The organism is Grimontia sp. NTOU-MAR1 (assembly GCF_035758505.1).
Classification (GTDB): domain Bacteria; phylum Pseudomonadota; class Gammaproteobacteria; order Enterobacterales; family Vibrionaceae; genus Enterovibrio; species Enterovibrio marinus.
In genome coordinates, this window is sequence record NZ_CP142108.1 from 2707125 (window position 1) to 2762207 (window position 55083).

Genomic DNA, 55083 nt, shown 5'->3' on the forward strand with positions numbered 1-55083 from the left:
GTGTCGATGACCGCGGGGACTGTGACGATTGAGGGGCGCAGCAGGGACAACGCTAAGCTCGCCAGTCTACTGGCTTTGCTGGAGTCTGATTCTGGTGCCAAGAATGTGCAAATCCATTCCATCATCAACACTAGCGTGAAATCGTCTTCGGTCTCCAAGAACTTCCGTGCAACGTTTGACCTCACCGATTATATGACGCTCGATTTGCCAAAGGAGGACCACCATGGCCGCTGATTGGCGCGATTGGGAAATCGATGAAATCCCCGAGTGGCCAGCGAGTGCGCAGAATATGTTGTTAGGGGTACTGGCCATTGTTGTATTGGCGGCAGCAATATTTTTTGCTGTTCTTCCTGCTCAGCAAGAAGTTGAGCTCGCCAAACAAGATGAAACGCTACTTCGGACTCAATTCCGAATGAAGGCTGAACAAGTGGCAGCGCTTCCGAATGTCGATGTACAGGTTGAAGAACTGCAGCGTTTTTATCGTCACCTGACCAAACAATTACCTGCAGAAGATGAGCTTGCTCTCTTACTTGCTGGGATCAATGACACTGGACTTCAGTACAACCTCAATTTCGAAAAGCTGAACTGGAACAAAGGACAGCATGTTGGCTGGTTGTATCAAGTACCTTTAGATATTGAGCTGACGGGAGAATATGCAGATATGGGCCAGTTCTCGGCTGCACTCGCTCGCTTGCCACGTATCGTCGCACTGCAGGATTTCTCGCTGTCACGTGAGAAGGATAAATCTGATCAACTGCGTTTCTTGGTAGGCGCACACACCTACCGCTATGAGAAGCAAGAGGAGGTGTCGCAATGAGATACCAAGTTGCGATGATGAACGTGATCCTGCTCTCTGGCTGTATGCATGAGCCCAAAACGCAAGACCTCGAACGCTTTATCGTCCAGACCTATGCGGCAGCGGAAGTGATAGCAACACCGCTTCCGCCTGAACCAACCTACTTCCCTACGCCTTTTGACCCGGGTATCGATACCGATCCTTTCGTACTGCCAATAGCCATGGAAGAAGAAAAGTTGGTGAAAGGGGATTGCTGGCAACCAGAAGACCTTCCCGGCAAAGACCCGCTTGAGAGCTACGAATTATCGTCACTTGAATTTAAGGGTGTGATTGGCCTGCCAGGGAGTTATTGGGCGCTAGTTTCCGCGCCGGATGAAAGTATTCACCGTGTTGGCTTAGGACGCATGCTCGGCAATAACCGGGGTCGCGTTGACAGTATTAGTCAACACACACTCTCTATCACAGAACACCTACCTGACGGACTTGGCTGTTGGCAGGTACGTAACGTTAGATTGGCACTCAACAAAAACTAAAAAGGGTAATTCATGATAAGCCTGAGGAAAGGATGCCGGCGTCTATGTCTGAGAGCGGTTTGTCGCAGCCTGATGGTGGTAGTCACGTTAGTGGCGGCACCTTGGTCGCTTGCGGCCAATCAGCTTCAAAATATCGACATAAAAGCAGGTGAGAATGGAAAAACGCTACTGACGCTTTCGCTTGAAGACAAGTCTGTGGTCACTAATTTCAATAAGAATGATGGTGCATTGTCGATCAGTCTGAAAGGGACATCAGTAGAAGACAATCTGGTAGGGGTTCGGAGCCTTCAGGATATCGGAAAAGCGACGGCCAAGTTGGAAGTCCAGCCAGTTGATGATGATGTTGAGCTGACCGTCCTAACGGAAGGGTACTTTGGCTATGACTACTACCAGAACAGTAATGTATTGACGGTTGAAATCTTCCCATTTGCCTCTCTTCCTTCTGCAAAAAAAACTAGTGCGGATAAAAATAAGAAAAACAAAAATATCTCCATCAATTTCCAGGATATTCCGGTACGTTCTGTGTTGCAGATGGTGGCCGAGCACAACGGCTTCAACCTGGTTGTATCTGATTCCGTGCAGGGTAGTCTCACCTTACGACTGGATGATGTTCCATGGCAAAAAGCGCTGCAGACTATTTTGAATGTGAAAGGTCTGGATAAGCGACAGATGGGGAACATCCTGCTTGTTGCACCAAAAGTAGAGCTGGATGAGCAGGAGCGCCTTGTACTTGAAAAACGTCGTCAGGAAAGGGAGCTGGCGTCACTGCGCTCAGAAGTGATTCAGATTAAGTATGCCAATGCCGTCGACTTGAAAGATATGATTGGTGGGGGGAGTAGTGGTGAAGAAGATGATGAAGGTATCAGTCTGTTGTCTGAGCGCGGGAGCATCGCAGTTGATCCCCGCACCAATTCTCTGGTGATCAAAGACCTGGCTGACAATATTGATGTTGTAAAAATGATGATTGAAGCGCTGGATATTCCTGTCGATCAGGTCGAAATTGAAGCACGCATCGTTACCGTCGATGAAGGAACGCTTGAAGAGATAGGTGTGCGTTGGGGAGTTAACAGCCAGAATGGTAATTTCACAACGGGTGGCTCGATTGAGGGTAACTGGCAGCATTCTGACCGGATAGATTTTGGTGCAGACAATGAGCCTGACGAGTTGATCCTGGATGACCTACTCAATGTTAATCTGGGAGCTGTCAGTCCAAATGCTTCAAGTATTGCTTTCTCCGTGGCAAACCTTGGTAAGGATTTGTTGCTCGATCTTGAGCTGTCCGCGTTGCAGGCCGAGTCTCGTGCTGAAATTATCTCCAGCCCTCGTCTTTTAACCACCAACAAACGCGCTGCTTATATTGAGCAAGGTACGGAGCTGCCTTATCTGGAAGCTTCATCAAGCGGCGCGGCGGCTGTGTCATTTAAAAAGGCAGTACTTAGCCTATCGGTGACTCCCCAAATCACCCCAGATAGCAGATTGGTTCTAGATCTTCAGGTCACACAGGACAAACCGGCAGGTACCGTCAAAGCTGGTACTGGTGAGGCAATGGCGATTAATACCCAGCGTATTGGTACACAGGTACTGGTGAATGACGGGGAAACCGTCGTACTTGGTGGCATTTACCAACACGAAATGATGGAAGGCGTGGATAAGGTGCCATTGTTGGGTGATATCCCAGGCCTTGGCCAACTCTTTCGCCGCAACTACGAAACCATGGGTAAACGCGAATTATTGATCTTCGTAACGCCGAGGATTATGACACAGTAACTTAATGTAATTCATTCGGTTAGCATCACCATTAATCTGAATGTTTGCGAAGGGAGAGGGGCATGAAAAATGTAAATTTCTGGCCTTTTCTCGCCCTCTTGAGCATGAACTTGGAATTTAAAGGCGAGGCGGAACGCATTTTAAGTTGCCAAACGCCTGCCCGACCTGAGATAATTTTTGGTCTGATCACGAATATACTGTGAGGAATTTGGCGCCTCGGGCTTTCTGATAGCGAGCCTGCGGGCGGTGTTGTTTTCATTAACCGCGCGTAAACTGCTTAAAATGGCTGAAAAACGAAATATCTTTCTTGTAGGTCCAATGGGGGCTGGCAAAAGCACAATCGGTCGACACCTGGCACAACAACTACACATGGAATTTTTCGACTCTGACACTGTGATCGAAGAGCGCACAGGTGCAGATATTGCATGGGTTTTCGATGTTGAAGGTGAAGAGGGATTCCGCGTTCGCGAAGAGAACGTCATCAACGACCTGACTGAAAAACAAGGTATCGTTCTGGCAACCGGTGGTGGTTCAATCAAGAGCCGAGAGAGCCGTAATCGTCTGTCTGCTCGTGGTATCGTGGTTTATCTTGAAACCACCATTGAGAAACAACTGGCACGTACTCAGCGCGATAAAAAACGTCCTTTGCTGCAAACTGAGCAACCACGTGAAGTATTGGAATCACTGGCGGGCGAGCGTAATCCTCTGTATGAAGAAATTGCAGACTATGTAGTGCGTACTGATGATCAAAGCGCCAAGGTTGTGGCAAACCAGATCATCGAATTGCTGGAAAATCACTAATCAATAAAGGAACTCCATGGAAAGGATTGACGTAAGCTTAGGCGACAGAAGCTACCCCATTTCTATCGGTACAGGATTACTGTCCGATCCCGCGTATTTTTCTGAAGCTCAAGGACGTCGAGTGGTGGTGGTCACCAATGACACCATCGCTCCGCTTTATGCGGACCTTCTTTTGGATACCTTGAACAAAGCTGGTGGTGAGCCAGCTTTGTTGACCCTGCCTGATGGCGAGCAATACAAAACCCTCGATACCTTTAACACCATTAATACCTTCCTGCTCGAAGGCAATTACGGCCGTGATGTGCTGATTGTTGCTTTGGGCGGCGGTGTGATTGGTGATGTGGTCGGTTTTGCCGCAGCTTGTTATCAGCGTGGTGTGGACTTTATTCAGGTTCCAACCACTTTGCTTTCCCAGGTAGACTCTTCTGTAGGTGGTAAAACCGCAGTGAATCACCCTCTGGGTAAAAACATGATTGGTGCCTTCTACCAGCCAAAAGCCGTCGTTATCGATATCGATGTGATGCAAACCTTGCCGCAACGTGAGTTTGCAGCAGGCATGGCGGAAGTCATCAAATACGGCATCATTGCCGATCCAGAATTCTTCGTTTGGTTGGAAGACAACTACCAGCCACTCAACGCCTTGGAGGCTGAAGCCTTGGTGTATGCCATCAAACGTTGCTGCCAAATCAAGGCAGATGTCGTGGCAGAAGATGAAAAAGAATCCGGTGTTCGCGCTTTACTGAACCTCGGGCACACTTTCGGGCATGCGATTGAAGCAGAAATGGGTTACGGCAACTGGTTGCATGGCGAAGCCGTTTCTGCGGGCACTGTGATGGCGGCGGTCACCGCAGTCCACCAACAATTGCTGACACAAGAAGATGTTAGCCGTATCACTTCCTTGCTCGAAAAAGCCAATCTTCCCGTGAAAGCACCCTCAAGCATGGGCTATGATGCGTTTATTAAACACATGAAACGCGATAAAAAAGTGCTTTCCGGGCAACTTCGCTTTGTGCTTCCAACATCGATTGGTACCGCAGAGGTCGTTGCAAACGTGACTCCTGAAACGCTTGCTGAGGTCATCAAGACACACTAAGCGGGTTTGTATATGACAGGCTCCCATGAAATGATTGCATTGGATCTGGATAGCCAGGTCCAACTTTTATCTAGAATTCAATTTCTTACCAGATTTAGCTCCAACCTCGTTCAGGTCACTGGTGAATCGGGGGCGGGCAAAACGTGGCTCAGTGAACGATACCTCGAAAACTGGGCAAACGAACCTATCCAATCTCTTCTAATCTGTAATCCAAGCCAGCAGGATGCCCAACATCGTGCCATTATTCTCAGGCAAATCGTGCGTGATGGTGTCTTCAATGAGCAGGATTCGATGCTACAAAGCCTTGATTACATGCTTGAAGGGCGCAGCGTTCATGCCTTAGTGGTGATTGATGATGCCCAGCGACTAAGTGCTAACCTGATTGCCGAGCTTTGGGCATTGGTGACCGAAGCGCAGCAGCGTGATAACTGGCAGATCAATATTCTGTTGTTTAGTCTACGTGGCAAGCTTAACAAATGGCTTCATAAAGTGTCCTATGGTCAGGGCGTGAAACCATTAGAGCTGGAGATCAGTCCGTTGGCTGATAATGAACGCGAAATGTTCATCGAAGTGATGATGGTTAGTCGTCAACTTGATGCTGCCCAAAGACGCGCGCTAAAACAAAAAGCGGCATCATTGCCTTCTTTACCCGGAGCCCTTCGTGGGCTGGAACAGCAGGAGACCGCTGCAATGGAAGAAAAGAAACGTCGTTCGCCCCTCCCTTTGATTTTGTTGGTGGTACTGCTTTTAGCATTGGGCGGTGGTTTGGTGTGGTGGGCGCTTAGCTCGCAAGCCACGACAGAAGAAATGGCTGACTCTCCTTTGCCGGATGGCGTGAAGGAGCTTTCTGCCATTCTTGATGAGAAAGAAAAAGAAATGGCCGCTCAGCAGGAAGGGGAGGGAAGTGGTGAACAAGCCCTGAACTCCAATGCTGAAGTGAGTGATGACAACGTGGCCTTGCCGGATAGTCCATCTGTAGAGGGTATGACAGTAGGTCGCCGTGATGAAAATCGCCGTATCGTCGTGCCTGACCGTGTGGTCGATGCCATCATCGATGAGCAGGCTGTGGGAGGGGATGGTACTAACGTGGTTGAAGAGCCTCTTATCCCAGAATTGGCGCCGCCAGCCGAAACCACAGTGCGTGTTGAACCAACACAGCCAGAAGCGACAGTAGAAGTTGTGACTGAAGAAACTGAAGCGCTTGCGCCATTGTCACCACCAGCATCAAATGCTGATGTCCCTTTGGCGAACCAGTTGCTATTGACCGTTCCAGAATCGCGCTATGCCCTCCAGCTTGCTGCATTACAGTCCAAACAGGCTGTGACTGAGTTCCTTCAAGAATATGCGATTACTGATCGTGCGCTGGTGTATGAAACCCGCCGAAACGGTGAACCTTGGTTTATGGTGCTGTTGGGTGATTACCAATCGGTGGCTGATGCACGCCGCGCAGAATTGCAGCTTCCTGCCAATATTCAGGCGCTGACACCATGGGCTAAATCTTTCGTTCAGATCCACAAAGAAATCGGACTGGTTAACTAACCCGCCTTGATGAAGACAGGGCACGAATTTACGCTGATTGATGGCTAAAAATGAGATACAATCCGCCACCTTTCGAGCAGCAGTGGTGGTGGATACACATTAATGAAAAAGCATCGTGCCTTTCTTAAGTGGGCTGGAGGTAAGTATTCTCTGGTCGACGATATCCGCAAGCACCTGCCGGGAGAAAAAAAGCTGATTGAGCCATTTGTTGGCGCAGGTTCTGTATTTCTCAATACAGACTATGACCAATATCGTCTGGCTGACATCAATCCTGATCTCATTAATCTCTATAATCTTCTCAAGCAGGAGCCAGAGCGTTACATCGAAGACGCCAAGCGCCTCTTCACGCAAGAGTACAACCAAAAGCCTGCGTACCTCGCTATCCGTGAAGAGTTTAACCAGAGTAAGGATCCTTATCTTCGTTCCCTTTACTTCCTGTATATGAACCGCCACGGCTTTAACGGCTTGTGTCGATATAACAAAAAAGGTGGCTTCAATGTGCCTTTTGGTTCTTACAAGAAACCTTACTTTCCTGAAGCTGAGCTCGAGTTTTTCTCTGAGAAAGCAAAGAAAGCGACCTTTGTGTGTGAAGGGTATCAGCAGAGTTTCAAAAGTGCCCGCCGTGGTAGCGTGATTTACTGCGATCCACCTTATGCGCCTCTGTCGACGACGGCCAACTTCACGACCTATGCAAGCGGCGGCTTCAGTTTGGACGATCAGGCATTGCTAGGTGAGTGGGCCCGTAAAGTGAGTATCGAGAAAAACATTCCGGTGCTGATTTCAAATCACGATACCGCACTGACCCGAAGCCTGTATCATGGCTCTCACTTCAATATGGTGAAAGTAAAACGCACTATTAGCCGCAATGGTGGTGGGCGTAACAAAGTGGATGAACTGCTGGCACTGTTTGCTCCTGACGTATCAGAGCTTCTTTAATTTGGCGTGATGAGCGAAACCAAGCCCATTAACCCCAGCACAAACACAGCGACAAACACAAAACCGACAATGATATAAGGCACCATACTGGCTTGCTGAAAATCCCGTTGTCGGTTTTTGTCTGACTGCACGCCAAACATCGCCGCAAACACGCTTTTGACCACATCCGCCATGCCCACTTTTTCCTGCTTCGCTTTTTCGTTATCCATGAGTTATCTTCACCAGTCATGTTGATTAGTCCCAGCTTATAACAGGCTTAAGCTGGCCGTCTGTCCCAGCTTCAAAATTCAGAGGTTATGGTTTGAATCAGAGGATCTGATAAGACAGACGCCATGCAATCGGGTAGAATTGCGCCAAATTTCAGGTAATCGCTACGCCCGTCAACTGGGTACTTTACATTGAGGCTATAGGATGAAGGATTTTCTCATTGCGCCGTCGATCCTCTCGGCGGACTTTGCACGTTTAGGTGAAGACGTTGAACGCGTGTTGGCAGCAGGTGCTGACGTGGTGCATTTCGACGTGATGGACAACCATTATGTACCGAACCTCACCTTTGGTGCGCCAATCTGTAAAGCGCTGCGTGGCTACGGCATTACTGCGCCAATCGACGTTCATCTCATGGTGAAGCCGGTTGACCGTATTATCCCTGATTTTGCCAAAGCCGGTGCCAGCATGATTACCTTCCACGCGGAAGCGAGCGAGCACATTGACCGCAGCCTGCAACTGATTAAAGAGCATGGCTGTCAGGCAGGTTTGGTGTTTAACCCTGCGACCCCACTGCACTATCTTGACCACGTGATGGACAAGCTCGACATGATCCTCCTGATGTCTGTGAACCCGGGGTTTGGCGGCCAATCCTTCATTCCTGAAACCCTGAACAAACTGCGTGAAGTGCGTCGTCGTATTGACGAAAGTGGTCGCGACATCCGCCTCGAAATCGACGGCGGCGTGAAAGTAGATAACATCCGCGAAATCGCAGAAGCGGGCGCTGACATGTTTGTGGCGGGCTCAGCAATCTTCGGTCAGCCTGATTACAAAGCCGTTATCGATGAAATGCGCGCGGAACTGAGCAAAGTAGGAAAATAAACCGTGACGGTAAACTTTGACGATATCAAATACATTGCCTTTGACCTTGATGGAACCTTGGTAGACAGCGTACCGGATCTGGCGGAAGGTATTCGCATGGCATTGGCAGATCACGACCTCCACACAGTGACCGACAATGAAGTGCGAAACTGGATTGGCAACGGTGCAGAAATCATGCTGAAGCGTGCCCTGAGCCAGAATGTGACCATCAAACCCGACATCGATGAAGCACTCTATCAGAAAGTCCGTGAACGTTTTGACTTTCACTATGCTAATAACGGCCACGACAAAACCATCGTCTACCCGGGCGTAAAAGAAACCCTGGCTGAACTGAAAGCGGCGGGTTACACCCTCGGCGTTGTCACGAACAAACCTTATCAGTTTGTGCCAGAGATCCTGACCGACCTCAATCTGGCGCAGTTCTTTACTGACGTGATCGGTGGCGATTCCTTGCCAACCAACAAACCGGACCCAGAAGGCCTTTTTAGCCTGCGCGACAAGCACAGCCTGAGCAACGAAAACATGCTGATGGTGGGCGATTCGAAAAACGATATCCTCGCCGCGAAAAATGCAGGTTACGTTTCTGTAGGCCTGACTTACGGATATAACTATGGTGAGCCAATCAGCGACAGCGCTCCGGAATTTGTGGCTGACCACTTCAACCAGCTTTTAACGGTTCTCAGCACCGAAAAAACAGCGTAAATTAAAGCTTCGACTTATTTCTCGAAATGACAGCCAGCAGCAATGCTGGCTGAATTGACTGACAGGAACAAAAAGAACATGAGTAATCCTACGACCAAACCCATTGTACTTAGCGGTGTTCAGCCATCAGGCGAACTCAGTATCGGCAACTACATTGGAGCTTTGCGTCAGTGGGAGCAAATGCAGGACGATTACGATTGCCAGTACTGCATCGTAGACCTGCACGCGATCACTGTTCGTCAGGAAGCGGAAAAACTGCGTGAAGCAACGCTGGACTCGCTGGCGCTGTGTCTGGCTGTCGGTGTTACCCCAGAGAAAAGTAACCTTTTCATCCAGTCACACGTACCAGAGCACGCACAGCTGGGTTGGGTTTTGAACTGCTACACCCAAATGGGTGAGCTGAACCGTATGACCCAGTTCAAGGATAAGTCAGCACGCCATGCGGAAAACATCAACGCTGGCTTGTTTGGTTATCCTGTGCTGATGGCCGCTGACATTTTGCTGTACCAAGCGAATCAGGTGCCAGTCGGTAACGACCAGAAGCAGCACCTAGAACTGGCTCGCGATATCGCGACCCGTTTCAATAACGTGTATGGCGAGGTATTTACAGTCCCAGAACCATACATCCCACAGGTGGGCGCACGTGTGATGAGCCTTCAGGATCCGACCAAAAAGATGTCGAAGTCTGATGACAATCGCAACAACGTGATTGGCCTGTTGGAAGACCCGAAAGCGATCGCCAAGAAAATAAAACGTGCAGTGACTGACTCAGACGAGCCACCACGTGTGTTGTTTGATATCGAAAGCAAGCCGGGTGTTGCCAACCTGATGGGGCTGATGTCTGTCGCGACTGGCAAAACCTTGGCAGAAATCGAAGCGGAATACGAAGGCAAGATGTATGGTCATCTTAAGACAGATACAGCCGATGCAGTGGTTGCGATGTTGGAGCCGGTGCAAACCCGCTATCAGGAATTCCGCGCTGATCGTGCTTACCTGGATCAGGTAATGAAAGCCGGTTCAGAAAAAGCGTCTTCACGCGCTGCTGAAACACTGAAAAAAGTGTACGAAGCAGTAGGCTTTGTTGCTCGCCCATAATCATCGCTTAGAATGTTGGAAAAAGCAGCGAGAAATCGCTGCTTTTTTTATTTTCGCCGCCATTTCCTGCACGTTCGCCTTCAATTCCTCCTCCTAATCGTAATTTTTGTTGTTATCCGAAATTGTTGATTTCTGAACGCTGTCCTAATTGTTGACCTCTATGTCAGCATTGATATACAAACTTGGGCTTCCCATCACGTAAATGACATGTCGAGATGTTAAATCATTTGCACTGTTTATGACTTCAATCGCAATAAGGACAGCAAATGAAGATCTTTACATGGAGCCCTTTGGCTCTGGCTCTCAGTGCAGCGCTTCCTGCCAGTGCTGACATTCTCATCACGGAATATGTCGAAGGCTCCTCGAACAATAAAGCGATAGAGCTTACTAACACGGGTTCAGGGGATGCTTCTCTCGACAACCTCTCGCTCAGACTGGCTTTCAACGGTGCCACCATCTTTGGTAACACGATTGCGCTTTCAGGCACTCTGGCGGTAGGTGAAAGTTATGTAGTTGCCAACAGCAGTGCGACAGCTGATGTTACCGGTGTTAGCCAGCAAACTACTGGTTCCCTCTCTTTTAGTGGCAATGACGTGGTGGCCTTGGTCGATGAAAACGATAACGTGCTCGACAGCCTCGGGCAGCTAGGCAACAGCAGCAACTATGGCAAAGATGTCACGTTGCGCCGCTTAGACGGCAGCACCGGTCGCACAGATGCGTCTTCGGCGTTTGACGCCTCAGTGGAATGGCAATCTTTCGCACAAAATACCTTTGGCGGTCTGGGTTGTAGCGGTGTTGACGCTTGTGATGGCGGTGGTGGAGGTGGCGGCACCTTCAGTTGTGAAGGTGAGACCCTCACACCGACTTATGCGATTCAAGGCAGTGGTGATCGCAGCCCACTGGTACCAGATGGCAGTTTTGAAGCTGAGGGTACCTACTATGTCGAAGGTGTGGTAACAGCGGTTACCGAAAGCCTTTACAAAGGTTTCTGGCTTCAGGACGCGAACGGTGATGGCGACAACGCAACCTCAGATGGTCTGTTCATCTTTACGGGGGATGCCCCTCAGGGTATTGAGCCTGGCATGCAGGTTTGTGTGGCGGGTACAGTCAAAGAGTTTTTCAATCTTACTCAACTGGATGCGTCCAGCAAGCAGTGGGAAGTCATTGATACCGTAGGAGAGCTTCCTGTCACTGATTTGGTAGTAGAAGATGGTGAAACGCTGGATGTAGCGCTTGAACGTCATGAAGGCATGAAAGTCCGTCTGACGCAGGAAAGCGAATTGGTTGTTACCCGTAACTTCGGGTTTGATTACGATGCTTTCCGGAACAACATGGTGCTCTCACACGAAGCGCCCAACTTCAAACCGACTCAACTGTATATCGCTGGTTCTGATGAGGCGGCAACCTTGGCAGCAGCCAACGACGCAAACCAACTGTTCGTGGAATCAGACCGCAAAGCGCCGAATGGTGTTGTGCCTTACTTCCCGGGCCTTGATGCTGATCAGGGTTATATCCGCATTGGCGATACGGTCACTAACCTTGAAGGTGTGATTGGTTACAGCTTCAGTGATTACCGTCTGGTGGTGACCAACGAACTGGTGGCAAGCGATTTCGTGCGAGATGAAGACCGAACTGCCGCTCCGGAAGCGTTTGAGGACACTAACCTCAAAGTGGCCAGCTTCAACGTGCTGAACTATTTCACCAGTGCCAGTGCAATTGGCGGTGACCTGAATGTGACCTGTGATGATCAGGCGGATGCAGATGCGTCGCGGGGTTGTAACCGTGGTACGAAAGATGCGGCGGAGTTTGAGCTTCAGCGTGCGAAAATTGTCAATGCGTTGACTGCTATGGACGCAGACATCATCGGTTTGATGGAAATCGAGAACAATGGCTTCGGTGAAAATGGTGCGCTCGCCAATTTGGTCAATGAGCTGAATGCCCAGTTTGCCGATGAGGCTACCCACTACACGTATGTCATCCCAGCAGAGGCTGATCTGACGGAAGGTGCTTTCCTTGGCGGTGACGCGATTCAGGTGGCATTGATTTATCGTCCGGCAAAAGTATCACTTCAAGGCGATGCAACGGTTGTCCGTATGCCAGAGCAACATATCAGTGGTGAAAACCCAGATGGTGAAACTCGCCAGTTGGATAAATTCCAGCGTGATAGCTTGCTGCAAACCTTTGCTGTGAAAGATCAAAGCCTGTCAATTGCGGTCAGCCACTTCAAGTCTAAGGGGTCAGGTTGTTACGAAGATTGGGTCGCCGGTGAATTTGACGATGACCCGACAGACCTTCAGGGTCGTTGTAACGAGTTCCGTGTTTCTGCAGCAGAAACGTTGGGCAAGGCACTGGCGGATATCGGCGGTGACATCATCGCTTTGGGTGACTTCAATGCTTACGGTCAGGAAGATCCGATGCGCGTGATGACCGATTACGACGCGAACACTGCTGAGCGTAAGATTGTGACTGCAGCAGGGACTTCAATTGCTGGTGAAACACTGGATGAAACCGCAAGAGAAGTGGGCGACGGTTTTGGTTATATTAACCTCGCAAGCTATAAGCTGGGTGACGAAGCATTCTCTTATACCTTCGATGGAGAGCTGGGCAGTCTTGACCATGCGGTGGGTAATGCCAGCGTTCTGGAGAAAGTCGCTGGTGTGGAAGACTGGCATATCAACTCGGTGGAAAGCACACTGTTTGAGTATTCAGGACGCTTCACTGGCGATTTGGTCAAGTCAACCAACCCGTACTCGTCGTCAGATCATGATCCGGTGATTGTCAGCCTTTACTATCCAGACAAGCCACAGAAGTTTAAGCTTCGCTTCAAGAACAAGAGCATCTTCTGGGTTCAACCGACGGTGAACGGTTATGTGGATAAAGATCGCCCATGGCTACGTTGGAAAACCAACCGCAAATACACCCAAAAAAGTGATTTCCTGAAAGACCTTGGCGTCAGCTACGGCGACACAGTGGAACTGGGTTACCGACTCTGGGGTATTATTGACATTCCATGTGGAGAAGTAGCACTGGAAAAAAATACACGCGCAGTGTTTAAAAGATTCCAGTGTAAGATCAAATAAACTTCAACTTATCCAGCCACAGGCTCCCGCGGGAGCCTGTTTTTTCCGCCCTTTTAATGGGTTGCCCGAAGAATCTAGACTAAGCTTTAGAAGTGTCTCAATAACAAGGCGATGTCTTGTATTTGTGATGTCATGTGTCAGGCACCCAAGCGTTTCCGGTTGTCTGGGCATTGGTGAGGCATCACCTTTTTGGCTTCGGAAGCTTTCATGTCGATCATTGAATCATTGTCGATGTTTCTCTTGCCTACGGCGAACGAACAGTTTCTGCCGACGGGCTATATAGATCCATGGCTGCAGTTACTGGCAGCCATGGCGGCGTTTATTGCAGCCGCCATGAGCTTCATTCACCGGCCGCTGGAAAAGCAGAAATTGCCATGGCTGAAGATTTCGCCTGTGCTGGTGAATGCGCTGACCCTGACTGTCAGCATGTCTTTGGTACATGTTGTCAGTGTGACGGCCAGTCCGACTTACCAATCTCTTGGCTTCCAGCCTTCGTTGCTCTACCTGCCTTTGTTATTGACGTTCGCACTCAATTTCTCAGCCCTTCGGATGATCTCATTTGTTAAAAACAGCCCATTTCGCATGCTAATGGCATCGGGTCTCATCATGATGGCACTGATACTGCAAAATCTGATGGCATATACCGGGGTGAACCTTGCATCCATTTCCCAACTGGATGCGGCCATATACAGCCTTGCTGCGGTGATAGCGGGATTCTTGGTCACAGTGGCAATCTTGAGCCGGTTTGCTGCTAAGAAAACTGGGTTTTGGGACAAGAATCTGACCTCAGGCCTGTTGAGTGGAGCCTGTTTTACTGTGGCGTCGCTGATAATGGCTACTGCGTCAACTGAAACTGTGGTGCTGTCGCGTCAGCCTCTTCGTGATGAACCTTTTTTGTTTTCCATACTGGATGTGATGCTGGTTCAGGCTTTCTTGGCCATGTTCGCTATCGTGTTTAATCAACTGGCGAACGCTTGGCTTTGCAGTCATGCCGAAGCACGTTTGTTCAGTCAGCGCGAGGAGCAGTTGACGTCTATCCTCCAAACGGCGACGGAAGCCATCATTGCCATCGATCGAAAGGGGAATATTACCTATTTTAATCATTCTGCAGAGCGGATTTTCGGCTGGCACACGTCCGAAGTGCTGGGAAAAAATATATGCCTGTTGGTGACAGATGAACATCAGCATCGCCATGACATCTATATTCACAACTATCTGGAACGGCGAATGACGTCGGATATTGTTGGCTCGGTACGAGAAGTGATGGCTAAACGTCGAGATGGATCTGAGCTTCCTGTTAGACTCTCCATTGGACATCATGACTCACAAGGTCAACACGAATTCGTTGCCGTGATTTCGGATATCTCCGAGCAGAGGAGTATGGCCTGGGCGCTGCGGGAGAATGCTAAGCAGTACCGCGCGCTAGTCTCTAACTTGCCATGTATAGCTTTTAGAGAAATGACTGGAGCGACGCGCCATATCGTGTTCATCAGTGACGCAGCAAAGTCGCTTACGGGCTACAGCGCATCAATTCTGACCGGAGAAAATGGCGTCTCTCACTTTGTGGACCGTATTCACCAGGGTGACACCGCAAGCTATCGTAAAGTGCGAGAACTCGCCTCCCGCCGTCATGGGAAATATGATTGCGAATACCGCTTCCTGACCCGTGATGATGAAAAGAAATGGTTCTGGGAAATTGGACATAGTTATCGGGCAGAGGACGGCAGTACTTGGATTGACGGCGTCATTATCGACGTGACTGAAAAGCATGAAGCTGAACAAGAATTCGAAGAAAAGATGCGTCTTGCTGAAAAAGCCACCCAGTCCAAAGCTTCTTTCCTTGCCAATATGAGCTATGAGTTCCGCTCGCCGATGAACTCTATTCTTGGGTTAACGGAAGTGCTGATTGAGGAAGCGAAAACCCCCTCACATCGCCATCATTTGGAGGTGATTCGCGAGTCCGGTAACAGTTTGTTGAAGCTTATCAACGATATTCTCGACACGTCCAAGTTGGAAAGCCAATCCCTGCCACTCGACATTGCAGACTTCTCGTTGGTACAGCTTTGTCGTCAGATAGAGTTTATCGCCCGCGAGACAGTTCAGGCCCGAGATCTTCATGTGAGTCTCCATTATAACGATGCGCTTTGGGAGCACTATGTTGGTGACTCGCGCCGTATTAAGCAGTTGCTGCAAAATCTAATGCGCAGCGCGTTGACCAAAACAGAAAAAGGTAATGTTGCCCTTCATGTGTTGCCCACCAATGATGTAGTGAGGTTTGCGGTCGCCAGTTACGCACACAACCAGAAGACGGCAAGGGTGGATGAAGCCTTGAACACGGGGCAGACACTCTCCGCAACGCTGGTGACTCAACTCATTGAGTTGATGAGTGGCCACTTATGGTTTGATGGCGAGTCGATTCATGGCTCGGTGGTGTATGCCGATTTGCCACTCATCCCTGCGCAAAGCTCCAAAAGAATTGGAGATGAGCCTTCGCTGAGTTTTGCACTTCCCGCGCTGGAGGTATTGGTTATCGATGATGTGCAGCGCAACCAGCAGGAACTTCGGGACATGCTGCTGAGGCAGGGGGTGAAAGTGCTGACTTTCACTGATATGGAGTCAGCCGAAGATGTTCTGAAAACCCAGGCCGTCGACATGGTATTTCTGGATGCCTATCTCAGTGACGAGCACTATCCAACACCGCAAACCCTGCGAAGCTGGTCAGCGGTGTGCCGGGAAGAACCGCTAAAGGTAGTTGCTATGAAACTCGCCGTTGACCCGACGACAGACTGGCAGGCATGCGGTTTTGATTTCTCAATCGACAAACCTTTTATTGGCAGTGACATCTTCAGCATGTTGGCGAAATGCTACGGTGGGGAAGAAGCAGACAATATCGCTACGCTTAATCCACCAAACGAGAATGTCGACTTGTTTGACGATGCCTGGGCACTCCAGCATTGGCCAACGACAGACATCCTGTTGAGTGTTATTCGCGAGTTCTATGCGTCTTACAACGATCTGCCGGACATTATCCGACAACTGTTGAAAGAACAGCCAGAAGCGCTGGCTCCGTTGCTGAAACAGGCAAAAGAAGCGGCGAAATGTATCGGCTTTCCAGTATTAGAGCTGCGCGTGTCAAAACTTCTGAGTTATCTGGAAGCAGGGGATGTGGTGAAAGCTGAGGCCAAACTGGAATTGCTGCGCCACACTCTGGAAGAAACATTTGACCGTGCGTTAGCCTACCTCGGGGTCAGAGCGCATGAACTGGAAGACAACACCCTGATCAGCAAAATGCCTCAGGAAGTCTTCGAACGTAAAACTGAAATGTTCGTCAGCAAGCTCGCAGAAGGGCAATACGACGACGAGCTTTATAAAGAACTGGTGCCGAGAATGGCAGGATTTGTGTCCCCGCCGTTGCTTTCACAGTTTGTTGCCTCTATTGAAAATTTCGAGCTGGATGAAGCATACCGCTTGATTCTGACCGTGACTGAGCAAATGCCGACGTCACAGAATACGGGAGTACAGGGATATGGCGTATAAAGTGCTTGTGGTCGATGATGAACCCAGCAACCTTCATGTGATGCGCACTATCTTGCAGGATCAATACACGCTGATCTTTGCCAAGAGCGGAGAGCGTGCCATAGAGCTGACTATACAACAGCGACCGGATCTTATCCTTTTAGATATCATGATGCCGGGAATGAATGGTTATGAAGTTTGCCGCGCGCTGAAAAATGAAAAGGCCGTCAGTCACATTCCCATCATTATTGTGTCTGCACTTGATGAATACCAAAGCGAGGTAGAAGGACTAAAACGCGGAGCAGCAGATTTCCTGATAAAGCCGGTTTCGCCTGAGTTGGTAAAAAGCCGGGTGGCAAATCTGCTGGGAGAAGCGCGAGCCACCATTATGCAGGAAAACTACCAATTGGTCATAAATCAGATAGCTGCAGTTGCGGCCCTGCATAACAACTACGTCGAAATCTCTGCGCCGCGTATTGCTAAATTCTGTGAGTGGTTGTCGGTAAAGTACGGCCTCACCAAATCTAAGGCTGAAGATGTCGGCCTTGCTTATCCGCTTTGCCAGATAGGAGAGTTGTGGGATGACGGCGGGAACAACACGACAGCGGAGAGCCGCAGCTTATTGCTGCTTTCAGAAGCTACGAAAGGTTTTGCCTGTGTAGCGGTCACACTTCTGACTTACAAAAACACGCGATGGGACGGTTCTGGCTTCCCGGAAATTGAGGCAGATAAAATCCCTGAAGAGTGTCGGGTTGTGACGGTGGCTGAAGCGATTGATCGGGAAATCGAGAGTCATGAAGGCAGTGTATCAGACAGGGTGAAAGGGGCGATTGAAACTGTTTCACAAGAGGCAGGAACGCTTGCGGACCCCCGGCTAATCCACATCCTTGACGAGAATAGCGATGAACTCAGCCATCTCTATTTTGACTGGTTGTCATCGCCTTGGCCAACGCCCATTCTTCCTATCAACGAGTTCTGATGCAGTGCGAATAAGCCTGTGTTAGCATTTGCGCCCAGTCCCGCTGATGTTGTGCGGGCAGGACGTGATGGGAACGATTGTGCTGCTGATTATTGATAATTACGACTCTTTTACCTACAACCTATACCAGTACTTTTGCCAGTTGGGTGTCGAAGTAGAAGTGCACCGCAATGACGCTATCACGCTCGCTGACATCGAGGCCATGGCTCCCTCGCACCTAGTCATCTCGCCAGGACCCTGCACGCCGGACGATGCTGGTATCTCACTTGAGGCTATCAAACATTTTGCCGGAAAACTGCCGATTCTAGGCGTGTGTTTGGGGCATCAAGCCCTGGCTCAGGTTTTTGGTGGCAAAGTCATTCGGGCAAAACAGGTGATGCATGGCAAAACCAGCCCAGTGATTCATCGAGATGTTGGCGTATTTCAGTCTCTTAATAACCCGTTAACGGTCACGCGCTACCATTCTTTGGTGGTGGAGGCCAAATCACTGCCAGACTGCTTTGAAATCACTTCGTGGACAGAAGTAGACGGTGCGTTTGATGAAATCATGGGGATCCGCCACAAAATGCTCGCGCTTGAAGGGGTTCAGTTTCATCCGGAAAGCATTCTGACTGAGCAGGGCCACCAGCTTCTTCAAAACTTCCTCTCTCGCTATTGAATCCTTGGCTGGTTTTCTGTGCTCAGAACCCGTGTTGAAAGCTGATCATTGTCACTGTTTTTACATTTTCGTTTCGCCGTTTCCCAACTGTTAACAGTGAAACCTTATTCACTCCCTTCGCGCCATCTCTCGTTTATTTCCCAACAGGAAAGACAGTCTTACCGCTTGTTCTATTAATCATTTACCCTTCTTCACGCATAAATATGGCACTTGTGTGAATTTCCCATAGTTTATTGCACTAGATTATAAAATTTTCTGCTATTGATGTGGTTAATAGAATGTAAATACTATGCTTATAGCAGAATCGACAGAAGGATATGAGCGATGACAGCCGAACATAAAGTAGAACGTAAATTGTTCGATGAAGTAATGGTGCCATGTTATGCACCCATGGATATGATTCCAGATAGAGGAAAGGGTGCGCGTATTTGGGATCAGGATGGTCGTGAATACATCGATTTTGCTGGCGGTATCGCCGTAAGCTGTCTGGGTCATTGTCACCCGGTGATGGTCGACGCATTGAAAGCACAAGCCGAAAAACTTTGGCACCTGAGTAATGTCATGACCAATGCCCCAGCACTTCGTCTGGCGAAAAAGCTGACCGAAGTGAGCTTTGCTGAGCGCGTCTTTTTCGCCAACTCTGGTGCGGAAGCCAACGAAGCAGCTCTGAAATTGGCACGTCGCTGGGCAGTGGATGTGCACGGCCCAGAGAAGAGTGAAATCATCGCCTTCACCCAAGGTTTCCACGGACGTACATTCTTTACCGTCACAGTGGGTGGCCAGGCAGCCTATTCTGATGGCTTTGGTCCAAAACCGGGCGATATTAGCCATCTGCCATACAACGATTTGGATGCACTGGCAGCGGCTATGTCAGATAAAACCTGCGCTATCATGATGGAACCGCTTCAAGGTGAAGGCGGTATTGTTACGCCAGCCCCTGAATTTGTTCAAGGCGTTCGTGAGCTGTGTGACAAACACAATGCCCTGCTGATTTTCGATGAAGTTCAGACGGGTAACGGCCGTACAGGCACTTTCTACGCGTATGAGCAAACAGGTGTGACGCCAGACATTCTGAGCACCGCCAAATCGCTCGGCGGCGGTATTCCAATTGGTGCCATGCTAACCACAGAGAAACTGGCCGGTCACATGAAAGTCGGTACTCATGGCTCCACTTACGGTGGTAACCCACTGGCGTCTGCGGTAGCAGAAGCCGTGGTGAACGAGGTGAGTAAGCCGGAAGTATTGGCTGGTGTCAAAGAGCGCGAAGGATGGTTCCGTGAAGGGCTGGAAGCTCTGAATGCCAAATATAACATGTTCAGCGAAGTTCGCGGCAAAGGCCTGCTGATTGGTGCTGCTCTCAACGAAGAGTGGAAAGGTCGCGCCCGTGATGTATTGCTGGCTGCTGGCGAAGAAGGTTTGCTGGTATTGGTTGCCGGTACCAATGTGGTACGTATGACCCCATCACTGGTCATCACGAAAGAAGAAGTAGAAGAAGGTCTAGCGCGACTGGATCGCGCAATGGCAAAACTGACGGCTGTATGATCGCCGACGTTTTGACCACCCATTGCACCAGGAGGAAGTAAGATGCTGGTAATTCGCCCAATCAGAGAAACGGACTTTGATGCCTTGATGCTATGTGCTGAGGAATCCGGACATGGTTTCACTTCTCTACCAGTGGATGAAACACTGATCAAAGGTCGTATTGACCATTCCGTTGAGAGTTTCGCCCGTAACGCGCAAGCACCGGGTATGGAAGGCTACCTCATGGTAGCGGAAGACACCGAAACCGGCGAAGTGGCAGGCACCACCGGCATTGAAGCGGCTATTGGGTTGGATAACCCATTTTACAGCTACCACATCAGTAAAATCGTTCACCATTCACGTCGTCTGGATGTTCACAACGTGGTGGAAGTGTTGACCTTCGGGAACAACTACACGGGGGCGACAGAAATTTGCACCCTGTTTCTGCGCCCGGAGTTTCGCCAGGGACTGAACGGTAAATTACTGTCCAAGTGTCGTTTCCTGATGCTGGCTCAGTTTCCTGAAAAATTCTCTGACGTCATCTTCGCGGAAATGCGTGGTGTATCAGATGAAGATGGCAACTCGCCGTTCTGGGCTTGGCTTAAAGAACATTTCTTCTCGATTGATTTCACGTTGGCAGATTATCTGACGGGGACTGGGCAGAAAGGCTTCATTGCCGATCTAATGCCTAAGCTGCCCATTTACGTGAGTCTGTTGAGTGAAGAAGCGCGTGAGGTGATTGGTCAGGTGCACGAGAAAACCCGACCAGCACTTCGCCTTCTTGAAAAAGAGGGGTTTACCTGCCGTGGCTATGTCGACATTTTCGATGCTGGCCCAACAGTAGAGTGCCTTCGTCAGAACATAGACTCTATTCGTCGTTCATTCACCGCTAGAGTGAAGATCGCCGAGCACAGCAGTGCACAGGATTACCTGATTTGTAACAGTGACTTTGAAAACTTCCGCGCCACCGCAACGAAGGTTGGTGTCGATGAAGAGCGCAATGAAGTGCTCATCAGTAAGGAAGTGGCAGAAGCGCTGTTTGTACAAGATGGAGATACGGTCCGTCTGGTGTCGGTTTAGGAGAGACGATCAATGACACAATGGATTGAGAACAAAGCCATTGAGGGTAAGGGCGACGTCTTCGAATCGCTCAACCCATTTAACAGCGAGGCGATCTGGTCCGGCAAAGCGGCCACGCCTGAGCAAGTAGAAGCGGCAGTTGATGCAGCACGTTGTGCGTTCATCAGTTGGAAAAAAACGTCGCTTTCAGAGCGCCAAGCGCTGGTGGAGCGTTTCGCGGAAAAAGTAAAAGAAAACAGCGAACACCTTGCGAAAGTTATTGCGGAAGAAACTGGTAAACCGCTGTGGGAAACACGCACTGAAGCGGCGGCCATGGTCGGTAAAATCGGTATCTCACTGCGCGCCTATCAGGAGCGTACCGGCGAGCGCGCAAAAGATGTAGCGGGCACACAAGCAGTGCTGCGTCACCGTCCATTGGGTGTGATGGCGGTATTTGGCCCATATAATTTCCCGGGCCATCTGCCAAATGGTCATATCGTTCCTGCATTGCTTGCGGGTAATACCGTGGTGTTCAAACCATCAGACTTGACGCCGAAAACGGCCGAAGAAACCCTTAAGCTCTGGATTGAAGCGGGTCTGCCTGAAGGCGTGATCAATATGGTCCAGGGGGGCCGTGAAACCGGTGAAGCATTGGCACAATCCAAAGGCATAGATGGGCTGCTGTTTACTGGCAGTGCCAACACCGGCCATATTCTTCACCGTCAATTTGCAGGTCAGCCGGGCAAAATGCTGGCGCTCGAAATGGGTGGCAACAACCCAATGGTGATTTCAAATGACTATGGCGAAGTGGATGCCACGGCATACACTATCATTCAGTCAGCCTTTATCAGCGCAGGTCAGCGTTGTACCTGTGCCCGTCGACTTTATGTGCCGAAGGGTGACAAGGGCGATGCCTTGCTTTCCCGTTTAGTCGAGATGACCAAGAATATCCGTGTCGGTGGTCAGTTCGATGAGCCAGCGCCGTTTATGGGTGCGCAGATTTCTATTCGCGCCGCAGAAGGCATTCTGGCTGCACAGGCAAATCTGGAATCTCTTGGCGGTGAGCTGCTGCTAAAAGCGGAACTACTGCACGATGCCGTTGTTTCTCCGGGCATTATTGAAGTGAGTGAAGTCGCTGAGTTGCCAGATGAAGAATACTTCGGTCCACTGCTTCAAGTAGTGCGTTATGACTCTCTTGAACAAGCCGTCGAGCTTGCCAATGACACCCGTTACGGCCTGTCAGCGGGCTTGGTGTCAACCGATGATGAAGAGTGGGATTACTTCCTTGACCACATCCGCGCGGGTATCGTGAACCGCAACCGACAGCTGACAGGCGCAAGCGGGGATGCACCGTTTGGTGGGCCTGGCGCTTCAGGCAACCTTCGTCCAAGTGCTTACTACGCAGCAGACTATTGTGCCTACCCGATGGCGTCCATGGAAGGTGAAGATGTTTCACTACCAGCACAGTTGAGCCCAGGGCTCTCACTTTAATATTCCGTAATAACAAGCATTCAGGAGGATGTGATGGAACGCGTTCAGGCTTTATTTGACGGACTTTGGCAAGACTACACCGCACGCCTGTGCCCTTCAGCAGCAAAGGTGCATCAGTTGCTGGAAGAGGGGGCACCTCTGCTGAATGACCACATTGCACTGCGTACGTTTGCGCTACCAAAAGTGGGCCTCGACCGACTGGCAGCCCCTTTTATTGCAATAGGCTATGAGCCAAAAGGCGAGTATGAGTTCAAAGCCAAGAAGCTGTTTGCGCGCCATTTCGAGCATCCTAACCCAGATGCGCCCAAGGTCTTTATCAGTGAGCTGTTGGTGGGGCAATGTTCATCTGAACTTCAACTGGCTGTCCGCTCGCTGGTGGATCAGGTCGATGAGGACGCCTTGAATGACCCTGCTTTCCTTTATGGTGGTCGCTTGTGGGATATCGACTTTGATACCTATAAGAAGCTGGCCGCTGAAAGTGAATATGCAGGTTGGCTGTCAGCACACGGGTTTGGTGCTAACCACTTTACAGTCAGTGTGAATCAGCTGAGCACGCTCGATACCGTGAAAGGTGTGAATGACCTACTGCGCCAGTCTGGCTTTGCGATTAACGAGTCTGGTGGAGAAGTGAAGGGGAGCCCTGAAGTGTGCCTTGAGCAGTCTTCGACCATGGCAGACAAAGTGAATGTGGTTTTCAGCGACAGCGAACAAACCATTCCTGGTGGTTTCTACGAATTCGCCAAGCGTTACCCGCTGGCAGATGGTTCGCTATACCAAGGCTTTGTTGAAGCGTCAGCAGATAAAATCTTTGAAAGTACTGATCAGTAAACGCCTTGGATGTAATGAGCCAGCCTAGGATGTCAGTGAGGTTGGCCACTCATCATTGGAAGTTGCATCAAGTCGATGCATCTCTTCGCCCAGCATACACTGGATATGATAGTGGGATGGATCACTGAATCCAGTCATTTCTGTGCTGAGATTCCCTGGTGTAACGGGGATTGGCGGTTGCTGTGTTGATGATGATAAGTGCTGGATTTCCATGTCCATACCGATATTTCCTAACAGAAATGATGCATACAGATGCATATTAATATATACATAACTTGCATTGAAATTTAGCACTGAATAGTGACATTCGCAGGAAAATTGGCATGATCATGATCACGATATAAACAAAAAAGCCACCGAGGAACCGGTGGCTTTCTCTTATATAGGGTGCTTTTAGCGAGTACCGTATACCACGATAGTTTTACCGTGAGCAGAAATCAGATTCTGCTCTTCCAGCATCTTCAGGATTCGGCCAACAGTTTCGCGTGAACAGCCAACGATTTGACCAATTTCCTGACGGGTGATCTTGATTTGCATACCGTCTGGGTGGGTCATTGCGTCTGGTTGCTTCGCTAGATTCAGCAGTGTCTGGGCGATACGGCCAGTAACGTCCAAGAATGCCAAGTCACCGACTTTCTGGCTTGTCACTTGCAGACGGCGAGCCATCTGAGAAGACAAGCGCATCAGGATGTCTGGGTTAACCTGGATCAGCTGGCGGAATTTCTTGAATGAGATTTCTGCAACTTCACATGGAGATTTTGCGCGAACCCAAGCGGTACGCTCCTGATCTTCCTCAAATAGGCCCAGTTCGCCAATGAAGTCGCCCTGGTTGAGGTAAGAGAGGATCATCTCTTTGCCTTCTTCATCTTTGATCAGTACTGCCACAGAGCCTTTTACAATGTAGTACAGCGTCTCTGCTTTCTCACCCGCATGGATAAGGGTACTTTTCGACGGATACTTATGAATGTGGCAGTGTGAAAGGAACCACTCTAGTGTTGGGTCTGTTTGAGGTTTTCCTGGAACCATATATCTCATTTCCTCTGCAGTTGTTGCCTGATGAGTCTTCCTTAGCCCACCGTCCTGCGGCACAAGTCCGTTGGATAGCATAAGGTTTAGGCAGTCAGGCTACAAGCTCTCTGTTTGAGTCATTGAGTTTATCCTTTTTCCAGCACGATTTCTTGATTTTGATATGGACTTAGGCCCCTATTAAACGCTAAAAACGTGGAGAAGATCACGACCCTGAAAGTAATTGGAGGTAAGAAATGCAAGCAAGCGTCAAATGGTGTGGTGGTGAGACCTTCCTTGGACTGTCAAATTCTAGCCATAGTGTTGTGATGGATGGAAACGGCGGTAAAAATGCCCCAAGTCCAATGGAAATGGTGCTGATGGGTGCTGGCGGATGCAGCTCTGTCGACGTGATTGCAGCATTGAAAGAAGGTGCACAGCAGGTGGTTTCTTGTTTGGCTGAGCTTAGTGCTGAACGTCGTGAACAGTCGCCAAAGCTATTCACCAAAATTAACATCCATTTTGTGGTAACGGGCAAAGCGCTTGATGAACATCGTGTAGCAACTGCGGTGAGAGACAGCCTAGAAAAATACTGCTCAGTTTGTTTGATGCTCGGGGCAGGGGTGACAATGACCCACTCTTACGAGATCATCGAAAGCTCATGAAATTCTGGCATTAAGTATATGGTCCGGTGATGAATGTACGAAGGAGGGAGTTCCCCTCCTTATTAGTTTATCTGTGGTGTATCTAGATCTTCGGACAGTGCTGTTTGCACGTCTTCTGCAACGTTGACCTCTATGGTGAGAGCGGGATGATCTGCGCCTGCGGTTAATGCCTCGCCACGCTTGAAAGCGCTTATCATGCTTGGTGTTAGCTCAAACCGCATGAAGTGCACACTGGAGGTTTTCTCTTCGTTATCGCGCTCAAGATCCTCATCGCAGATGGGGTAAACCTTCGCGTCGTCGCCGACTCTCAGCCAGACCTTATTTTCTACGCCAATGAGCTTGGAGAGTTCTACTTTTCTAATTTCAGGATCAGCATACTCGATCATCATGGTCGCTTTGAGATTGCTGCCATCAGGGATGAGCGGGTTGTATGCATCCAACTCTTCTTTAATGCCCTCCGGCTCGAAGATACGCTCAATACGCAGCATTTCCTGAATTTGGTATTGGATAGTCTGACGGTTTTCAAAAATCAGCCTTGCATGTTTCCCAAGCATTACGAAGCGGTGCTTTTTGTGCTCCATGATTTGGTGACGGAACTGAGCACGGGCACGGGCATAGTCTTCTAACGTCATCAGATCGTCCGCAGTCAATTTTTCCATGGTTTTCGCTCCCTGTTATAGGCCATAGGCCTTCCTCAATAAGGTCATGGGGTGAATGGGTTTTTCCACCTCGGCGAGTTTGGCAATATGCGCGCCAGCCATTGGGCAGTCACTGGCAAAATAATCGGCGTTTGCTTGCTTCACTTTCTTCGCTACCGGACGACCGATTTTTACTGCTTTGTCATGGGTTTCCACTTTGACTGCATAAGTACCATCGTGCCCAGAGCAACGCTGCTCTGGAGCGACCTGGGTATCAGGCACTAAGCGCAGGAGCTCTGCGGTTTTAAGACCAATGTTTTGTACTCGCAGGTGACAGGCGACGTGGTAACTGATGTCACCGAGCGGGGTATCAAACTCTATGTTGAGCTTACCTGCTTTGTGGCGAAGCATAAGGTATTCGAATGGGTCATAGAATGCATCACGGACCTTGGCGACATCCGGATCATCAGGGAACAAGAGCGGAAGTTCCTGCTTGAACATCAGTACGCAAGATGGCACTGGCGCAATAAGGTCGAACCCTTTTTCCAACATGGCCAGAAGCTGCGGAATATTTTCTTCTTTAGCGCGCTGCACGCTTTCAAGATCACCTAATTCCATCTTTGGCATGCCGCAACAGCGTTCTTTACCCACCACTTCGATATGGATGTTGTTCTTCTGGAAAACTTTATAGAAGTCTTCCCCAAGTTCTGGGCTGTTGTAGTTTCCGTAACAAGTAGTGAACATGGCGACTTTGCCCGTGGTTTCACCAGCCGGTTCCGCCGATATGGTTTTCGCCATCGGGGCGACACGTTTACGCATGGTTTTGCTGTCGTATTTCGGCACGATCGCGTCTTTGTGAACGCCAGCTTTTTCTAAAATACCGCGAAATGTGCTGTTTTTGTTCATGGTATTGACGGTGACATCGACAATTGGAATGGTCGCCACGCCACCGACGAAATCTGTGCTGGACAGCAGCTTGTCCCTTAACGATGCACCTTCTTCATGGAACTTGACGGCTTTGGCACGCAACATCAAATGTGGGAAATCAATTTCCCATTCGTGCGGCGGCACATAGGGGCATTTGGTCATGTAGCACATATCGCAGAGGTAGCATTGGTCTGCGACTTTCTGGTAATCCTTTTTGTCGACCCCGTCGACTTCGAAGGTTTCTGATTCGTCGATAAGATCAAATAGGGTAGGGAAGGAATCGCAAAGGCTGACACAGCGACGGCATCCATGACAAACATCAAAGACGCGCTCCATTTCCGCTTCGAGCTTTTCGCGATCGTAAAAATCTGGGGATTGCCACTCAATGGCGTGGCGTGTGGGGGCTTCAATGCCTCCTTCGCGTTTTTCTTTCATGACGTGTCCTGCTACTGGCTCTGCCAAACTACGTGGCATCAACTGTACGTTGGCGTCACATGCGCCTGTCGGTTAAGTAAGGGCGGAAAACCGCCCTTCGAAGCGACTAGCTGTCGAGGTTATCGAGTGCTTTCTGGAAGCGATTTGCATGACTGCGCTCTGCTTTAGCGAGTGTTTCAAACCAGTCAGCGATTTCATCGAAACCTTCGTCGCGTGCCGTGGCAGCCATGCCCGGATACATATCGGTGTACTCATGGGTTTCACCGGCAATCGACGCTTTGAGGTTTTCTACGGTATTACCCATAGGTAAACCCGTGGCAGGGTCGCCCACTTCCTCTAGGTACTCTAGGTGCCCGTGTGCGTGACCGGTTTCACCTTCTGCGGTTGAGCGAAAAACAGCGGCGACATCGTTGTAGCCTTCAATGTCTGCTTTTGATGCGAAATAGAGATAGCGACGGTTTGCCTGACTTTCACCGGCAAAGGCGTCTTTTAGGTTTTGCTCGGTTTTGGTTCCTTTCAGTGACATGGCTCTGTCCTCTTTTATGACATTGTCTTGCTTCTATTGGTTAAAAAATAACCAATACACTTAAGTTAAGGACAGGTTCGTTATTCGGTCTAATGAATAAAAACGTAATCTGCCATCGTATTTTTCGATAACAGATTACGTCTTCAAATTAAGGGAAGAGGAGAGTGTTAGCTGATTTTGCCGGTTTCAATGAGCTGCTGAATAAGAGGACGAATAATTAGTTCCATGGCGAAACTCATCTTGCCGCCCGGCACAACCAGGGTGTTATGACGGGACATAAAAGATCCTTGGATCATTGAAAGCAAGTAAGGGAAATCGACTTTCTTGATGCCGCGGAAACGGATCACCACAAAACTTTCATCCAGGCTTGGGATGCCTTTTGCGTTGAGTGGATTCGAAGTATCTACCGTTGGGACACGCTGGAAATTGATATGGGTTCGGCTGAACTGCGGTGTGATGTAGTTCAGGTAGTCGTCCATCGAACGAACAATGGAATCCATCACCGCTTCGCGAGAATGCCCACGGTCGCGGGTGTCGCGGACAAACTTCTGGATCCACTCCAGGTTTACGATTGGCACCATGCCAATCAGCAGGTCGACGTGCTGGGCGACGTTAATCTCGCCTTCTACCACACCGCCATGAAGCCCTTCGTAGAACATCAAATCAGTGTTTTCCGGCAAGTCCTGCCAAGCAGTAAAGGTTCCCGGCATTTGGTTGTAAGGAACGGCTTCGTCAAAGGTGTGAAGATAGCGACGGAACTGGCCCGTGCCTTCCTCACCGTATTCCTTGAAGAAAGATTCAAGCCTAGGAAAGTCGTTGGCAGTGGGGCCGAAGTAACTGATATGACGGCCCTGTTCTTTGGCTTTACGGATTTCCACGTCCATTTCAGGACGGGTATACCGATGAAAACTGTCACCTTCCACCCAGGCAGCGCTAATCTTCATCATGTTGAAAATCTTGCGGAATGCATCTGAAGTGGTGGTCGTCCCTGCACCGGACGAACCGGTAACTGCAATAATGGGGTGCTTTGCAGACATGACAAGCCCTGTCAATTTAGAAATATGGCAACAGTTAACAGGGTCTCGGTGGCTTGGTCAAGCGATGGGTATTAGGCAAGTGATCGCACAGGTTTGATATCAACCGTTTCATGCAATTCCGAAAATACCACAACTACTTCTTTGTTTTTGAGCAGGCTGAAGACTTGTTCTACCTTATCGTCAAAACTTGCTTCCTGCTCCCCATAATCCGTGCCTTCACGCAGCACAAAGTGCTCAACTAGGTTTCTCAGGGTCTCTTCGGGGATCTCTTGCCATGGAACGATCATGATGGCTTTACCTACTACAAAAACGGTGCCGGAAGGTGGCATTAAACACGATATCAGTGCTGTTATCGTGATTGAACATATTCTCTAAAGCCACCAATTCTATCGCACTGTTGTCAAAAAGGTAGCGGTAACCCAGCGCAAATTCGTGCACCAACGCATTAAGCTCACCAAGCCCTGCCTTGTCTGCCTTGCCTAGCGATATCAGGTATTCGCCAATTAATTCGTGGTGTTCAAACCATTGGTATTGATAACTGACCCCTGCGTTAATGCCCCAGGGTTTAATATCAACAAAATGTTGCTGTTTGTCAGGCCGGTGGATGAGTGACACCATAGCGGTCAGACGGTGCTTCTCTCTTTGGTAGCCATAGTTGAGCTGAGCGGACTGCTCGAAGGATGTGTTGTGAAACACGCCATGGTTGACCCGGTTGAAGAACAGGGTAACACCCGTACTTATGGCGTGGTGCACGTCTTCATAAAGTGTCTGCTCGCCATACAGATTGATAGCGCTGAGTAAGGGATCGCCGTTGAAGTTTTCAGCTGGTGCATCCATGGTACTGGGTACATAGATATAGAATCTGTCCTCATCGACTTCGGTGCGCCCATTTTGGTCGATGCCAAAGATGCTGTGAAACTTTTCCGTCAGGCCATCTAATCGGTTGTTGGCTGCATAGCGGTATTGCAGCCAAACCCCGACCCGTTTTCCCTCGTCCAGTGCGTGAACAAAGCCAGCCATAAACTGGTTGTGGTAGTAGTCGAAGTTGTATTCCTGTGAAGGTGCCCAAACACTGCCAATGGCGGCCGAGGCAAAGACATCCGATTCTCCCGCTTTCAATTGAAAGGGATCTTGGAGTATCGGTGTGAGCCCAGTGGTTTGCAGCGGTGCCTGACTTTGGGCAATCAGTGGACCAAAGTGCAAAGGGTCTGTTTTTTCTGCCTGAATAGTGAAGGGTAGCCACAAAAGCAGAATTACAGCGTTGCGAGATATTGCCATCATCCACCTCTCTCGCCCTGCTTTCTTGGTGTTATGACGCCGTTATCCGGCGTTAATTTGCAGGGCTAACCAGTGTGGTACCTCTCTTTCTAACCAGAAGTCTGGCGCTTGCAAGGTACCGGAGACAAACCCGACGTGACCGCCATGTTCGGTCAGGTGATAGTCAATGTTGCCCGGGAGTGGTGATTTTGGGATCACCGCTTCCGTCATAAAGGGATCATCTTTAGCATGGATCACTTTGAGCGGAGTCGCAATTTCCTGCAACACACCTAAACCACTGCATTGGCGATAATAGTCTTCAGCATCATTGAATCCATGCAGCGGGGCCGTGACGGTTTGGTCGAACTGATACAGGTTCGATATCATCACTTTCTCCCCGCTTTTCCAATGTCCGATTTGCGGATGACGTACAAGCTTTTTACTGAGTGTGCGGTTCATTGAGCGAAGTAGATACGCTTGATAGACGCGGGAAAACCCCTGGCGAATGCGGCTGGAACAGGCAGCCAGATCCAAAGGTGGACTGATGACACATCCTGCTTTAATGATGGGATCGTCTTTAAACTCTGCCAGATAGCGCACCAGCATGTTGCCACCGAGGGAAACGCCGGTAGCGACTTTGGCGTTTTCAGGGAATCGCTGTTTGAGGTACTCGAGGAAAAAGCGCGCATCGCCGGTTTCTCCTGAGTGATAGCTGCGTGGCATTTTGTTCAATGAACCGCTGCAACCGCGAAAGTGCATTAAAACGCCGACCCAGCCTTGTTGCTTGAAGGCGTTGAGTAAACCGTTAGCGTAAGGGCTGTAAAAGCATCCGGCAAGACCGTGAAACAGCACCACGATAGGTTTGTCACCGACAGTTGTCGGGTCTTGTGTCCAACTGATATCCAGAAAATCCCCATCCGGCGTTTCTAAGCGTTGCCAGACAGGTTCAAAGACCGCTTTCCTGCGCAAAAAGCGCGGAAGCAGGGTTTGGACATGTGGGTTCTTGCCGCCTTTCATCGGCACGAAAGGCTTGCTTGCTGTTTGTTCCATTTCTCTCTCTTACAACGCAAATTCAGTCAGTGGTGGATTCGCCAACAGCTTGGCGAGCTTCTCGCAGCCCTGTTCAAGTAACTCACGACTAGGTGGGGCGCTCACAGCAATTCGCACCGTCGGTGGTGCGGAATATCCTGCGGGGACAAACAGTTCTGACGATTTCAGCTCTAGACCTTCTGCTTTGCTCGCCGAAAGAAACTCACTGAGAGACCAACCTTCGGGCAATGTTAGCCAGCCGTGAAATGCGTTAGGGTGGTAACGCATCGACTCAGTACCAAGATAGCGGGTGACGATTTCCCACCGTGTTTCCATTTCAGTACGAATGGTGTCAAGGATCTGGTTTGCTGAGCCATTCTCCAAAAGGATTGATGCCATGGCGGTTAAAAGCGGGCTGATCATCCAGCTGTGGTTTTGCAGTGCGTTAACGAAGTGGGGATAGATGCGTTCCGGCAGATGCAGGAAGCCCAGACGAAGACCGGGCGCCAGTGTCTTCGCCAGCCCACCGATATATATCACATTGTCAGGCGCCAGATTGACCATCGGTGAAGGCCGTTCACGGGGAAGCAGGCCATTGATGTCATCTTCCACGATCATCAGTTGCTGTTGTTCACACACCTCGATGAGTGCCTGTCGGCGTGCTTCACTCATGGTCGCTGTCGTCGGGTTTTGCAGAGTTGGCGTGAGGTACACCAATCTCGCCTGATATTGCTGGCAGGCTGCGCTTAAGGATTCTGGCAACATGCCTTCATCATCCATCTCTACGGGCTTCACCGTGAGTTGCAGCTGTCTGGCAAGACTAAGTAAACCGGGGTAAGTGAACTTGTCGGTAAGGATAGTATCCCCGGCTCGGCAGAGGGTCATCAGGCAAAGCTGCATGGCATTTTGCGCGCCGGAGCAGAACAGCAAGCGCGACGGATCGGCGTTCACCTTATGCCCATTCAACCAGTCGGCCAGAATTTCACGGTGACGCACAATGCCGGAAGGAGGCTGATACAGCATCAGACTGTTGAGTTCCTGCGGGTGGGCAGCAAGTTGCTCCAATGCTTCTGCGAAGAGATCGGCACGGTTAATCGTTGGCGGCACGTTGTAGCCAAAGCTCAGCACATCTTGTCGATCAGGATCGGAAAAAGACCAAAGTGGGCGGTTGTTCTCGCAAATGTAGGTGCCTGCACCGACTTTGGCTTCGACAATGCCTCGCCGCTCCGCTTCTGCATACGCGCGGGTGACTGTTCCTACCGTGACTGACAACGCATCCGCCAGCGCACGGTGGGTAGGTAACTTGGTGCCGGGTGCCAGTTCTTTGGTCGCCACTTTCTCCGCTATGGCATCGGCAATCTGCCGATATATGGGAGCCCCGGATTTGTCTAATGCAATATTGATGATTGTCATGGTGACAATAAACCTTTTGATCGCTTTTTTGATCCCTGTTAGCGTGAATATTGAACAGTAAATAGGTCAATTTCAATTTTTAACTTGAATTGTATCGATACAATGTGAGCAGGGAGACAATTCATGATGGAACTATCTTTTCTGGCGACACTGGCGCTTTTTGCGGCGACCATGACGGGGACGCCAGGACCAAACAACATGATGCTGACAGCATCGGGAGCTAACTTTGGATTCAGACGCACTGTGCCTCATCTTATTGGTATTTCCCTTGGTGTTGCGTCTTTAATTGGCGTGGTTGCAGCAGGATTGGGAGCGGTGTTTCAACTCTATCCTTGGGTACAGGAAGGGATGAAGCTGCTGGCCAGCGCTTACCTGCTTTATCTGGCATGGCGCATTGCCAAGGCGGGGGCACCTTCTGAAGATGCTTCCAGCGATCGCCGGCCGATGACCCTGATGGAAGGAGCATTATTTCAGTACGTCAATCCCAAGGCGTGGGCAATGGCGGTGAGTGCGGTGGGTACCTTTACCTTAGCGGGCGGAGACTATTGGATATCTTCCATGGTGATTGTCATTACTTTTCTCATAGTAGGCTTGTCTCTGACATCTATTTGGGCGGGCTTTGGCGTCTGGGTGGGGAAAGTGCTGTCTTCAGAAAAAAGCTGGAAAGTGTTTAACCGCGTGATGGGCACCCTGACCGCATCCTGCTTAATCTTTATTTGGTTGTAAGCAGGGAGTCTCGTATGTCTGTACTTAATTTTTCTTACGCCACCATCAAAGATGCCGAGAAATTCGGCGAGTATGTGTTAGCGGCCAAAGTGCTGCTCGACCAAGCTGGTGTGGAAGTGGTGGTTCGAGGAAATTGCGTGGGGGCTTTCCGGGGTGACAAAGCGGAAGAGCATGTCACCGCCGTTTTTCGCTATCGGGATGTTGAAGCTGTCGAACGTTTTTACGCTTCTCCGGCGTATCTTGAATTGGTGCCACTTCGTGATGAAGCCTGTGAGATGACGATAGTCCTTTACGACGAGCAGGTATGAAGTCCTTTCATCAACGCGGGATAAAGGTAATGTGCATCCCCATCTAACTGCGAACAGTACATCTCCAGAGAGGAAGAGGCGTTTTCTTCCCAAACTTGCTGGTTTATACAGGTGAGCAATTCCTGCTGCTGGAACTTCTCTAATGTCAGCTCATAGTTAAGCATTTTCTGGTAAGCCCCGCGTGAGAGCTGCGGTTTGAGATCGCGCCGTATCAAGCGATAGCGCGTGAGCAGGGTTTCTGACTGAACCAATGATTGGCGCAGTTGAGCGAGTGATGAGGCCGAAAGGGAAAACCCGGCGTCTTCCAGCCAGGCTAATAGCAGCGCGAGATTCACATTGCCTTTGAACTGATCCTGAAGTTTAAGGCAGGCGTGTTTGACCTCTTGCTGTCCGTAATGATGCAGACAAAATTGCCACAGCCCATCGGCTGTGGCTTGCTGTTTTAGCGGCCTTGGAACTCCGCTTCCATTTGCTCCAGTTGTTCCTGAAGATCCATCCATTCCAGTTCGACCTCTTCGAGCGATGATTTCGCGTCTGCCTGCTGGCGTAGCAATTCGGTAAGTTTCTCTTTGTTGGACGCTTCATAAATAGAAGGTTCCGCCAGTTGAGATTCTACTTCAGCAATTGTTGCAGAATACTTTTCAAGTTTTGTATCCAGCGTGTCAATTTTCTTGCGGATAGGCGCAGTCTGCTTGCGAAATTCTGCTTCCAGACGTTTTTGTTCTTTACGTGCTGCTTGAGTATTTGCACCTGCGGGTTTGGCGTTTTCTGCCTGCTCCTGACGACGCTCAGAGCGCTGCAATTCATTCAGCCACTGATGGTAATCATTCAGGTCGCCATTGAACGGCTCAACCTTACGGTCATGCACCAGATACAGATCGTCAGTGGTTGCACGGAGCAGGTATCTGTCGTGGCTCACGATAACCATGGCGCCTTCAAACGATTGCAGTGCCATCGTCAGTGCAGCGCGCATGTCCAGATCAAGGTGGTTGGTAGGCTCATCGAGCAGCAACAGGTTCGGTTTTTGCCAGACAATTAATGCCAGCACCAGACGTGCTTTTTCACCGCCAGAGAAAGGCGCAATCACATCCAGCGCTTTATCACCATGGAAGCCAAAGCTGCCGAGGTAATCGCGAAGCTGTTGCTCTGTCGCTTCCGGTGCCAGACGCATCATGTGCTGGATGGCCGTTTCATCATCACGTAGCGTTTCCAACTGATGCTGGGCAAAGTAACCAATCTTCACACCCTGCGAATAACGCAGCTCACCAGCCTGTGCGGGTACTGTGCCGGAAAGCAGTTTGATGAGCGTTGATTTACCTGCGCCGTTACGGCCAAGCAGACCAATACGGCTACCTGGCACCAGATTCAGGAAGATTTTTTCCAGAATCATGGTGTCGCCATAGCCCGCGCACACCTCTTCCATCATAAGAATAGGATTAGGCAGGGCAGACGGCTCGCGGAATTCGAAACTGAACGGGTTATCAAATTGTGCTGGCAGCATTTTTTCCATGCGCTCGAGCGCTTTAATCCGGCTTTGCGCCTGACGGGCTTTACTGGCCTTGTAGCGGAAGCGGTCAATGTACGACTGCATGTGCGCCATTTGCTTTTGCTGCTTCTGGTACATCGCCTGTTGCAGGATAAGCTTTTCTGCGCGCATGGTTTCGAAGGCAGAGTAATTTCCCGTGTATTCGTTCAGCAGGTCGTTTTCGATATGGATGATGCGGTTAACCACGGGGTCAAGGAAATCGCGGTCATGGGAAATGAGTACCAGTGTGCCGCGGTAGTTTTGCAGCCACTTTTCCAGCCACATCACGGCGTCCAAATCCAAGTGGTTGGTCGGTTCGTCGAGCAGCAGTAAGTCTGAGCGACATAGCAGTGCCTGTGCGAGGTTCAGACGCATACGCCAACCACCGGAGAACTGGGTGAGGTTCCAGCTCATCTGGTCCTGACGGAAGCCAAGACCGTCCAGCAACTCTGCCGCGCGGGCGCGAATGCTGTAGCCGCCGACGGCATCAATTTTGTCGTGAAGGGTGGCGACCTTGTGGCCGTCATCCGCTTCTTCAGCAGCACGAAGGGCCTGCTCCAGTGCGCGGTATTCGCGGTCCCCGTCAATCACATATTCAATCGCTTCACGTTCCAGCGCCGGGGTTTCCTGCGCTACCCACGCCATTTGCCAGCCGCTTGGGAAGTTACAACTACCCGCATCAAGGGACAGTTCGCCTTTTAGCAAAGCAAACAGGGTCGATTTACCGCAGCCGTTTTTACCGACCAGACCGACTTTGTCTCCCGGGTGGATAGTGGCAGACGCATTGTTGAGCAAAGGTTTGCCACCACGAAGTAGCTGAATATCAGAAATAGTGATCATGACTCTTGGCGGCTCCGGCCGCAGGAATGTGGGGTCGAAAAACTGGCGCTGTTATATCACATGGCGGCGATTTACTTAAGAGAGGCGCAAAAATGGGCCATAGCAGAGCGATGAAATGCGGGATGATTTACCGTATGGTTGAAGGATGACGCTCAAAGCCGCAGAGTCTGCGGTTTTGTGTCAGAATAAAAAGACTATAAAAAATACTGTGTTACCTCTTCGCTCTTCAAATTGGGCGTTGGAAAGCTTACAAGGATTTTGCCGCCAAATGGGAACCCCGACAACATCGTTATTCAAATCGAAAGTACTGGTGGTGTTTGCTCACCCAGATCCATATGAATCTATCGCTAACAAGCGGATGATTGATGCGGCCCGTCAGTTTGAGCATGTCAAAGTGCATGATCTCTATGCAGCCTATCCTGACTTTATTATTGATGTTCACCATGAGCGTGAACTTCTTCTAGAACACGATGTGATTGTGTTCCAGCACCCGCTTCAAATGTATTCCTGCCCCTCGCTCCTTAAAGAATGGATTGACGTGGTACTCGGTAAAGGCTTCGCCCATGGTGGTGGTAATGCGCTCGCCGGGAAGATTTGCCGCTTTGTTATCACCACGGGTGGTGCAGCGGAAGCTTTCAGCCAAACTGGCTATAACAAGTACAGTATGGAAGAGCTACTACAGCCGTTTGAACTGACTGCTCTCCTTTGCCAGATGCGTTGGGTTGATCCGCTGGTACTACACTGGGCACGCCGTGTGACGGATGAAGACAGGGAAGCCCACGCTGAACTCTATGCGGACTGGCTCTGTCACCCAGTATCGGAGGTGGTGTAATGGGGCAAAACTACCTTCTCGATGCACTAATATTCCTTGCCGCGGCGGTCGTGGCGGTTCCTCTTGCCCAGCGTCTTGGTATTGGCTCTGTGTTGGGGTATCTGATTGGCGGGGTGGTAATTGGTCCCTGGGGGCTTGGTCTTATTACTGATGTGGAGGCCATACTGCACTTCGCCGAGCTTGGTGTGGTGTTACTGCTGTTCCTTATTGGCCTGGAACTGAACCCAAAGAAGCTATTGCAGATGCGACGGCCGATACTTGGTTTGGGTGGTTCTCAGGTCTTTATCAGCACCGTAGTAATTGCCCTCATCGCCTATTCTTGGGGTGTCGGTCGTGTTGATGCCTTGGTTGTTGGGATGGGCTTGGCGCTTTCATCGACCGCCATCGCAATGCGTATTATTGAAGAACAACGCCTGATGCGCAGCGAAGCAGGGCAATCAGGTTTTGCGGTGCTGTTGTTCCAAGATATCGCAGTTATTCCGATGCTGGCGATCCTTCCTGCCATGGCTGGTGGTGCAGGCGGCAGCTGGCTAGATGTTGGTATCATGTTGGGTGCGATATTGGTGCTCTTGGTCGGTGGCCATTACCTGTTGCGTCCATTACTGCGTTGGGTCGTGCTCAGCCGCGTGAAAGAGATGTTCACTGTCACGGCTCTGATGCTGGTGATAGGTATTGCCATTGGCATGCAGTCACTCGGGCTTTCTATGGCACTTGGTACTTTCCTTGCGGGTGTACTGTTGGCGGAGAGTGAATACCGCCATGAGCTGGAAATTGCCATTGAGCCTTTTAAGGGATTGTTACTCGGTCTTTTCTTCATCGCAGTCGGTATGGCGGTAGATCTTGGGTTATTGCTCGAATATCCGCTAGAAATTTTATCTGCGGTCGCAGCCTTGATTGGCGTGAAAGCTGCCATTATATATGGGTTAGCCCGAGTCTTCGGTGGCAGCGAAAAATCCCGCAGTCACGTTGCTTTGCTGCTTAGCCAGGGCGGAGAATTTGCGTTTGTTCTTTTCACTGCCGCGCGCAGTGAAAACCTGCTTACACCAGAGCTCAACGCTTTCCTGCTGGTGGTAGTGAGTCTGTCTATGATGACGACGCCGATATTGCTGATGCTGCAATCCAAATGGTTTGCCCGTACCATGAATGCGGAAGCCGAGATGCCAGCGGAGGAGCGATTCAATCACGAAGGAGCACGCGTTATCATCACAGGCTTTGGCCGTTTTGGTCAGGTGGTGGGGCGACTGCTGTTCGCCAATAAAATCAAGCTGACCATCCTAGAACGGGATCCTTCCCAAATCGCCTTGCTCCGTAAATTTGGATACAAGGTGTATTACGGAGATGCCACACAGCTTGATTTACTCAGAGCGGCAGGCGCGGCAACGGCAGAAGCGATTATTGTCTGCGCGGATTCGCCGGAAGAGGTGATGGAAATTGTTGAACTTTGTCAGCAACATTTCCCGAACTTGAAGGTGCTAGCAAGGGCTAGAAGCCGTGTTGAGGCGAACCAGTTGCTCGATCATCACGTGGTGGGCTTTTCCCGCGAAACTTTTTTAAGTGCGCTTGATTTAGGTAAACAGACATTGATCGCACTGGGTATGCACCCGTATAAAGCCAAACGCGCAGAGGCATTTTTCAGAAAACTGGATGAGATGCGATTACACGAGATGCAGCCCCACCATAGTGAAGATTCCATGGCTGCATCCCGTACCAAAGAGGCACGGGTGGAGTTAGAAGAGCTATTCGACCTCGAAATGAAAGGGGATACTGAACGTCACCAGAGCTGGAACCGGGATAGTTAGCCCTTTAATCATTAAGTACCAAGGCAAGGAAGTACATGGCCAAGAAACGATTTATCGCTGGCGCAACCTGTCCCTCTTGCAGTGCAACGGATACGATGCGTTGGTGGCAAGAACACCACGTAGAGGTAGTGGAATGTGTGCAGTGCGGTCATACCGACAGGCGCTCACCGATGTCTGCGGAAGAGAAGCAGCCTGTCGCGCAACAGCAGGATGCTCAGGTAATAGGGATATTTAAACCGCAATAACGAATCCCATAGTCGAAGTCAGTTTATTTATGTATTATCGGCGCCGAAATGAGCAGGTGTCGCCGTGTCGACACCCTTGAACCGCTTCCGGAGTTAAGATGAAAATCACTAAAGACGTGGTAGTAAGCATTGCTTACCAAGTGAAAAATGAAGACGGCATCGTGGTTGACGAATCAACCAAAGAAATGCCACTGCAGTACCTGCAAGGTCACAACAACCTGATCGTAGGCCTGGAAAATGCACTGGAAGGTCGCGAAGCTGGCGAATCTTTCGAAGTGACTGTTGCGCCGGAAGAAGCGTACGGCGAATACCTGGATGCAATGGTTCAGCGTGTACCTGCTGACGTGTTCCAGGGCGTTGACGAAATCGTTGTTGGTATGCGCTTCCTAGCGGATACTGACCAAGGCCCAATCCCAGTTGAGGTGACTGATGTTGACGGCGATGAAGTCGTGGTTGACGGTAACCACATGCTGGCTGGTCAAACCCTGACGTTCAATGTGGAAGTGGTTGAACTGCGTGCGGCGACGGAAGAAGAAATCGCACACGGTCACATCCACCAGTCTGGCGGCTGCTGCGGTGGTAACGACCATGACGACGAAGGCGGTTGTTGTGGCGGCGAAGACAAAGGCGACGACCACGAATGCTGTGGCGGCGGTGGCTGCGGCTCTCACTAAGCCTAGACTTGCAGCTATTTCTGGCTGCAGAGTCTGAAAAGAAAGCGCTAATCGATCAGTCGGTTGGCGCTTTTTTATTATGCAATTTCATATTAATCTCATCGGATATCCACTCTCACTTCGAAAGGAATCATCATGACACGCCCCTTTTCTATCGCCATACACGGTGGTGCTGGCACCATTGAACGCCGTCTGATGACGCCAGCGCTGGAAGCTGCTTATCGTAAAGCACTGGCGCAGTCAGTGATGGCAGGGTATGCCGTGCTGGAACAAGGTGGATCTGCGGTTGACGCGACAGTCGCCGCTGTGACAGTGATGGAAGACAGCGAGCTTTTCAACGCAGGCAAAGGGTCGGTACTTACACATGACGAAACCGTTGAGATGGATGCTTCGGTCATGGATGGCAGAAACCTTGAAGCCGGCGCGGTAACCCTGATTCGTCATATCAAAAACCCGATACAACTTGCCCGTGATGTGATGCAAAAAAGCCCCCATTCGATGTTGTCGGGTGAGGGCGCGGAGTCCTTTGCGTTCAAAGCGTGCGGCTACGAGTACGTCGAGCAGGATTACTTTTTCACGGATCGTCGCTACAACGAGCTGAAAACGATGAAAAAAACCGGCGGCGTTGCATTGTCAGAAGCCCGCTATCCGGATGAAAAGAAACACGGTACTGTCGGTGCGGTGGCGCTCGACAAAGAAGGCAATCTGGCCGCTGCAACCAGCACGGGCGGACTCACCAACAAGCGCTGGGGCAGAGTCGGTGATACCCCAATCATCGGTGGGGGCAACTATGCCCGCAACGGTAATGTGGCGGTTTCAGCAACCGGTATGGGCGAACTTCTGATGCGCTGCACAGTTGCAGGCGATATTGCGGGACGCATGCAATATGGTAAGGCATCTATCGAGCAAGCTTGCCGCGATGTGATTCATGGTGATTTCCTGAGCCTTGGCGGAGAAGGTGGTGTGATTGCCATTGATGCTGACGGACAGGTGAATTTCGAATTAAATTGTCCGGGCATGTACCGCGCAACGGTGAACGAGAAAGGTGAAGCGTTGGTGGCTATTTTTGCGGACGAAGAGCTTCAGATCCTAGGAGCTGTTGACCTTTGGTGATGATTTTTGCAGCAGTTTGTGGGGGTTTTATGCAAGGCAGAGGCTTTGATGTGTAGCTGGCCTACATGAAAAGCTGATAACGCAGCAGAAATTCCCCACAAACGCTGCCCGAAGGGTTCGACTGCGCGTCCCGTACTCTAAGCGTTTTATGCTTTGTTGAGGTGTATTTGCTTAGAATGACTAGGCGGCACAGACCTAGCCGCGCCTAAAACGCTTATAGCGAGAACAAAATTTAACCACCAAAGGTCAACAGCCCCTAGTAATGCGGTGGCGGTGTTTCTTCCGATATGCTGGCAATATTTGCCGGCTCCATCGCTTTCAGCTTGGTTACCAAAAAGGTTATTTGCGTTGCCATCTTGTCGATGGCTTTTTGCTGCTGGGTGATCGCATCATTCAGCTCTTCAATCGTGTGCTCCTGAAAAGCCTGTTTGATCTCCAGATCGTCAATTTGTTTCTGCAGACGCAGTTCTGTCTCGGTCATTTTGGTATCTCAAATTACTCTGCTATCCACGCCTGAGCGATACCGGCGGAAGTGCCGGAAATCACGCGACCAGTTGGATCGATGGCGACATCATACACGACTGCACTGGGTGGACGCGTATTTTGTTGCTCTTCCGCCAGCCAGCGGCCCAGGTTATCACCGCTTTCTACATCCCAAAACTCCACTCGCCGCCCTGGTGTACCGGTGACCAGTTTGGTGCCATCATCAGAAAAACGTGCAGCTGAAAAGTTGGGATGGCGGTGGAACATATTGAGCTCGGTTTTCGGCTCGCCCGTCGATAAATCCCAGATAATAGCGGTGTCGTCACCATCGGCTGAAAAAGCAAACTTACCAGTGCGGTGAAGCTCTACGCGGGTAATGCGGTGTTCGTGGGGAAACTCATTAAGGATTTGCCCGGTCTCGGTGCTCCAGAAAAAGGCATTGTGGTCGTTACCGCCTGACATGGCGAATTTTCCATTGGGTGCTAGCGACACACTGTTCACTTTATCTTGATGGGCAAGGAACTCTAAGCGTCTTCCAGTGCCTAAGTCCACGAAAAGGGCTTTGCCATTCGAAAGGGCAAGCAGGACTTTTTCGCCGTTATTGCTGATATCAACGTCGCGGATGACGCCGTCGGAAATCGACCACAGACCTTCGGCTTGTCCCCATGCCAAATCCCATACTGCAAAGTTTTGTGAGGTGGCAGTAATGGCATAGCGGTTGTTGTCAGAGATTTGGCTGACGAGCACGGTATTTTTATCCGGGTCCTGATCGCCGAATTCGGCCAGCTTCTTGTTCTGCACCAGATCCCATAAATCAATGCCTTGGGAAGTGGATGCAATGAGTGCGAACCGGCCGTCGCGGCTAAGGCTGAAACTGGTGACACCGTCCGGATCGAGCGTCCAGCGCTGGGCTTCATGGGTAGAGTGAAAGCAGCCGTAAAGTGCTAACAGTGTCAGAAATAAGCAAATTGTGCGGACGAATTGTCGCATTGCCCTTGTGTTCCTTATCTTGGACCCCTATAACGTCGAGTATATTGATCGTTTCGGGCTTTCGCATCGTTATCGCGTAAGCGAGTAAAAGAAATGTGGGTTTTATACCAACGGAGTCACTAATGAAATCAGTTTTTAAAATGTCGCTGCTGGCAGCCACTGTTGCACTGGCCGTCGGTTGTCAGGAAGAAGCGAAAGACGAAACCGCAAAAGTTGAAGCACCGGTAGCGGTTGAGACCGTGGCTTTTGCAACAGAAGATGACAAAGCGGCATATGCGATTGGTGCGTCGCTGGCGCAGTACCTGAAAGCCAATCTGGACCAACAGGAAGAGCTGGGCTTGTCATTGAGCAACGATTTGGTTCTGCAAGGTGTGCAGGACGCATTTGCAGACAAATCAAAGCTGACTGAAGAACAAGCGCAGTTGGCGTTGCAAGCCTTGGATCAGCGTGTTGCCCAACTGGCTCAGGACAAAGCACAGGAAAAAGCAGCAGAAGCAGTAAAAGCGGGTGAAGACTTCCGTACACAGTTTGCAAAGACTGAAGGCGTTAGCACCACAGACTCCGGCCTGATGTACCTGGTAGAAACAATGGGTGAAGGCGACAAGCCAGCAGCTGAAGACACTGTTGTGGTTCACTACAAAGGCACCTTGACTGATGGTACCCAGTTCGACAGCTCTTACGACCGCAACCAGCCAGCGACTTTCCCGCTGAACCGCGTTATTCCGGGCTGGACGGAAGGTGTTCAGTTGATGCCAGTGGGCTCTAAATTCAAGTTCGTTATCCCGCCTGAGCTGGCATACGGCTCTCAGGACACGCCGGCGATTCCTGCCAACTCGACCTTGGTGTTTGAAGTTGAGCTGTTGGAAATCAAAGGTAAAGGCGAAGAAGCGAAAGGTTAATCCTAACGCTGCACCTTTGCTTACAAAGAGAACCCCGGCTTTTGTCGGGGTTCTTTTATTTTCTTGACCTAAGTCTGTTAGACTTATCGCTAGATTTTAAAGTTTGTAGCTTTCGTTTATCTTTGCCTGCGGTAAACGAAATCCATCACAAAGGAAGATAAACCTGTGGTATCGACAGACAGCTTTGGTGCGGACGTGATCGTCGAAAGTGATTTTATCGAAAGTAATCCTTTTACTGACACTGATCGCGTGATATTGAAATCTTATGAAGCCGTGGTAGATGGTCTTGCAGCCCTGATTGGTCAGCACTGTGAAATCGTGTTGCACTCGCTGGAAGATTTGAACACCTCAGCTATCAAAATTGCCAATGGTGAGAACACCGGCCGCCAGGTGGGTTCGCCTATTACTGATCTGGCACTGCGTATGCTGCGTGATATTGAAGGATCTGAACGAAACTTCTCACGTGCTTACTTCACGCGTGCTAAAGGCAATACCCTGATGAAATCGATCACAGTAGCTATTCGGAATGCGGACAATCGTGTGATTGGTCTTTTGTGTATCAATATCAACCTAGACGCGCCGTTCTCTCAAGTGCTGCAAGCTTTCATGCCAACGGAAGAAGCGCGCCAGGCCGTATCTTCCGTGAACTTCGCCAGCGACGTGGATGAGCTGGTGGACCAAACGGTTGAACGCACTATCGAAGAGATAAATGCGGACAAGTCAGTATCGAATAATACTAAGAACCGGCAGATTGTGATGGAGCTATTCGACAAGGGTATTTTTGATATTAAAGACGCCATCAATCGCGTAGCGGACCGCCTTAATATCTCTAAGCACACGGTGTATCTCTACATCCGTCAGCGAAAAGGTGAGGATGGCGAAAAATGAGCCTGAGTTATGTGCTGGTCGTGAATGGTCCGGTATACGGACGCCAGTCATCACTGACCGCGTATCGCTTTGCCAAAGCGCTGACTGAAAACGGACACACGTTAACGCGTGTGTTTTTTTACCAGGACGGCGTGTCTAACGCTTCTTCGTTAACAGTGCCGGCCAATGATGAGTTTGACTTGGTCGCCGCCTGGCAATTGCTGTCAAAAGAAAGTGGCGTTGAACTGGAAACCTGTGTTGCTGCGGCACTGCGTCGCGGTCAGGTCAGTGAAGAAGAAGCCAAACAGCATGCACTGGTCTCCTCTAATATGGCAGACGGCTTTTCCCAAGCTGGTCTTGGCGCACTTTCAGAAGCCTTGTTGACCGCTGACCGCGTTATTCAGTTCTAGGTGCTGTTATGAAAAAGTTAGGTTTTGTTTTCTCTTCTGCACCCCATGGAAGTGCTTCTGGCCGTGAAGGGCTGGATGCAGTGCTGGCAACTTCCAATTACAGTGAAGACTTGGTGTTGTTTTTTGTCGGTGATGGTGTGATGCAACTGCTGGCAGATCAAAAGCCGAGTGATGTACTGAGCCGCGACTATATTTCTACCTTCAAAATGCTTTCACTGTGTGACGTGGAAGAAATCTATGTTTGTGCAGACTCATTGGCTGATCGTGGACTGAGTGAGCATCCGCTTGTTATTGAAGTAGAAAAATCCTCATCAACAGACATTGCAGCCTCACTGGGCCGGTGCACCAAAGTGCTCCAGTTCTAAGGAATAACAATGCTTCATACTGTGAATACCTCCCCTTACGCGTCATCAGCTCTGGCGAATTGTCTGCGATATTCTGAGAAAAACAGTGAGATCCTTTTACTCGAAGATGCAGTTGTCGCCGGGATCCTTGGCGGGCAATGGGTGGAAAAACTTATTTCATCTGGACGCAGAATTTATGTGCTTCAGGAAGATGCTATCGCCCGTGGCATCGAGCAGAAAATAGTATCACAATTTGAACTTATTGATATGGAAGGGTTTGTCGAGCTGACGGCCCGGCATGTCACGCAAATGAAATGGTGATTTAGCTGTCTATCTACTAGCGTAAAAGCTTGGGAATGTAGCGGTTATAAAACGAACAACGCAAAGATCGTTGTATAAATCTTGACACCCAATTTGACGACGCCTAAAATTTCGCGTCCCTACTTTTGTGGGGCATAGATTTTTCACACTTATACGTAAGTAATATCAGGAGCTATTTAATGGCAACTATTAACCAGCTGGTACGCAAGCCACGCATCAAGCAAGTTGCAAAAAGCAACGTGCCTGCGCTGGAAGCGTGTCCGCAAAAACGTGGTGTATGTACTCGTGTTTACACCACTACTCCTAAAAAACCTAACTCGGCATTGCGTAAAGTTTGTCGTGTTCGCCTGACCAACGGTTTTGAAGTGACTTCATACATCGGTGGTGAAGGTCACAACCTGCAAGAGCACTCAGTTGTTCTGATCCGTGGTGGTCGTGTTAAAGACCTTCCAGGTGTGCGTTACCACACCGTTCGTGGTGCACTTGACTGTGCAGGCGTTAACGACCGTAAACAAGGTCGTTCTAAGTACGGTGTGAAGCGTCCTAAGTCTTAATGGAATCCGTTAAGTAAGGCCAAACACTAATTAATTTGTAATTTTGAAAAAACTGAAAAGTTTTGGATAAAACCTGAAGAAGACAACGGAGAATTTCCATGCCACGTCGTCGCGTAATTGGTCAGCGTAAAATCCTGCCGGATCCTAAGTTCGGATCAGAGCTGCTGGCAAAATTTGTAAACATCGTAATGGTTGACGGTAAAAAGTCGACTGCTGAAAAAATCGTTTATGGTGCACTGGACATCATGGCAGAACGTTCTGGTAAAGATCACCTGTCTGTGTTCGAAGCCGCTCTTGAAAACGTACGCCCTGCGGTAGAGGTTAAATCTCGCCGTGTTGGTGGTTCAACTTACCAAGTGCCAGTAGAAGTACGTCCTGTACGTCGTAACGCTCTGGCGATGCGTTGGTTGGTTGAAGCTGCGCGTAAGCGTGGTGAAAAATCTATGGCTCAGCGTCTGGCTAACGAAATGCTGGATGCATCTGAGAACAAAGGTACTGCTGTTAAGAAACGTGAAGACGTTCACCGTATGGCAGAAGCGAACAAAGCATTCGCTCATTACCGCTGGTAATACCTTTTTAGGCGCGACCTCGGTCGCGCCTAAACCACACTCTAAGGATACCCTTAGTAAGAGGATACTACTGTGGCTCGTAAGACCCCTATTGAGCGCTACCGTAATATTGGTATTTGCGCACACGTAGACGCAGGTAAAACTACAACAACAGAGCGTATCCTGTTTTACACCGGTCTTTCTCATAAAATTGGTGAAGTGCACGATGGTGCAGCAACCATGGACTGGATGGAGCAGGAGCAAGAGCGTGGTATCACCATCACCTCCGCTGCGACTACAACTTTCTGGCGCGGTATGGATGCGCAATTCCCTGAGCATCGCATCAACATCATTGATACCCCAGGACACGTTGATTTTACCATTGAGGTAGAGCGTTCCCTACGCGTATTGGATGGTGCAGTAGTTGTATTCTGTGGTTCTTCCGGTGTTGAACCTCAGTCAGAGACCGTTTGGCGTCAAGCTGACAAATATGAAGTTCCTCGTATGGTTTTCGTCAATAAGATGGACCGAGCAGGCGCAGATTTCCTGCGTGTGGTCGAGCAGATTAAAGCTCGACTGGGCGCAGCCCCAGTGCCAATTCATTTGAATATCGGCGCTGAAGAAGACTTCCGCGGTGTTATTGACCTTATCAAAATGAAGGCGATTAACTGGAGCGAAGCTGACCAGGGTATGAGCTTCACGTACGAAGACATCCCGGCAGACATGCAAGAGCTGGCTGATGAGTGGCACCAGAATCTGGTAGAAGCCGCTGCTGAAGCAAACGAAGAGCTGATGGACAAGTACCTCGAAGAGGGTGAACTGACCGAAGCTGAAATTAAGCAAGCTCTGCGTGAACGTACACTGAATAATGAAATCGTACTGGCGACTTGTGGTTCTGCATTTAAGAACAAAGGTGTTCAGGCGGTTCTTGATGCTGTTATTGAGTTCCTTCCTTCCCCTGTTGACGTAAAAGCGATCAAAGGTGAAGACGAAGATGGCAACGAGATCGAACGTCACTCTGACGACAACGAACCGTTTGCAGCTCTGGCATTTAAGATTGCTACAGACCCATTTGTGGGCACTTTGACCTTCCTGCGTGTTTACTCAGGTGTGGTCAACACTGGCGACACTGTGTACAACTCAGTGAAGCAAAAGCGTGAGCGTTTCGGCCGTATTGTTCAGATGCACTCAAACAAGCGTGAAGAAATCAAAGAAATTCGCGCGGGTGACATTGCAGCGGCCATCGGTCTGAAAGACGTCACTACAGGTGACACCCTGTGTGCGCAAGAATCAAAAGTGGTTCTTGAGCGCATGGAATTCCCTGAACCAGTTATTCAGATCGCTGTAGAGCCACGCTCTAAAGCAGACCAGGAAAAAATGGGTATCGCGCTGGGCAAACTGGCGGCAGAAGATCCATCATTCCGCGTTGAAACCGATGACGAGTCAGGCCAGACCCTGATCTCAGGTATGGGTGAGCTTCACCTGGACATCATCGTTGACCGTATGCGTCGTGAGTTCAGCGTAGAATGTAATGTAGGTAAGCCACAGGTGGCATACCGCGAAACCATCCGTGGATCGGCTGAAGTCGAAGGTAAATTCGTCAAGCAGTCTGGTGGTCGTGGTCAGTACGGTCATGTTTGGCTGAAACTGGAGCCAGCTGAGAAAGGCGAAGGTTTTGTCTTCGTCGATGAAATCGTTGGTGGTGTGGTACCGAAAGAATATATCGGCGCTGTTGCTAAAGGTGTTGAAGAGCAGATGAGTAGCGGTGTACTCGCTGGCTACCCAGTACTTGATATCAAAGCAACGCTTTTTGATGGTTCGTACCATGATGTTGACTCCAACGAAATGGCGTTTAAGATCGCTGCATCTATGGCATTCAAGAAAGGTGCACTTGAAGCGCAACCTGTCATTCTTGAGCCAATGATGAAAGTGGAAGTTACCACTCCAGAAGACTGGATGGGTGACGTAGTGGGCGACCTGAACCGTCGTCGTGGTCTGATTGGCGGTATGGATGAAGGTCCTGCCGGTTTGAAGATCATTCGCGCGCAGGTGCCACTGGCTGAGATGTTTGGTTACGCAACTGACTTGCGTTCAGCGACTCAGGGCCGCGCATCTTACTCTATGGAATTCAGTGACTATGCTGATATTCCTAAGAACATCGCTGATTCAATCATCGCAGAGCGTTCTTGATTGATAGGTGGTTTTAATGCTGGCATTATTGGCCCGCATTAATAAAAACTTCTGATCGCACTCACGACGGTGAGTGCGGCTCACAACTAGGAAGGAACACGATCGTGTCTAAAGAAAAATTTGAACGTACGAAACCGCACGTTAACGTTGGTACTATCGGCCACGTTGACCACGGTAAAACCACTCTGACTGCAGCAATCTGTACTGTACTGTCTAAAACTTACGGCGGTTCAGCGCGTGACTTCGCATCAATCGATAACGCGCCAGAAGAGCGCGAGCGTGGTATCACTATCTCTACTTCACACGTAGAGTACGATACTCCAACTCGCCACTACGCACACGTAGACTGCCCAGGACACGCTGACTATGTTAAAAACATGATCACCGGTGCTGCGCAAATGGACGGTGGTATCCTGGTTGTTGCGGCAACTGACGGTCCAATGCCACAAACTCGTGAGCACATCCTGCTGGGTCGCCAGGTTGGTATTCCATACATCCTTGTATTCATGAACAAGTGTGACATGGTTGACGACGAAGAGCTGCTTGAGCTGGTTGAGATGGAAGTTCGTGAACTGCTGTCTGAGTACGAATTCCCAGGTGATGACTGCCCAGTCATTCAAGGTTCTGCACTGGGTGCACTGAACGGCGAAGCTGAGTGGGAAGCGAAAATCGTTGAGCTGGCAGAAGCACTGGATTCATACATCCCAGAGCCAGAGCGTGCGATCGACAAGCCATTCATCCTGCCAATCGAAGACGTATTCTCAATCCAGGGCCGTGGTACTGTTGTAACGGGTCGTGTTGAGCAAGGTATCGTTCGCGTAGGTGACGAAGTTGCTATCGTTGGTATCAAAGACACTACTACTACTACTTGTACTGGCGTTGAAATGTTCCGTAAGCTTCTGGACGAAGGCCGTGCAGGTGAGAACGTTGGTGTTCTGCTGCGTGGTACTAAGCGTGACGAAGTTGAGCGTGGTCAAGTACTGGCGAAGCCGGGTTCTATCACTCCTCACACTAAGTTCGAGTCAGAAGTATACGTTCTGTCTAAAGACGAAGGCGGCCGTCATACTCCGTTCTTCAAAGGCTACCGTCCACAGTTCTACTTCCGTACGACTGACGTGACCGGTACTATCGAACTGCCAGAAGGGGTTGAGATGGTAATGCCAGGCGACAACATCCAAATGGTTGTTGAGCTGATTGCACCAATCGCGATGGACGAAGGCCTGCGCTTCGCTATCCGTGAAGGTGGCCGTACCGTAGGTGCGGGTGTTGTTGCTAAGATCCTTGCTTAATTTTTATTAAGTTTCGATTAGCACAATGCTAGAAAAAGGACGCTTCGGCGTCCTTTTTCATTTTTAGAAAGCTAGTATTTGTAAGGCACCGCTAAGAGAACAGGTGCTTTCATCCCTACAGTGATATTCCTTCAAATTCTTTCTTCATCCTTTTCTCTCATTATTCGTCAATCAATCGAAGAAACGAATTGGTAATACTAACAATTCTCGTTTATATTGTTATTAGTATCATTGAGGAAGATATAAAGATGTACGTTTGCTTGTGCCACGGGATTTCTGATAAGACGTTGAAGAAACTTGCTTATGAGCAAGGGGTCGATGACATACGCGAAATCAGAAAGCTAACTCCCTTGGGCTCACAGTGCGGCAAGTGCATTCGTCCTGCAAAGGAAATCCTTCAGGAAGCGGCGTTGAATCCTCTCTATAAGAAAGCGGGTTAAACTGCTTTTCTAATATCTGATATTGACGACTCTTCATTCGGTTCTACTGTTAATAGACGCCGAAGAGGAGAGTTTGTTATGAAGTCTGATCCAAAAATTATCCAACACCTCAATAAAATCCTAGGCAACGAGCTTGTCGCTATTAATCAGTATTTTCTTCATGCCCGAATGTACAAAGACTGGGGATTGAAAGTGATTGCTGACAAAGAGTACGACGAATCGATAGACGAAATGAAACATGCTGATGATCTGATTGAGCGTATTCTCTTCCTCGAAGGTATTCCGAACCTGCAAGATCTGGGCAAATTGCGCATAGGAGAAGATACCAAAGAAATGCTCGAGTGTGATTTGGCACTGGAAATGGATGCTATCCCAGATCTGCGCGATGCTATCGAATACGCTGAAAGTGTTCGTGACTACGTGTCGCGTGACCTGTTTCAGGATATTTTGGAAGACGAAGAGGAGCATGTAGATTGGTTGGAAACCCAATTAGGTCTGATCGATAAAGTGGGTATTCAGAATTATAATCAGGCACAAATGATTGAATGCGAAGACTCTTAAGCAAAGATTTTGAATATGAGAAAAGGGAGCCCAAAAGAGGCTCCTTTTTCGTTAAAGTGACACAGCCAGAGACCGCTATTTTACTCGCGTGCTTATCCCCTGATTATTTTTTAAACGCCGCTTGCAAAGAAAATTGTGATCTGTATAATGCCCGCACTGCCTGAGACATTTGCTCTCTACTGTGCAGTTGTGAACCAATGAGCACAGGAGGAAGACCCTTCGTAGTAGGTGAAAGCCTGATATGGTCGGTAATGTATACTCCGCTTATGTTCGCAGTCATATAAAATGGCTGACAATGTATCAGATATTGATACTACGGTTTCACATAAATCAATCGGCATTCCCTCGTATTTTTGAGGTCGAGTGGCGATATTGTTTGTGTAATTTTTTAATTTGGAGCTCTGTCTAATGCAGAACCAACGTATCCGTATCCGCCTGAAGGCTTTCGATCACCGTTTGATCGACCAGTCTACTGCGGAAATCGTTGAAACCGCTAAGCGCACTGGTGCGCAGGTGAAGGGTCCAATCCCTCTGCCAACTCGCAAAGAGCGCTTTACCGTTCTTATCTCTCCGCACGTAAACAAAGATGCGCGTGACCAGTACGAAATCCGTACTCACAAGCGTCTGATCGACATCGTTGAGCCAACAGATAAAACTGTTGACGCTCTGATGCGTCTTGACCTTGCTGCGGGCGTTGATGTTCAAATCAGCCTGGGTTAAGAGGGGAGCTAATAATGATTGGTCTAGTCGGTCGTAAAGTGGGCATGACTCGCATCTTCACTGAAGAAGGCGTTTCTATCCCTGTAACCGTTGTAGAAGTAGAAACTAACCGTGTTACTCAGGTACGTACTCCTGAAGTAGATGGTTACTCTGCTATCCAAGTAACTTCAGGCGCTAAGAAAGCAAGCCGCGTAACTAAGCCAGAAGCTGGTCACTTTGCGAAAGCAGGTGTTGAAGCTGGCCGTGGTCTGTGGGAATTCCGTCTGGAAAACGGCGAAGATTTCGAAGTAGGCGCTGAGCTGAACGTTGATCTGTTTGCTGAAATCAAAAAAGTAGACGTTACTGGCACATCTAAAGGTAAGGGCTTCCAAGGCGCTGTTAAGCGTTGGAACTTCCGTACTCAAGATATGACCCACGGTAACTCCTTGTCTCACCGTGCTCCTGGTTCTATCGGTCAATGTCAGACTCCAGGTCGCGTATTCAAAGGCAAGAAAATGGCAGGTCACATGGGTGCTGAGCAGGTAACTACTCAAAACCTTGAGATCGTACGTGTTGACGCTGAGCGCAAACTGCTTCTTATCAAAGGTGCAGTACCAGGTGCGACTGGCAGCAACGTGATCGTTAAACCAGCCGTTAAAGCGTAACGTCGAGGAGATAGTAATGGAATTGGTAGTGAAAGGCGCTGACGCGCTGACTGTTTCCGAAACTACCTTCGGGCGTGAGTTCAACGAAGCTCTGGTTCACCAAGTAGTAGTTGCATACGCAGCTGGTGCCCGTCAAGGTACTCGTGCGCAAAAGACTCGTTCAGACGTATCAGGTGGCGGTGCTAAGCCATGGCGTCAGAAGGGTACTGGTCGCGCTCGTGCAGGTACAATCCGTAGCCCAATCTGGCGCTCGGGTGGTGTAACTTTCGCTGCGCGTCCTCAGGACCACAGCCAGAAAGTTAACAAGAAAATGTACCGTGGTGCTATTAAAAGCATCCTGTCTGAGCTGGTTCGTCAAGAGCGTCTGATCGTTGTTGATAACTTCTCAGTAGAAGCACCAAAAACTAAAGAGCTGATCGCTAAGCTAAAAGAGCTTGAGCTGTCTGAAGCTCTGATCGTAACTGCAGAAGTTGATGAGAACCTGTTCTTGGCAGCGCGCAACCTGTACAAGGTTGATGTTCGCGATGCAGCAGGCATTGACCCAGTTAGCCTGATCGCTTTCGACAAAGTAGTTATGACTGCAGCTGCAGTTAAGCAAGTTGAGGAGATGCTGGGATGATCACTGAAGAGCGTATCCTGAAAGTTCTGCGTGCTCCGCACATCTCTGAAAAAGCAACCATGGCTGCTGAGAACGGTAACACTATCGTTTTCAAAGTAGCGATGACTGCGACTAAGAGAGAGATCAAAGCAGCAGTTGAGAAACTGTTCGAAGTTGAAGTGAAGTCTGTAAACACTCTTATCACTAAGGGTAAGACCAAACGTCAAGGTATGCGCCAAGGCCGTCGTTCAGACGTGAAAAAAGCGTACGTTATCTTGAAAGAAGGTCAAGACATCGACTTCGCTGGCGGCGCTGAGTAAGACGGAGGAGTAACAGAAAATGGCAATTGTTAAATGTAAGCCTACTTCACCGGGTCGTCGTCACGTTGTTAAGATTGTAAACGCTGACCTGTACAAAGGTAAGCCTTACGCACCACTGCTGGAGAAAAACTCTAAGTCTGGTGGTCGTAACAACAACGGTCGTATCACTGTACGTCACATCGGTGGTGGGCATAAGCAACACTACCGTGTAATTGACTTCAAACGTACTAAAGACGGCATCCCAGCGAAAGTTGAGCGTCTGGAATACGATCCAAACCGTAGCGCGAACATCGCACTGGTTCTGTACGCAGACGGTGAGCGTCGTTACATCATTGCACCTAAAGGCCTGAAAGCTGGCGACCAGATCCAATCTGGTTCAGATGCTGCGATCAAAGTAGGTAATAGCCTGCCAATGCGCAACATCCCAGTAGGTTCTACAGTTCACAACGTTGAACTGAAGCCTGGTAAAGGTGCTCAGCTGGCTCGTTCAGCTGGTGCATACGCACAAATCGTAGCTCGCGATGGCGCATACGTAACTATTCGTCTGCGTTCTGGTGAGATGCGTAAAGTTCTTTCTGAAGGTCGTGCGACCATCGGTGAAGTTGGTAACGCAGAACACATGCTGCGTGAACTGGGTAAAGCAGGTGCTACTCGCTGGAAGGGCGTTCGTCCAACAGTACGTGGTGTTGCAATGAACCCAGTAGACCACCCACACGGTGGTGGTGAAGGTCGTACTTCGGGCGGCCGTCACCCAGTATCTCCTTGGGGTATGCCTACTAAAGGCTTCAAGACCCGTAAGAACAAACGTACCGACAAGTACATCGTACGTCGTCGTAACAAGTAATTTATATCAGAGGATAAGCCATGCCACGTTCTCTCAAGAAAGGTCCTTTTATTGACCTGCACTTGCTGAAGAAGGTAGAGAAAGCGGTGGAAAGCGGTGACAAGAAGCCTGTTAAGACTTGGTCCCGTCGTTCAATGATCATCCCTCAGATGATCGGTTTGACCATCGCTGTCCATAATGGTCGTCAGCACGTACCTGTTTTCATCACTGATGAGATGATCGGTCACAAGCTGGGCGAATTTGCACCAACACGTACTTATCGCGGCCACGCTGCTGATAAGAAAGCTAAGAAGCGTTAAGGAGTTAAGATATGGAAGCTATTGCTAAACATCGCTTTGCTCGTATTTCGCCTCAGAAAGCACGTTTGGTAGCAGACCAAGTGCGCGGTAAAAACGTTGCACAAGCAATTGAACTTCTGACTTTTAGCGACAAAAAAGCCGCTGATCTGATCAAGAAGGTGCTGGAGTCTGCAATTGCAAACGCTGAGCATAACGAAGGCGCAGACATCGATGATTTGTCTGTAGCAAAAATCTTCGTTGACGAAGGCCCAGTCATGAAGCGCATCATGCCTCGTGCAAAAGGCCGTGCCGATCGCATCTTGAAGCGTTCTAGCCACATCACTGTTGTTGTAGCAGACCGCTAAGAGACGAGGAGAGAAAGCAATGGGTCAAAAAGTACATCCTAATGGTATTCGTCTTGGCATCTGTAAGCCTTGGAATTCCACCTGGTTTGCTAACAGCCAAGATTTCGCTGACAACCTAGACGGCGACTTCAAGGTACGTCAGTTCCTGACTAAAGAACTGTCTAAAGCGTCTGTTTCTCGTATCGTTATCGAGCGTCCTGCTAAGAGCATCCGTGTGACTATTCACACTGCTCGTCCAGGCGTTGTTATCGGTAAGAAAGGCGAAGACGTAGAAAAACTGCGCGCTCGCGTTGCACAACTGGCAGGTGTTCCTGCTCAAATCAACATCGCAGAAGTACGCAAGCCTGAGCTTGACGCACAACTGGTTGGTGACAGCATCGCGTCTCAGCTAGAGCGTCGTGTTATGTTCCGCCGCGCTATGAAGCGTGCGGTACAAAACGCAATGCGTCTGGGTGCCAAGGGTATTAAAGTGGAAGTAAGCGGCCGTCTTGGCGGTGCTGAAATCGCTCGTACCGAGTGGTACCGTGAAGGTCGTGTGCCACTGCACACTCTTCGTGCTGACATTGATTACGCAACTTCTTCGGCTCACACCACTTACGGTGTAATTGGTATTAAAGTTTGGATCTTCAAAGGCGAAGTTCTGGGCGGTATGCCAGTAGCAGAGCCACAGGCTGATAAGCCTAAGAAGCAGCGTAAAGGCCGTAAGTAAGGAGTCTATCGATGCTTCAACCAAAACGTACTAAGTTCCGCAAGACTCATAAGGGTCGTAACCGCGGTCTTGCTGCAGGTACTGACGTAAGCTTCGGTACCTTCGGCCTGAAAGCTGTTGGTCGTGGTCGTATCACTGCGCGTCAGATCGAAGCTGCACGTCGTGCTATGACTCGTCACATCAAGCGTCAGGGTCAAATCTGGATCCGTGTGTTCCCAGACAAGCCAATCACTAC

At 49.7% G+C, this 55083-nt stretch carries 62 protein-coding genes (2 of these 62 running past the window's edge); 47 read left to right on the forward strand and 15 right to left on the reverse strand.

Annotated features, from left to right (window positions below):
- From VP504_RS12480 to VP504_RS12515, 8 genes are all read left to right on the forward strand, one after another.
- Nucleotides 1-234, forward strand: partial view of a PilN domain-containing protein gene (locus tag VP504_RS12480; protein WP_325891465.1) — the 3' end only. It extends 354 nt beyond the left edge of the window; the window shows 234 of its 588 coding nt (coding positions 355-588); its start codon lies beyond the left edge, outside the window; its stop codon occupies nucleotides 232-234.
- A complete protein-coding gene (locus tag VP504_RS12485) occupies nucleotides 224-817 on the forward strand; it encodes a type 4a pilus biogenesis protein PilO (RefSeq protein ID WP_325891467.1) in 594 nt (197 codons plus the stop codon). The genes VP504_RS12480 and VP504_RS12485 overlap by 11 nt, the downstream gene beginning before the upstream one ends.
- Nucleotides 814-1329, forward strand: coding sequence for a pilus assembly protein PilP (locus VP504_RS12490; RefSeq protein ID WP_325891468.1), 516 nt, complete (start codon nucleotides 814-816; stop codon nucleotides 1327-1329). The genes VP504_RS12485 and VP504_RS12490 overlap by 4 nt, the downstream gene beginning before the upstream one ends.
- 12 nt (nucleotides 1330-1341) lie before the next feature.
- Nucleotides 1342-3096 carry a type IV pilus secretin PilQ gene (locus tag VP504_RS12495; protein WP_442788877.1) on the forward strand — a complete coding sequence of 585 codons (1755 nt, stop codon included), beginning with the start codon at nucleotides 1342-1344 and terminating at the stop codon, nucleotides 3094-3096.
- 282 nt (nucleotides 3097-3378) lie between these two features.
- On the forward strand, nucleotides 3379-3897 hold the full coding sequence (gene aroK / locus VP504_RS12500; RefSeq protein WP_062667127.1) for a shikimate kinase AroK: 519 nt from the start codon (nucleotides 3379-3381) through the stop codon (nucleotides 3895-3897).
- Between the two features lie 16 nt (nucleotides 3898-3913).
- Entirely contained in the window at nucleotides 3914-4990 is a 1077-nt protein-coding gene (aroB, locus tag VP504_RS12505; protein WP_325891469.1) for a 3-dehydroquinate synthase, read from the forward strand.
- A 30-nt stretch (nucleotides 4991-5020) separates the two neighbouring features.
- Nucleotides 5021-6529 (forward strand): AAA family ATPase, encoded by a 1509-nt coding sequence (locus tag VP504_RS12510; protein WP_325894042.1) that lies wholly within the window; start codon nucleotides 5021-5023, stop codon nucleotides 6527-6529.
- A 102-nt stretch (nucleotides 6530-6631) separates the two neighbouring features.
- Nucleotides 6632-7465 carry a Dam family site-specific DNA-(adenine-N6)-methyltransferase gene (locus tag VP504_RS12515; protein ID WP_062707090.1) on the forward strand — a complete coding sequence of 278 codons (834 nt, stop codon included), beginning with the start codon at nucleotides 6632-6634 and terminating at the stop codon, nucleotides 7463-7465.
- Here the strand turns inward: VP504_RS12515 and VP504_RS12520 are convergent.
- A complete protein-coding gene (locus VP504_RS12520; RefSeq protein ID WP_062707092.1) occupies nucleotides 7462-7674 on the reverse strand; it encodes a DUF2970 domain-containing protein in 213 nt (70 codons plus the stop codon). The two genes, VP504_RS12515 and VP504_RS12520, sit on opposite strands and share 4 nt — an antisense overlap.
- 202 nt (nucleotides 7675-7876) lie before the next feature.
- On the opposite strand from VP504_RS12520, the gene rpe reads away from it, so the two are divergent.
- The 11 genes from rpe (at nucleotide 7877) to VP504_RS12575 (ending at nucleotide 23480) form a co-directional block, all read left to right on the forward strand.
- Complete coding sequence (gene rpe / locus VP504_RS12525; protein WP_325891471.1) at nucleotides 7877-8551, forward strand: ribulose-phosphate 3-epimerase; 675 nt, start codon at nucleotides 7877-7879, stop codon at nucleotides 8549-8551.
- A gap of 3 nt (nucleotides 8552-8554) precedes the next feature.
- Nucleotides 8555-9253 (forward strand): phosphoglycolate phosphatase, encoded by a 699-nt coding sequence (locus VP504_RS12530; protein ID WP_062707094.1) that lies wholly within the window; start codon nucleotides 8555-8557, stop codon nucleotides 9251-9253.
- Between the two features lie 78 nt (nucleotides 9254-9331).
- Nucleotides 9332-10348, forward strand: coding sequence for a tryptophan--tRNA ligase (gene trpS / locus VP504_RS12535; protein ID WP_325891473.1), 1017 nt, complete (start codon nucleotides 9332-9334; stop codon nucleotides 10346-10348).
- Nucleotides 10349-10614: 266 nt separating this feature from the next.
- Nucleotides 10615-13428: an ExeM/NucH family extracellular endonuclease gene (locus VP504_RS12540; protein ID WP_325891474.1), complete on the forward strand. Its 2814-nt coding sequence runs from the start codon at nucleotides 10615-10617 to the stop codon at nucleotides 13426-13428.
- A gap of 207 nt (nucleotides 13429-13635) precedes the next feature.
- On the forward strand, nucleotides 13636-16965 hold the full coding sequence (locus VP504_RS12545; RefSeq protein WP_325891475.1) for a PAS domain S-box protein: 3330 nt from the start codon (nucleotides 13636-13638) through the stop codon (nucleotides 16963-16965).
- Complete coding sequence (locus tag VP504_RS12550) at nucleotides 16955-17923, forward strand: response regulator (protein WP_325891476.1); 969 nt, start codon at nucleotides 16955-16957, stop codon at nucleotides 17921-17923. The genes VP504_RS12545 and VP504_RS12550 overlap by 11 nt, the downstream gene beginning before the upstream one ends.
- 79 nt (nucleotides 17924-18002) lie before the next feature.
- Complete coding sequence (locus VP504_RS12555) at nucleotides 18003-18581, forward strand: aminodeoxychorismate/anthranilate synthase component II (protein WP_325894044.1); 579 nt, start codon at nucleotides 18003-18005, stop codon at nucleotides 18579-18581.
- Between the two features lie 324 nt (nucleotides 18582-18905).
- Entirely contained in the window at nucleotides 18906-20123 is a 1218-nt protein-coding gene (locus VP504_RS12560; RefSeq protein WP_325891478.1) for an aspartate aminotransferase family protein, read from the forward strand.
- A 42-nt stretch (nucleotides 20124-20165) separates the two neighbouring features.
- Entirely contained in the window at nucleotides 20166-21182 is a 1017-nt protein-coding gene (gene astA, locus VP504_RS12565; protein ID WP_062667050.1) for an arginine N-succinyltransferase, read from the forward strand.
- A 12-nt stretch (nucleotides 21183-21194) separates the two neighbouring features.
- The gene (gene astD / locus VP504_RS12570) at nucleotides 21195-22652 is read left to right on the forward strand and encodes a succinylglutamate-semialdehyde dehydrogenase (protein ID WP_325891479.1); all 1458 of its coding nucleotides are present in this window, start codon (nucleotides 21195-21197) and stop codon (nucleotides 22650-22652) included.
- A 33-nt stretch (nucleotides 22653-22685) separates the two neighbouring features.
- Entirely contained in the window at nucleotides 22686-23480 is a 795-nt protein-coding gene (locus tag VP504_RS12575) for a DUF1338 domain-containing protein (protein ID WP_325891480.1), read from the forward strand.
- Between the two features lie 24 nt (nucleotides 23481-23504).
- Here VP504_RS12575 and VP504_RS12580 read toward each other — a convergent pair whose 3' ends face one another.
- Together VP504_RS12580 and crp are read right to left on the reverse strand one after the other, a co-directional pair.
- Entirely contained in the window at nucleotides 23505-23699 is a 195-nt protein-coding gene (locus VP504_RS12580) for a hypothetical protein (protein ID WP_325891481.1), read from the reverse strand.
- 174 nt (nucleotides 23700-23873) lie between these two features.
- Nucleotides 23874-24506 carry a cAMP-activated global transcriptional regulator CRP gene (crp, locus tag VP504_RS12585; protein ID WP_002535199.1) on the reverse strand — a complete coding sequence of 211 codons (633 nt, stop codon included), beginning with the start codon at nucleotides 24504-24506 and terminating at the stop codon, nucleotides 23874-23876.
- Between the two features lie 236 nt (nucleotides 24507-24742).
- On the opposite strand from crp, the gene VP504_RS12590 reads away from it, so the two are divergent.
- Complete coding sequence (locus VP504_RS12590; protein WP_325891482.1) at nucleotides 24743-25150, forward strand: OsmC family protein; 408 nt, start codon at nucleotides 24743-24745, stop codon at nucleotides 25148-25150.
- 62 nt (nucleotides 25151-25212) lie between these two features.
- Here VP504_RS12590 and VP504_RS12595 read toward each other — a convergent pair whose 3' ends face one another.
- The 8 genes from VP504_RS12595 to VP504_RS12630 form a co-directional block, all read right to left on the reverse strand.
- Nucleotides 25213-25809, reverse strand: coding sequence for a DUF3501 family protein (locus tag VP504_RS12595; RefSeq protein ID WP_325891483.1), 597 nt, complete (start codon nucleotides 25807-25809; stop codon nucleotides 25213-25215).
- Between the two features lie 15 nt (nucleotides 25810-25824).
- On the reverse strand, nucleotides 25825-27150 hold the full coding sequence (locus VP504_RS12600) for a heterodisulfide reductase-related iron-sulfur binding cluster (protein ID WP_325891484.1): 1326 nt from the start codon (nucleotides 27148-27150) through the stop codon (nucleotides 25825-25827).
- A 106-nt stretch (nucleotides 27151-27256) separates the two neighbouring features.
- Nucleotides 27257-27676: a rubrerythrin family protein gene (locus VP504_RS12605; RefSeq protein WP_062667065.1), complete on the reverse strand. Its 420-nt coding sequence runs from the start codon at nucleotides 27674-27676 to the stop codon at nucleotides 27257-27259.
- 167 nt (nucleotides 27677-27843) lie between these two features.
- Nucleotides 27844-28713, reverse strand: coding sequence for a phosphoribulokinase (locus tag VP504_RS12610; protein WP_251877191.1), 870 nt, complete (start codon nucleotides 28711-28713; stop codon nucleotides 27844-27846).
- Between the two features lie 71 nt (nucleotides 28714-28784).
- Entirely contained in the window at nucleotides 28785-29000 is a 216-nt protein-coding gene (locus VP504_RS12615; RefSeq protein WP_325891485.1) for a YheU family protein, read from the reverse strand.
- A gap of 7 nt (nucleotides 29001-29007) precedes the next feature.
- Nucleotides 29008-29994, reverse strand: a complete 987-nt coding sequence (locus VP504_RS12620; protein ID WP_325891487.1) for a DUF3187 family protein — start codon at nucleotides 29992-29994, stop codon at nucleotides 29008-29010.
- A 39-nt stretch (nucleotides 29995-30033) separates the two neighbouring features.
- A complete protein-coding gene (locus VP504_RS12625; RefSeq protein ID WP_325891488.1) occupies nucleotides 30034-31020 on the reverse strand; it encodes a hydrolase in 987 nt (328 codons plus the stop codon).
- Between the two features lie 9 nt (nucleotides 31021-31029).
- Entirely contained in the window at nucleotides 31030-32412 is a 1383-nt protein-coding gene (locus VP504_RS12630) for an aminotransferase-like domain-containing protein (RefSeq protein ID WP_325891489.1), read from the reverse strand.
- 123 nt (nucleotides 32413-32535) lie between these two features.
- On the opposite strand from VP504_RS12630, the gene VP504_RS12635 reads away from it, so the two are divergent.
- Both VP504_RS12635 and VP504_RS12640 read left to right on the forward strand, forming a co-directional pair.
- Nucleotides 32536-33138: a LysE family translocator gene (locus VP504_RS12635; protein WP_325891490.1), complete on the forward strand. Its 603-nt coding sequence runs from the start codon at nucleotides 32536-32538 to the stop codon at nucleotides 33136-33138.
- Between the two features lie 14 nt (nucleotides 33139-33152).
- Entirely contained in the window at nucleotides 33153-33446 is a 294-nt protein-coding gene (locus VP504_RS12640) for a DUF1330 domain-containing protein (protein WP_046307184.1), read from the forward strand.
- Here VP504_RS12640 and VP504_RS12645 read toward each other — a convergent pair.
- Both VP504_RS12645 and VP504_RS12650 read right to left on the reverse strand, forming a co-directional pair.
- Nucleotides 33428-33946, reverse strand: coding sequence for a TIGR02444 family protein (locus VP504_RS12645; protein ID WP_325891491.1), 519 nt, complete (start codon nucleotides 33944-33946; stop codon nucleotides 33428-33430). The genes VP504_RS12640 and VP504_RS12645 overlap by 19 nt on opposite strands.
- On the reverse strand, nucleotides 33889-35811 hold the full coding sequence (locus VP504_RS12650) for an ABC transporter ATP-binding protein (RefSeq protein WP_325891492.1): 1923 nt from the start codon (nucleotides 35809-35811) through the stop codon (nucleotides 33889-33891). Before VP504_RS12650 ends, VP504_RS12645 begins: the two co-directional genes overlap by 58 nt.
- A gap of 268 nt (nucleotides 35812-36079) precedes the next feature.
- On the opposite strand from VP504_RS12650, the gene kefG reads away from it, so the two are divergent.
- From kefG to VP504_RS12675, 5 genes are all read left to right on the forward strand, one after another.
- Entirely contained in the window at nucleotides 36080-36643 is a 564-nt protein-coding gene (gene kefG, locus VP504_RS12655; RefSeq protein ID WP_325891493.1) for a glutathione-regulated potassium-efflux system ancillary protein KefG, read from the forward strand.
- Nucleotides 36643-38442 (forward strand): glutathione-regulated potassium-efflux system protein KefB, encoded by a 1800-nt coding sequence (kefB, locus tag VP504_RS12660; protein ID WP_325891495.1) that lies wholly within the window; start codon nucleotides 36643-36645, stop codon nucleotides 38440-38442. Before kefG ends, kefB begins: the two co-directional genes overlap by 1 nt.
- 35 nt (nucleotides 38443-38477) lie before the next feature.
- Entirely contained in the window at nucleotides 38478-38687 is a 210-nt protein-coding gene (locus VP504_RS12665; protein ID WP_002535178.1) for a YheV family putative zinc ribbon protein, read from the forward strand.
- 98 nt (nucleotides 38688-38785) lie between these two features.
- Nucleotides 38786-39361 (forward strand): peptidylprolyl isomerase, encoded by a 576-nt coding sequence (slyD, locus tag VP504_RS12670; RefSeq protein WP_325891496.1) that lies wholly within the window; start codon nucleotides 38786-38788, stop codon nucleotides 39359-39361.
- A 135-nt stretch (nucleotides 39362-39496) separates the two neighbouring features.
- Complete coding sequence (locus VP504_RS12675; RefSeq protein ID WP_325891497.1) at nucleotides 39497-40474, forward strand: isoaspartyl peptidase/L-asparaginase family protein; 978 nt, start codon at nucleotides 39497-39499, stop codon at nucleotides 40472-40474.
- A 256-nt stretch (nucleotides 40475-40730) separates the two neighbouring features.
- Here VP504_RS12675 and VP504_RS12680 read toward each other — a convergent pair whose 3' ends face one another.
- A complete protein-coding gene (locus VP504_RS12680; protein ID WP_325891498.1) occupies nucleotides 40731-40955 on the reverse strand; it encodes a SlyX family protein in 225 nt (74 codons plus the stop codon).
- 14 nt (nucleotides 40956-40969) lie between these two features.
- Nucleotides 40970-41947, reverse strand: coding sequence for a WD40 repeat domain-containing protein (locus VP504_RS12685; protein WP_325891499.1), 978 nt, complete (start codon nucleotides 41945-41947; stop codon nucleotides 40970-40972).
- Nucleotides 41948-42069: 122 nt separating this feature from the next.
- On the opposite strand from VP504_RS12685, the gene fkpA reads away from it, so the two are divergent.
- From fkpA to rplP, 20 genes are all read left to right on the forward strand, one after another.
- A complete protein-coding gene (gene fkpA / locus VP504_RS12690; RefSeq protein WP_325891500.1) occupies nucleotides 42070-42846 on the forward strand; it encodes an FKBP-type peptidyl-prolyl cis-trans isomerase in 777 nt (258 codons plus the stop codon).
- Between the two features lie 165 nt (nucleotides 42847-43011).
- Nucleotides 43012-43734: a helix-turn-helix transcriptional regulator gene (locus VP504_RS12695; protein WP_002535169.1), complete on the forward strand. Its 723-nt coding sequence runs from the start codon at nucleotides 43012-43014 to the stop codon at nucleotides 43732-43734.
- Nucleotides 43731-44123, forward strand: coding sequence for a sulfurtransferase complex subunit TusD (tusD, locus tag VP504_RS12700; RefSeq protein WP_325891501.1), 393 nt, complete (start codon nucleotides 43731-43733; stop codon nucleotides 44121-44123). Before VP504_RS12695 ends, tusD begins: the two co-directional genes overlap by 4 nt.
- An 8-nt stretch (nucleotides 44124-44131) precedes the next feature.
- On the forward strand, nucleotides 44132-44488 hold the full coding sequence (gene tusC / locus VP504_RS12705; protein WP_325891502.1) for a sulfurtransferase complex subunit TusC: 357 nt from the start codon (nucleotides 44132-44134) through the stop codon (nucleotides 44486-44488).
- A 9-nt stretch (nucleotides 44489-44497) separates the two neighbouring features.
- A complete protein-coding gene (gene tusB / locus VP504_RS12710; RefSeq protein ID WP_325891503.1) occupies nucleotides 44498-44788 on the forward strand; it encodes a sulfurtransferase complex subunit TusB in 291 nt (96 codons plus the stop codon).
- A gap of 179 nt (nucleotides 44789-44967) precedes the next feature.
- A complete protein-coding gene (gene rpsL / locus VP504_RS12715) occupies nucleotides 44968-45342 on the forward strand; it encodes a 30S ribosomal protein S12 (protein ID WP_002535163.1) in 375 nt (124 codons plus the stop codon).
- Between the two features lie 98 nt (nucleotides 45343-45440).
- Nucleotides 45441-45911 (forward strand): 30S ribosomal protein S7, encoded by a 471-nt coding sequence (gene rpsG, locus VP504_RS12720; protein WP_002535161.1) that lies wholly within the window; start codon nucleotides 45441-45443, stop codon nucleotides 45909-45911.
- Between the two features lie 72 nt (nucleotides 45912-45983).
- Nucleotides 45984-48080, forward strand: a complete 2097-nt coding sequence (gene fusA / locus VP504_RS12725; RefSeq protein WP_325891504.1) for an elongation factor G — start codon at nucleotides 45984-45986, stop codon at nucleotides 48078-48080.
- Nucleotides 48081-48184: 104 nt separating this feature from the next.
- Nucleotides 48185-49369, forward strand: coding sequence for an elongation factor Tu (gene tuf, locus VP504_RS12730; RefSeq protein ID WP_251877228.1), 1185 nt, complete (start codon nucleotides 48185-48187; stop codon nucleotides 49367-49369).
- Between the two features lie 248 nt (nucleotides 49370-49617).
- The gene (locus tag VP504_RS12735) at nucleotides 49618-49809 is read left to right on the forward strand and encodes a bacterioferritin-associated ferredoxin (protein ID WP_325891505.1); all 192 of its coding nucleotides are present in this window, start codon (nucleotides 49618-49620) and stop codon (nucleotides 49807-49809) included.
- Between the two features lie 78 nt (nucleotides 49810-49887).
- A complete protein-coding gene (gene bfr, locus VP504_RS12740) occupies nucleotides 49888-50370 on the forward strand; it encodes a bacterioferritin (RefSeq protein WP_062667940.1) in 483 nt (160 codons plus the stop codon).
- Between the two features lie 408 nt (nucleotides 50371-50778).
- Nucleotides 50779-51090 (forward strand): 30S ribosomal protein S10, encoded by a 312-nt coding sequence (rpsJ, locus tag VP504_RS12745; protein WP_002541412.1) that lies wholly within the window; start codon nucleotides 50779-50781, stop codon nucleotides 51088-51090.
- A gap of 14 nt (nucleotides 51091-51104) precedes the next feature.
- Nucleotides 51105-51734, forward strand: coding sequence for a 50S ribosomal protein L3 (rplC, locus tag VP504_RS12750; protein ID WP_002541413.1), 630 nt, complete (start codon nucleotides 51105-51107; stop codon nucleotides 51732-51734).
- Nucleotides 51735-51750: 16 nt separating this feature from the next.
- Nucleotides 51751-52353 carry a 50S ribosomal protein L4 gene (gene rplD / locus VP504_RS12755; RefSeq protein ID WP_002541414.1) on the forward strand — a complete coding sequence of 201 codons (603 nt, stop codon included), beginning with the start codon at nucleotides 51751-51753 and terminating at the stop codon, nucleotides 52351-52353.
- The gene (gene rplW, locus VP504_RS12760) at nucleotides 52350-52652 is read left to right on the forward strand and encodes a 50S ribosomal protein L23 (protein ID WP_002541415.1); all 303 of its coding nucleotides are present in this window, start codon (nucleotides 52350-52352) and stop codon (nucleotides 52650-52652) included. Before rplD ends, rplW begins: the two co-directional genes overlap by 4 nt.
- Before the next feature lie 19 nt (nucleotides 52653-52671).
- Complete coding sequence (rplB, locus tag VP504_RS12765; RefSeq protein WP_002541416.1) at nucleotides 52672-53496, forward strand: 50S ribosomal protein L2; 825 nt, start codon at nucleotides 52672-52674, stop codon at nucleotides 53494-53496.
- Between the two features lie 20 nt (nucleotides 53497-53516).
- Nucleotides 53517-53795, forward strand: a complete 279-nt coding sequence (gene rpsS / locus VP504_RS12770) for a 30S ribosomal protein S19 (protein WP_002541417.1) — start codon at nucleotides 53517-53519, stop codon at nucleotides 53793-53795.
- A gap of 11 nt (nucleotides 53796-53806) precedes the next feature.
- On the forward strand, nucleotides 53807-54139 hold the full coding sequence (rplV, locus tag VP504_RS12775; RefSeq protein WP_002541418.1) for a 50S ribosomal protein L22: 333 nt from the start codon (nucleotides 53807-53809) through the stop codon (nucleotides 54137-54139).
- A 19-nt stretch (nucleotides 54140-54158) separates the two neighbouring features.
- Entirely contained in the window at nucleotides 54159-54848 is a 690-nt protein-coding gene (gene rpsC, locus VP504_RS12780) for a 30S ribosomal protein S3 (protein WP_002541419.1), read from the forward strand.
- 11 nt (nucleotides 54849-54859) lie between these two features.
- On the forward strand, nucleotides 54860-55083 hold the 5' portion of the coding sequence (gene rplP, locus VP504_RS12785) for a 50S ribosomal protein L16 (RefSeq protein WP_002541420.1). 187 nt of this gene lie beyond the right edge of the window; the window shows 224 of its 411 coding nt (coding positions 1-224); it begins with the start codon at nucleotides 54860-54862; the stop codon falls past the right edge of the window.

Excerpts from the sequence above, each read along its gene's own strand:
- tusC (WP_325891502.1), top strand. The coding sequence starts at position 44,132 with ATGAAAAAGTTAGGTTTTGTTTTCTCTTCTGCACCCCATGGAAGTGCT.
- rpsJ (WP_002541412.1), top strand. The coding sequence starts at position 50,779 with ATGCAGAACCAACGTATCCGTATCCGCCTGAAGGCTTTCGATCACCGT.
- rpsL (WP_002535163.1), top strand. The coding sequence starts at position 44,968 with ATGGCAACTATTAACCAGCTGGTACGCAAGCCACGCATCAAGCAAGTT.
- VP504_RS12625 (WP_325891488.1), bottom strand. The coding sequence starts at position 31,020 with ATGGAACAAACAGCAAGCAAGCCTTTCGTGCCGATGAAAGGCGGCAAG.
- astA (WP_062667050.1), top strand. The coding sequence starts at position 20,166 with ATGCTGGTAATTCGCCCAATCAGAGAAACGGACTTTGATGCCTTGATG.
- VP504_RS12550 (WP_325891476.1), top strand. The coding sequence starts at position 16,955 with ATGGCGTATAAAGTGCTTGTGGTCGATGATGAACCCAGCAACCTTCAT.
- rpsS (WP_002541417.1), top strand. The coding sequence starts at position 53,517 with ATGCCACGTTCTCTCAAGAAAGGTCCTTTTATTGACCTGCACTTGCTG.
- VP504_RS12685 (WP_325891499.1), bottom strand. The coding sequence starts at position 41,947 with ATGCGACAATTCGTCCGCACAATTTGCTTATTTCTGACACTGTTAGCA.
- rplV (WP_002541418.1), top strand. The coding sequence starts at position 53,807 with ATGGAAGCTATTGCTAAACATCGCTTTGCTCGTATTTCGCCTCAGAAA.
- VP504_RS12630 (WP_325891489.1), bottom strand. The coding sequence starts at position 32,412 with ATGACAATCATCAATATTGCATTAGACAAATCCGGGGCTCCCATATAT.
- kefB (WP_325891495.1), top strand. The coding sequence starts at position 36,643 with ATGGGGCAAAACTACCTTCTCGATGCACTAATATTCCTTGCCGCGGCG.
- rplC (WP_002541413.1), top strand. The coding sequence starts at position 51,105 with ATGATTGGTCTAGTCGGTCGTAAAGTGGGCATGACTCGCATCTTCACT.
- VP504_RS12600 (WP_325891484.1), bottom strand. The coding sequence starts at position 27,150 with ATGAAAGAAAAACGCGAAGGAGGCATTGAAGCCCCCACACGCCACGCC.
- VP504_RS12735 (WP_325891505.1), top strand. The coding sequence starts at position 49,618 with ATGTACGTTTGCTTGTGCCACGGGATTTCTGATAAGACGTTGAAGAAA.
- VP504_RS12490 (WP_325891468.1), top strand. The coding sequence starts at position 814 with ATGAGATACCAAGTTGCGATGATGAACGTGATCCTGCTCTCTGGCTGT.
- VP504_RS12615 (WP_325891485.1), bottom strand. The coding sequence starts at position 29,000 with ATGATCGTTCCATGGCAAGAGATCCCCGAAGAGACCCTGAGAAACCTA.
- rpsC (WP_002541419.1), top strand. The coding sequence starts at position 54,159 with ATGGGTCAAAAAGTACATCCTAATGGTATTCGTCTTGGCATCTGTAAG.
- tusD (WP_325891501.1), top strand. The coding sequence starts at position 43,731 with ATGAGCCTGAGTTATGTGCTGGTCGTGAATGGTCCGGTATACGGACGC.
- VP504_RS12645 (WP_325891491.1), bottom strand. The coding sequence starts at position 33,946 with ATGGATGGATCTTCAGGAACAACTGGAGCAAATGGAAGCGGAGTTCCA.
- rpsG (WP_002535161.1), top strand. The coding sequence starts at position 45,441 with ATGCCACGTCGTCGCGTAATTGGTCAGCGTAAAATCCTGCCGGATCCT.
- trpS (WP_325891473.1), top strand. The coding sequence starts at position 9,332 with ATGAGTAATCCTACGACCAAACCCATTGTACTTAGCGGTGTTCAGCCA.
- rplW (WP_002541415.1), top strand. The coding sequence starts at position 52,350 with ATGATCACTGAAGAGCGTATCCTGAAAGTTCTGCGTGCTCCGCACATC.
- tusB (WP_325891503.1), top strand. The coding sequence starts at position 44,498 with ATGCTTCATACTGTGAATACCTCCCCTTACGCGTCATCAGCTCTGGCG.
- slyD (WP_325891496.1), top strand. The coding sequence starts at position 38,786 with ATGAAAATCACTAAAGACGTGGTAGTAAGCATTGCTTACCAAGTGAAA.
- crp (WP_002535199.1), bottom strand. The coding sequence starts at position 24,506 with ATGGTTCCAGGAAAACCTCAAACAGACCCAACACTAGAGTGGTTCCTT.
- kefG (WP_325891493.1), top strand. The coding sequence starts at position 36,080 with ATGGGAACCCCGACAACATCGTTATTCAAATCGAAAGTACTGGTGGTG.
- VP504_RS12485 (WP_325891467.1), top strand. The coding sequence starts at position 224 with ATGGCCGCTGATTGGCGCGATTGGGAAATCGATGAAATCCCCGAGTGG.
- aroK (WP_062667127.1), top strand. The coding sequence starts at position 3,379 with ATGGCTGAAAAACGAAATATCTTTCTTGTAGGTCCAATGGGGGCTGGC.
- fkpA (WP_325891500.1), top strand. The coding sequence starts at position 42,070 with ATGAAATCAGTTTTTAAAATGTCGCTGCTGGCAGCCACTGTTGCACTG.
- astD (WP_325891479.1), top strand. The coding sequence starts at position 21,195 with ATGACACAATGGATTGAGAACAAAGCCATTGAGGGTAAGGGCGACGTC.
- VP504_RS12495 (WP_442788877.1), top strand. The coding sequence starts at position 1,342 with ATGATAAGCCTGAGGAAAGGATGCCGGCGTCTATGTCTGAGAGCGGTT.
- VP504_RS12545 (WP_325891475.1), top strand. The coding sequence starts at position 13,636 with ATGTCGATCATTGAATCATTGTCGATGTTTCTCTTGCCTACGGCGAAC.
- VP504_RS12635 (WP_325891490.1), top strand. The coding sequence starts at position 32,536 with ATGATGGAACTATCTTTTCTGGCGACACTGGCGCTTTTTGCGGCGACC.
- VP504_RS12680 (WP_325891498.1), bottom strand. The coding sequence starts at position 40,955 with ATGACCGAGACAGAACTGCGTCTGCAGAAACAAATTGACGATCTGGAG.
- VP504_RS12620 (WP_325891487.1), bottom strand. The coding sequence starts at position 29,994 with ATGATGGCAATATCTCGCAACGCTGTAATTCTGCTTTTGTGGCTACCC.
- VP504_RS12580 (WP_325891481.1), bottom strand. The coding sequence starts at position 23,699 with ATGGACATGGAAATCCAGCACTTATCATCATCAACACAGCAACCGCCA.
- VP504_RS12515 (WP_062707090.1), top strand. The coding sequence starts at position 6,632 with ATGAAAAAGCATCGTGCCTTTCTTAAGTGGGCTGGAGGTAAGTATTCT.
- VP504_RS12510 (WP_325894042.1), top strand. The coding sequence starts at position 5,021 with ATGATTGCATTGGATCTGGATAGCCAGGTCCAACTTTTATCTAGAATT.
- VP504_RS12610 (WP_251877191.1), bottom strand. The coding sequence starts at position 28,713 with ATGTCTGCAAAGCACCCCATTATTGCAGTTACCGGTTCGTCCGGTGCA.
- rpe (WP_325891471.1), top strand. The coding sequence starts at position 7,877 with ATGAAGGATTTTCTCATTGCGCCGTCGATCCTCTCGGCGGACTTTGCA.
- VP504_RS12675 (WP_325891497.1), top strand. The coding sequence starts at position 39,497 with ATGACACGCCCCTTTTCTATCGCCATACACGGTGGTGCTGGCACCATT.
- aroB (WP_325891469.1), top strand. The coding sequence starts at position 3,914 with ATGGAAAGGATTGACGTAAGCTTAGGCGACAGAAGCTACCCCATTTCT.
- rplB (WP_002541416.1), top strand. The coding sequence starts at position 52,672 with ATGGCAATTGTTAAATGTAAGCCTACTTCACCGGGTCGTCGTCACGTT.
- bfr (WP_062667940.1), top strand. The coding sequence starts at position 49,888 with ATGAAGTCTGATCCAAAAATTATCCAACACCTCAATAAAATCCTAGGC.
- VP504_RS12665 (WP_002535178.1), top strand. The coding sequence starts at position 38,478 with ATGGCCAAGAAACGATTTATCGCTGGCGCAACCTGTCCCTCTTGCAGT.
- VP504_RS12575 (WP_325891480.1), top strand. The coding sequence starts at position 22,686 with ATGGAACGCGTTCAGGCTTTATTTGACGGACTTTGGCAAGACTACACC.
- VP504_RS12540 (WP_325891474.1), top strand. The coding sequence starts at position 10,615 with ATGAAGATCTTTACATGGAGCCCTTTGGCTCTGGCTCTCAGTGCAGCG.
- VP504_RS12605 (WP_062667065.1), bottom strand. The coding sequence starts at position 27,676 with ATGTCACTGAAAGGAACCAAAACCGAGCAAAACCTAAAAGACGCCTTT.
- VP504_RS12520 (WP_062707092.1), bottom strand. The coding sequence starts at position 7,674 with ATGGATAACGAAAAAGCGAAGCAGGAAAAAGTGGGCATGGCGGATGTG.
- VP504_RS12590 (WP_325891482.1), top strand. The coding sequence starts at position 24,743 with ATGCAAGCAAGCGTCAAATGGTGTGGTGGTGAGACCTTCCTTGGACTG.
- VP504_RS12560 (WP_325891478.1), top strand. The coding sequence starts at position 18,906 with ATGACAGCCGAACATAAAGTAGAACGTAAATTGTTCGATGAAGTAATG.
- VP504_RS12640 (WP_046307184.1), top strand. The coding sequence starts at position 33,153 with ATGTCTGTACTTAATTTTTCTTACGCCACCATCAAAGATGCCGAGAAA.
- VP504_RS12595 (WP_325891483.1), bottom strand. The coding sequence starts at position 25,809 with ATGGAAAAATTGACTGCGGACGATCTGATGACGTTAGAAGACTATGCC.
- rplD (WP_002541414.1), top strand. The coding sequence starts at position 51,751 with ATGGAATTGGTAGTGAAAGGCGCTGACGCGCTGACTGTTTCCGAAACT.
- VP504_RS12650 (WP_325891492.1), bottom strand. The coding sequence starts at position 35,811 with ATGATCACTATTTCTGATATTCAGCTACTTCGTGGTGGCAAACCTTTG.